Source organism: Streptomyces sp. NPDC053755 (assembly GCF_040677675.1).
Classification (GTDB): Bacteria; Actinomycetota; Actinomycetes; order Streptomycetales; family Streptomycetaceae; genus Streptomyces.
Genome location: NZ_JBFASK010000010.1, coordinates 129359 through 185098, shown reverse-complemented (window position 1 = coordinate 185098; position 55740 = coordinate 129359). Strand labels below are relative to the sequence as shown.

52 protein-coding genes, 1 tRNA gene and 1 riboswitch (1 of these 54 running past the window's edge) are annotated in these 55740 nt (G+C 72.1%); of the genes, 22 read left to right on the top strand and 31 right to left on the bottom strand.

Annotation, left to right across the window (positions count from 1 at the left end; all coding sequences use genetic code 11):
- The 5 genes in view from AB0K65_RS13390 to AB0K65_RS13370 are tightly spaced (at most 35 nt apart) and all read left to right on the top strand, a layout consistent with a single transcriptional unit that may run on beyond the window.
- On the top strand, positions 1-902 hold the 3' portion of the coding sequence (locus AB0K65_RS13390) for a methyl-accepting chemotaxis protein (protein WP_365715947.1). The gene continues 547 nt to the left of window position 1, outside the view; the window shows 902 of its 1449 coding nt (coding positions 548-1449); its start codon lies beyond the left edge, outside the window; the stop codon is at positions 900-902.
- A complete protein-coding gene (locus AB0K65_RS13385; protein WP_365715946.1) occupies positions 899-1384 on the top strand; it encodes a hypothetical protein in 486 nt (161 codons plus the stop codon). Before AB0K65_RS13390 ends, AB0K65_RS13385 begins: the two co-directional genes overlap by 4 nt.
- Positions 1385-1419: 35 nt before the next feature.
- The gene (locus tag AB0K65_RS13380; protein ID WP_365715945.1) at positions 1420-2085 is read left to right on the top strand and encodes a VWA domain-containing protein; all 666 of its coding nucleotides are present in this window, start codon (positions 1420-1422) and stop codon (positions 2083-2085) included.
- 34 nt (positions 2086-2119) lie between these two features.
- On the top strand, positions 2120-3079 hold the full coding sequence (locus AB0K65_RS13375) for a protein phosphatase 2C domain-containing protein (protein WP_365715944.1): 960 nt from the start codon (positions 2120-2122) through the stop codon (positions 3077-3079).
- The gene (locus tag AB0K65_RS13370) at positions 3076-4029 is read left to right on the top strand and encodes a hypothetical protein (RefSeq protein WP_365715943.1); all 954 of its coding nucleotides are present in this window, start codon (positions 3076-3078) and stop codon (positions 4027-4029) included. The genes AB0K65_RS13375 and AB0K65_RS13370 overlap by 4 nt, the downstream gene beginning before the upstream one ends.
- A gap of 136 nt (positions 4030-4165) precedes the next feature.
- On the opposite strand, the gene AB0K65_RS13365 is transcribed toward AB0K65_RS13370, so the two are convergent.
- Genes AB0K65_RS13365 through AB0K65_RS13355 form a run of 3 tightly spaced genes read right to left on the bottom strand, consistent with a single transcriptional unit; the run spans position 4166 to position 7040 of the window.
- Entirely contained in the window at positions 4166-5368 is a 1203-nt protein-coding gene (locus tag AB0K65_RS13365) for a dipeptidase (RefSeq protein WP_365715942.1), read from the bottom strand.
- Positions 5365-5904, bottom strand: a complete 540-nt coding sequence (purE, locus tag AB0K65_RS13360) for a 5-(carboxyamino)imidazole ribonucleotide mutase (RefSeq protein WP_365715941.1) — start codon at positions 5902-5904, stop codon at positions 5365-5367. The genes AB0K65_RS13365 and purE overlap by 4 nt, the downstream gene beginning before the upstream one ends.
- On the bottom strand, positions 5901-7040 hold the full coding sequence (locus AB0K65_RS13355; protein ID WP_365715940.1) for a 5-(carboxyamino)imidazole ribonucleotide synthase: 1140 nt from the start codon (positions 7038-7040) through the stop codon (positions 5901-5903). The genes purE and AB0K65_RS13355 overlap by 4 nt, the downstream gene beginning before the upstream one ends.
- 163 nt (positions 7041-7203) lie before the next feature.
- On the opposite strand from AB0K65_RS13355, the gene AB0K65_RS13350 reads away from it, so the two are divergent.
- Positions 7204-7719 carry a GtrA family protein gene (locus AB0K65_RS13350; protein ID WP_365715939.1) on the top strand — a complete coding sequence of 172 codons (516 nt, stop codon included), beginning with the start codon at positions 7204-7206 and terminating at the stop codon, positions 7717-7719.
- A gap of 129 nt (positions 7720-7848) precedes the next feature.
- Here AB0K65_RS13350 and AB0K65_RS13345 read toward each other — a convergent pair whose 3' ends face one another.
- On the bottom strand, positions 7849-9114 hold the full coding sequence (locus tag AB0K65_RS13345) for an ATP-binding protein (RefSeq protein WP_365715938.1): 1266 nt from the start codon (positions 9112-9114) through the stop codon (positions 7849-7851).
- A gap of 184 nt (positions 9115-9298) precedes the next feature.
- Positions 9299-9976: a response regulator transcription factor gene (locus AB0K65_RS13340; RefSeq protein WP_365715937.1), complete on the bottom strand. Its 678-nt coding sequence runs from the start codon at positions 9974-9976 to the stop codon at positions 9299-9301.
- 427 nt (positions 9977-10403) lie between these two features.
- Here AB0K65_RS13340 and AB0K65_RS13335 point away from each other — a divergent pair, with 427 nt between their 5' ends.
- Positions 10404-11909, top strand: a complete 1506-nt coding sequence (locus AB0K65_RS13335) for a peptide MFS transporter (protein ID WP_365715936.1) — start codon at positions 10404-10406, stop codon at positions 11907-11909.
- A gap of 80 nt (positions 11910-11989) precedes the next feature.
- On the opposite strand, the gene AB0K65_RS13330 is transcribed toward AB0K65_RS13335, so the two are convergent.
- From AB0K65_RS13330 to AB0K65_RS13300, 7 genes are all read right to left on the bottom strand, one after another.
- On the bottom strand, positions 11990-12340 hold the full coding sequence (locus AB0K65_RS13330) for a hypothetical protein (protein ID WP_365715935.1): 351 nt from the start codon (positions 12338-12340) through the stop codon (positions 11990-11992).
- 181 nt (positions 12341-12521) lie between these two features.
- A complete protein-coding gene (locus tag AB0K65_RS13325) occupies positions 12522-13904 on the bottom strand; it encodes a hypothetical protein (protein WP_365715934.1) in 1383 nt (460 codons plus the stop codon).
- 14 nt (positions 13905-13918) lie between these two features.
- The gene (locus AB0K65_RS13320) at positions 13919-15085 is read right to left on the bottom strand and encodes a hypothetical protein (RefSeq protein ID WP_365715933.1); all 1167 of its coding nucleotides are present in this window, start codon (positions 15083-15085) and stop codon (positions 13919-13921) included.
- Positions 15082-15960 (bottom strand): hypothetical protein, encoded by an 879-nt coding sequence (locus tag AB0K65_RS13315; RefSeq protein ID WP_365715932.1) that lies wholly within the window; start codon positions 15958-15960, stop codon positions 15082-15084. Before AB0K65_RS13315 ends, AB0K65_RS13320 begins: the two co-directional genes overlap by 4 nt.
- Positions 15960-16646 carry a peptidase gene (locus tag AB0K65_RS13310; RefSeq protein ID WP_365715931.1) on the bottom strand — a complete coding sequence of 229 codons (687 nt, stop codon included), beginning with the start codon at positions 16644-16646 and terminating at the stop codon, positions 15960-15962. Before AB0K65_RS13310 ends, AB0K65_RS13315 begins: the two co-directional genes overlap by 1 nt.
- A gap of 317 nt (positions 16647-16963) precedes the next feature.
- A complete protein-coding gene (locus tag AB0K65_RS13305) occupies positions 16964-17548 on the bottom strand; it encodes an ATP-binding protein (RefSeq protein ID WP_365715930.1) in 585 nt (194 codons plus the stop codon).
- Between the two features lie 89 nt (positions 17549-17637).
- Complete coding sequence (locus AB0K65_RS13300) at positions 17638-18006, bottom strand: STAS domain-containing protein (protein ID WP_365715929.1); 369 nt, start codon at positions 18004-18006, stop codon at positions 17638-17640.
- Positions 18007-18215: 209 nt separating this feature from the next.
- Here AB0K65_RS13300 and AB0K65_RS13295 point away from each other — a divergent pair, with 209 nt between their 5' ends.
- Entirely contained in the window at positions 18216-19142 is a 927-nt protein-coding gene (locus tag AB0K65_RS13295) for an RNA polymerase sigma factor SigF (protein WP_365715928.1), read from the top strand.
- Positions 19143-19332: 190 nt separating this feature from the next.
- Here the strand turns inward: AB0K65_RS13295 and hutI are convergent, their stop codons facing one another.
- From hutI to hutU, 4 genes are read right to left on the bottom strand one after another with little or no spacing between them, the layout of a single operon-like run.
- Entirely contained in the window at positions 19333-20592 is a 1260-nt protein-coding gene (hutI, locus tag AB0K65_RS13290) for an imidazolonepropionase (RefSeq protein ID WP_365715927.1), read from the bottom strand.
- A 17-nt stretch (positions 20593-20609) separates the two neighbouring features.
- Positions 20610-21968, bottom strand: a complete 1359-nt coding sequence (locus tag AB0K65_RS13285) for a formimidoylglutamate deiminase (RefSeq protein WP_365715926.1) — start codon at positions 21966-21968, stop codon at positions 20610-20612.
- A complete protein-coding gene (locus AB0K65_RS13280; RefSeq protein WP_365715961.1) occupies positions 21959-23149 on the bottom strand; it encodes an allantoate amidohydrolase in 1191 nt (396 codons plus the stop codon). The genes AB0K65_RS13285 and AB0K65_RS13280 overlap by 10 nt, the downstream gene beginning before the upstream one ends.
- Before the next feature lie 17 nt (positions 23150-23166).
- The gene (hutU, locus tag AB0K65_RS13275; protein ID WP_365715925.1) at positions 23167-24831 is read right to left on the bottom strand and encodes a urocanate hydratase; all 1665 of its coding nucleotides are present in this window, start codon (positions 24829-24831) and stop codon (positions 23167-23169) included.
- A 103-nt stretch (positions 24832-24934) separates the two neighbouring features.
- Between hutU and AB0K65_RS13270 the strand changes: the two genes are divergently transcribed.
- From AB0K65_RS13270 to AB0K65_RS13240, 7 genes are all read left to right on the top strand, one after another.
- Positions 24935-26272, top strand: a complete 1338-nt coding sequence (locus AB0K65_RS13270) for a diaminopimelate decarboxylase (protein ID WP_365715924.1) — start codon at positions 24935-24937, stop codon at positions 26270-26272.
- A gap of 41 nt (positions 26273-26313) precedes the next feature.
- Positions 26314-26778 carry an SRPBCC family protein gene (locus AB0K65_RS13265; protein ID WP_365715923.1) on the top strand — a complete coding sequence of 155 codons (465 nt, stop codon included), beginning with the start codon at positions 26314-26316 and terminating at the stop codon, positions 26776-26778.
- A 149-nt stretch (positions 26779-26927) separates the two neighbouring features.
- Positions 26928-28265: an APC family permease gene (locus AB0K65_RS13260; protein ID WP_365715922.1), complete on the top strand. Its 1338-nt coding sequence runs from the start codon at positions 26928-26930 to the stop codon at positions 28263-28265.
- Positions 28266-28453: 188 nt separating this feature from the next.
- Positions 28454-28867 (top strand): hypothetical protein, encoded by a 414-nt coding sequence (locus AB0K65_RS13255; protein WP_365715921.1) that lies wholly within the window; start codon positions 28454-28456, stop codon positions 28865-28867.
- Complete coding sequence (locus tag AB0K65_RS13250; protein WP_365715920.1) at positions 28864-29622, top strand: transcriptional regulator; 759 nt, start codon at positions 28864-28866, stop codon at positions 29620-29622. Before AB0K65_RS13255 ends, AB0K65_RS13250 begins: the two co-directional genes overlap by 4 nt.
- Before the next feature lie 41 nt (positions 29623-29663).
- Complete coding sequence (locus AB0K65_RS13245; protein ID WP_365715919.1) at positions 29664-30068, top strand: roadblock/LC7 domain-containing protein; 405 nt, start codon at positions 29664-29666, stop codon at positions 30066-30068.
- A 58-nt stretch (positions 30069-30126) separates the two neighbouring features.
- Entirely contained in the window at positions 30127-30498 is a 372-nt protein-coding gene (locus AB0K65_RS13240) for a hypothetical protein (protein ID WP_365715918.1), read from the top strand.
- A gap of 5 nt (positions 30499-30503) precedes the next feature.
- On the opposite strand, the gene AB0K65_RS13235 is transcribed toward AB0K65_RS13240, so the two are convergent.
- Positions 30504-31343, bottom strand: coding sequence for a MurR/RpiR family transcriptional regulator (locus AB0K65_RS13235; RefSeq protein ID WP_365715917.1), 840 nt, complete (start codon positions 31341-31343; stop codon positions 30504-30506).
- Positions 31344-31462: 119 nt separating this feature from the next.
- On the opposite strand from AB0K65_RS13235, the gene AB0K65_RS13230 reads away from it, so the two are divergent.
- Entirely contained in the window at positions 31463-31870 is a 408-nt protein-coding gene (locus AB0K65_RS13230; protein WP_365715916.1) for a hypothetical protein, read from the top strand.
- A gap of 315 nt (positions 31871-32185) precedes the next feature.
- Here AB0K65_RS13230 and AB0K65_RS13225 read toward each other — a convergent pair whose 3' ends face one another.
- On the bottom strand, positions 32186-33583 hold the full coding sequence (locus AB0K65_RS13225; protein WP_365715915.1) for a cystathionine beta-synthase: 1398 nt from the start codon (positions 33581-33583) through the stop codon (positions 32186-32188).
- A 119-nt stretch (positions 33584-33702) separates the two neighbouring features.
- Here AB0K65_RS13225 and AB0K65_RS13220 point away from each other — a divergent pair, with 119 nt between their 5' ends.
- The 3 genes from AB0K65_RS13220 to AB0K65_RS13210 all read left to right on the top strand — a co-directional run bounded on the left by AB0K65_RS13220 (position 33703) and on the right by AB0K65_RS13210 (position 37385).
- Positions 33703-34710 carry an SGNH/GDSL hydrolase family protein gene (locus tag AB0K65_RS13220; RefSeq protein ID WP_365715960.1) on the top strand — a complete coding sequence of 336 codons (1008 nt, stop codon included), beginning with the start codon at positions 33703-33705 and terminating at the stop codon, positions 34708-34710.
- Between the two features lie 214 nt (positions 34711-34924).
- Entirely contained in the window at positions 34925-36145 is a 1221-nt protein-coding gene (locus AB0K65_RS13215; RefSeq protein WP_365715914.1) for an acetyl-CoA C-acetyltransferase, read from the top strand.
- Between the two features lie 397 nt (positions 36146-36542).
- On the top strand, positions 36543-37385 hold the full coding sequence (locus AB0K65_RS13210) for a hypothetical protein (RefSeq protein WP_365715913.1): 843 nt from the start codon (positions 36543-36545) through the stop codon (positions 37383-37385).
- 271 nt (positions 37386-37656) lie between these two features.
- On the opposite strand, the gene AB0K65_RS13205 is transcribed toward AB0K65_RS13210, so the two are convergent.
- A complete protein-coding gene (locus tag AB0K65_RS13205) occupies positions 37657-37986 on the bottom strand; it encodes a hypothetical protein (RefSeq protein WP_365715912.1) in 330 nt (109 codons plus the stop codon).
- 100 nt (positions 37987-38086) lie between these two features.
- On the opposite strand from AB0K65_RS13205, the gene AB0K65_RS13200 reads away from it, so the two are divergent.
- A complete protein-coding gene (locus tag AB0K65_RS13200) occupies positions 38087-38317 on the top strand; it encodes a DUF4287 domain-containing protein (RefSeq protein WP_365715911.1) in 231 nt (76 codons plus the stop codon).
- 135 nt (positions 38318-38452) lie between these two features.
- Here the strand turns inward: AB0K65_RS13200 and AB0K65_RS13195 are convergent, their stop codons facing one another.
- Both AB0K65_RS13195 and AB0K65_RS13190 read right to left on the bottom strand, forming a co-directional pair.
- Positions 38453-39349, bottom strand: coding sequence for a Bax inhibitor-1/YccA family protein (locus AB0K65_RS13195; RefSeq protein ID WP_365715910.1), 897 nt, complete (start codon positions 39347-39349; stop codon positions 38453-38455).
- 142 nt (positions 39350-39491) lie between these two features.
- Positions 39492-39573: transfer RNA gene (locus tag AB0K65_RS13190), tRNA-Leu, on the bottom strand.
- Positions 39574-39973: 400 nt separating this feature from the next.
- Between AB0K65_RS13190 and AB0K65_RS13185 the strand changes: the two genes are divergently transcribed.
- Together AB0K65_RS13185 and AB0K65_RS13180 are read left to right on the top strand one after the other, a co-directional pair.
- A complete protein-coding gene (locus tag AB0K65_RS13185) occupies positions 39974-40744 on the top strand; it encodes an ABC transporter ATP-binding protein (RefSeq protein ID WP_365715909.1) in 771 nt (256 codons plus the stop codon).
- A gap of 121 nt (positions 40745-40865) precedes the next feature.
- A complete protein-coding gene (locus tag AB0K65_RS13180; protein ID WP_365715908.1) occupies positions 40866-43394 on the top strand; it encodes an FtsX-like permease family protein in 2529 nt (842 codons plus the stop codon).
- A 94-nt stretch (positions 43395-43488) separates the two neighbouring features.
- On the opposite strand, the gene AB0K65_RS13175 is transcribed toward AB0K65_RS13180, so the two are convergent.
- From AB0K65_RS13175 to AB0K65_RS13130, 10 genes are all read right to left on the bottom strand, one after another.
- A complete protein-coding gene (locus AB0K65_RS13175; protein WP_365715907.1) occupies positions 43489-44733 on the bottom strand; it encodes a phospholipase D-like domain-containing protein in 1245 nt (414 codons plus the stop codon).
- Between the two features lie 139 nt (positions 44734-44872).
- The gene (locus AB0K65_RS13170) at positions 44873-46177 is read right to left on the bottom strand and encodes a cyclopropane-fatty-acyl-phospholipid synthase family protein (RefSeq protein ID WP_365715906.1); all 1305 of its coding nucleotides are present in this window, start codon (positions 46175-46177) and stop codon (positions 44873-44875) included.
- Between the two features lie 228 nt (positions 46178-46405).
- The gene (locus AB0K65_RS13165) at positions 46406-47794 is read right to left on the bottom strand and encodes an NAD(P)/FAD-dependent oxidoreductase (RefSeq protein WP_365715905.1); all 1389 of its coding nucleotides are present in this window, start codon (positions 47792-47794) and stop codon (positions 46406-46408) included.
- A 369-nt stretch (positions 47795-48163) separates the two neighbouring features.
- Positions 48164-49087, bottom strand: a complete 924-nt coding sequence (locus AB0K65_RS13160) for a Ppx/GppA phosphatase family protein (RefSeq protein WP_365715904.1) — start codon at positions 49085-49087, stop codon at positions 48164-48166.
- Positions 49084-49620 (bottom strand): DUF501 domain-containing protein, encoded by a 537-nt coding sequence (locus AB0K65_RS13155; RefSeq protein WP_365715903.1) that lies wholly within the window; start codon positions 49618-49620, stop codon positions 49084-49086. The genes AB0K65_RS13160 and AB0K65_RS13155 overlap by 4 nt, the downstream gene beginning before the upstream one ends.
- A gap of 167 nt (positions 49621-49787) precedes the next feature.
- The gene (locus AB0K65_RS13150; RefSeq protein WP_365715902.1) at positions 49788-50279 is read right to left on the bottom strand and encodes a septum formation initiator family protein; all 492 of its coding nucleotides are present in this window, start codon (positions 50277-50279) and stop codon (positions 49788-49790) included.
- 100 nt (positions 50280-50379) lie between these two features.
- Entirely contained in the window at positions 50380-51666 is a 1287-nt protein-coding gene (gene eno, locus AB0K65_RS13145) for a phosphopyruvate hydratase (protein ID WP_365715901.1), read from the bottom strand.
- Positions 51667-52020: 354 nt separating this feature from the next.
- On the bottom strand, positions 52021-52716 hold the full coding sequence (locus tag AB0K65_RS13140) for a transglycosylase family protein (RefSeq protein WP_365715900.1): 696 nt from the start codon (positions 52714-52716) through the stop codon (positions 52021-52023).
- A gap of 2 nt (positions 52717-52718) precedes the next feature.
- Positions 52719-52933, bottom strand: a riboswitch (cyclic di-AMP (ydaO/yuaA leader).
- Positions 52934-53148: 215 nt separating this feature from the next.
- Positions 53149-54105 carry a transglycosylase family protein gene (locus AB0K65_RS13135; RefSeq protein ID WP_365715899.1) on the bottom strand — a complete coding sequence of 319 codons (957 nt, stop codon included), beginning with the start codon at positions 54103-54105 and terminating at the stop codon, positions 53149-53151.
- A gap of 179 nt (positions 54106-54284) precedes the next feature.
- The gene (locus tag AB0K65_RS13130; RefSeq protein WP_365715898.1) at positions 54285-55547 is read right to left on the bottom strand and encodes a cytochrome P450; all 1263 of its coding nucleotides are present in this window, start codon (positions 55545-55547) and stop codon (positions 54285-54287) included.
- Positions 55548-55740: the final 193 nt, after the last annotated feature.

Genomic DNA, 55740 nt, shown 5'->3' with positions numbered 1-55740 from the left:
TCCGGCGGCTCGTCCCGGTGCTGACCCAGGCCCAGCTGCACCTCAACGACCACCGCATGGCCTCGCCGCAGCGGTTCGCGGCCGAACTGACCCGGTCCGCGGCGACCCTGAACCGGCTCGGCGAGACGGCGGCCACGACCCAGCGGGAGCTGACCCAGGCCGCCGTGATCGTCGGCGACTCCGTGGACAAGGCCGAGCGCCGGCTGGCCGGGATCGACACCTCCGTACGCCCGCTGGAGTCGGCCGCGAGCCGGATCGAGGACGCGGTGCGCGGGAACACCAAGGAGATCGAGGCGGCGGTCAGCGGCAGCGGGGCGACCGTCCGCAAGGCGCTGGAAGACGTGCGGGAGATGAGCGGGGAGGTCCGGGACGTCCTGGACCGGGCCGGTGAGCGGGTGGAGGACTCCGTGACGGTGCTCGCCGCCTCGCAGCGCTCCTTCACGACCGGCATCGAGGTCACCGGCGACGTCTCCGCGCAGGTCCTGGGGCGGCTGGCGGAGGTCGTGGAGGCCACGGCGCGCGGCGGCGACGAGGCGCGGGAGCTGCTGGGGAGGCTCGTCGCGCAGACCGAGGCCCTGGGGCGGGTGGCCGAGCGGTTCGGGGACGCCGTCGAGGCCCTGCGGTCGCTCCCCGCCTCCCCCGCCCCGGCGCCCGTCGTGCCGGGGTCGCAGGGCACGGGCCTCCACGGCCAGGCGCCCGTCGTGCCGGGGGCCGTCGCGCCGGACGCCTCCGGGAACGGCACGGGGTACGGCCACGGAGCGGCGGAGGGCCACGGGCGCGCCGCGGCCCCGCACGACGCCCCGCGTCCTCCCCTGCCCGCCGCACCGCGGGACGCCGCTTCCCGGAACACCCCGCAGGACGCTCCCCAGGACGCCGTGCCGCCGCGGGCGGACGCCCGGTGAGAGCGCCGCGGTTCAACCCGCTGCACCTGGCCGGCTGGCTCTTCGCGGACATGCTGCTGGTCCTCGCGCTCGTCGCCATGGGCGACCAGGGCGACCCGCTCGCGGCCGAGGCGGACGCCCCGCCGAAGGCCTCCGGGAGTGCCGAGCCGGGGCCCTCCAAGAGCACCCGCCCCAAGGGCCCGCGTGCCGTGACCCGTACGCCCGTGAAGGTCTCCATCGACGCGGCCCCCGGCGACACGGCGCGGATCCAGGCGCGGCTGCGAGCGGTGACCGCGCGGTACGAGGGGCGGCAGGCGGCGTTCGTCCTGACCTTCGGGCGGCACTCCGACCCGGGCGCGGGCGGCGACTACGCCCACGAGGTCAACTCCCAGCTGGAGAAGGCCCGTCCGCGGATGTTCGCGGGCGCCACCACGCGCGACTTCTGGAAGGGCGGGGCCTCGGGCGGGCACGCCGACCTGGAGATCTACTTCTACACCTACTGACGTCCACCGATCCCCCACCCGGAGGGAAGCAAGCCGTGCAGATTCTCCCGTTCTACCTGTTGTGCGACGAGTCGGGGTCGATGGCGGGCGACAACCTCGACACGCTCAACTCGACCCTGCCCGAACTGCACCACGAGATCAGCACCAACCCGACCGTGGCCGACAAGACCCGGTTCTGCCTGATCGGGTTCTCCACCGAGGCGAACGTCCTCCAGCCGCTCGTCGACCTCAGCGACATCGAGGAGGTGCCCGCGCTCGCGGCCGGAGGGCTCACCTCGTACGGCAACGCCTTCCGTACGCTGCTGCGCTGCATCGAGACGGACGTGGCCGCGCTCAAGGCCGAGGGGCACGAGGTGTACCGGCCGGTGGCGTTCTTCATGTCGGACGGCATCCCGACCGACGACGACTGGCACCAGGCGTACAAGGAGCTGACGGAGTCCCGCTACTGCCCGAAGATCATCGCCTTCGGCATCGGGGACGCCGAGGAGGGCACGATCGCCCACGTGGCCAACTTCCGCGCCTTCATGCAGCAGAACAGCCAGGTGTCGGCGGCGCAGGCCCTGCGGGAGTTCGCCTCCAGCCTCACCCGGTCGATCGTGCGCTCGGCGAGCAGCATCGCGGCGAACGGCGGGTCCGACTTCACCCTCACCGTCGACGAGACCGTGCCCGGCTTCGCGACCGTGTCGCTCGACAAGCTCTGAGGACGAAGGACGAAGGACGAGGACGAGGACGGCGATGGAGCAGGAGCAGGAGAACCCCCCGGCGGCGCCCCCGGCCCTCGGGGTCCCCGCGCACAGCGGCCGCAAGCCCCCGAGCTATCCGCCGGTACCGCAGGCGCTGCCCCGGGTGTCGGACGACCCCACCGCCGCCGTACTGCCGGACATCGTGCTGGACGGCGCCGCGCACGGCCCGCTGACGGTCCGGGCCGCGTCCGTACGCGGTGACTCCCACCGCTATCTGGGCGAGCCCCGGCAGGACGCGCTCGGCGTGAGCCTGCTCGGCGAACCCGGGGCGGCCGAGCTGCTGATGCTCGCCGTGGCCGACGGCGTCGGCTCGGCGCGCCTCTCGCACGTCGGGTCGAACCACGCCTGCCGCTGGGCCGCCTGGATCCTCGCCCGCTACGCCGAGGAACTCCACGAGTGCCTGGTGACCGGCGACGCGGACCGCTTCGCCGCGCTCGCGGACATGGCGGCGGAGTGGATCGCGGCGCGCCTGACCCGTACCGCCGAACGCGCCACGCACGAGCCCGCCGGCTACGCCACCACCCTGCGCGTCCTCCTCGTCCCGCTCGACCCCGCCGTCCGCACCCGCGGCTTCCTGGCCGTGGGCGACGGCGGCACCGCGCTGCTCAGCGACGGCCGCTGGGACCTGACCGTCACCGAGCCCGGGCCGGGCCCCGACACCGCCAGCGGCGCCGAGCCGGCCGTCATCGACACCAGGACGGCCGCCCTGCCGCTGACCGGGACCGCCGTCACCCGGCTGATCAGCACCCGGCCGGGGGACGTCCTCGTCCTCGCCACCGACGGCCTGTCCACGCCGCTGGCCGGCGAACCGGAGATGCGGGACTTCCTCCGCACCGCCTGGGGCGGGGGGACCGTGCCCGAGCCGGCCGACTTCCTCTGGCAGGTGCAGTACCGGGTGAAGTCGTACGACGACGACCGCACGGCGGCCGTCCTGTGGGAGGCCCCGGCGTGAGCGCGCACGACGGCTCCGACGTCACCCAGTCGTCCCTGAAGATGCTGGGCAGGCTGTCGGTCGGCGGACAGGGCGAGGTCCACGAGGTGGGCGGTCCGGGCGGCCTGCTCTTCAAGAAGTACCTGGAGCCGCACAAGGTCGACGGGGACGCCCTCGCCTCGCTGGTGTCGCTGCGCCAGGCGCTCGCCCCGGCCGAGCGGGACCGGCTCGACCGGGAGGCCGCCTGGCCGCTCTGCCGGGTGGTGGACAGCGGCCGGGTCACCGGCTTCCTGATGCGCCGGGCGCCCGCCACCATGAGCTGGCGGACGGGCAAGGGCGACAGCAAGCTGATCGAGCTGTCGTACCTGCTGCGCGCGCCGAAGGCCGCCTGGCAGGGGGTCCGGCAGCCCTCCCCCGCCGAGCGGCACGCCCTGACCGTGGCGATCGTGGAACTCTTCCAATGGCTGCACGCCATGGGGCTCGTCGTCGGCGACCTGTCACAGGCGAACGTCCTGTGGTCCCTGGACCCGGGGCCCTCCGTCCATCTGCTCGACTGCGACGGCATCCGGATCACCGGCCGGCCGCCGGTGCTCGACCAGGCGGACACCCCGGACTGGCTCGACCCGCACGCCCCGCCGGGCTCGGTCACCGTCGACAGCGACCGCTACAAGGCGGCGCTGATGATCGGCCGCGTGCTCGCCCAGGACGCCTACGCCGCTCCCGACAAGCCGCTGGACCCGGTCGCCGGGGTGCTCGACGAGCGCCGGACGGCGGCGGTGCGGCGGCTGTGGGCGATGGCGGACGGTGCATACGGCACCCGGCCGGACCTGGGACAGTGGCGCACCGCCCTGGCCGGGCGGGACACGATCCGCCTGATCGCGACCCGGCCGGCCGCACGGCCGGCGGTGGACCGCTCCCGGTTCGACGGGGGCGGGAACCGGGAGCGGGGGACCATCCCGCTGCGGGACTAGGGCGTGTCTCGAAAGGAGTGCCGACCGCCCGCGAACCGGCCGAGGGAGCCCCTTCCGGACCGGACCGGCGAGGCGCCGCCCCCGAGCCGCACGGGCAGGGCCCCGTCGCCCCGCGGGGCCGGCCTCCGGTGGGGCGTCAGCCGGCCGGTGTGTCCAGTGACTCGATCGTCGCGATCGACGGCCCCCGGCTCGCCCGCAGGTCGCGGGAGACCGCCTCGGCGTCGCGCAGCGCGCGGACCGCGTTGGACCAGGTCAGTTTGGCGATGTCGGCGTGCGACCAGCCGCGGGTCAGCAGCTCCGCGATCAGGTTCGGATAGCCTGCGACGTCGTCCAGCCCGGACGGGGTGAACGCCGTGCCGTCGTAGTCACCGCCGATGCCGATGTGGTCGACGCCGGCGACCTCGCGCATGTGGTCGAGGTGGTCGGCGACCGTGGCGGCGGTGGCGACCGGCCGCGGGTTCTCCGCCTCGAAGGCGCGGTGGATCCGCATCGCCGCCGGGGTGGTGTCGAGGTGGTGCAGACCGTGGGCCCGCATGTTCTCGTCGGCCCGGTTCGTCCACTCCACGGCGGCGGGCAGGATGAACTTCGGGACGAACGTCGCCATCGCCACGCCGCCGTTGGCCGCGAGCCGTTCCAGCACGTCGTCGGGGATGTTCCTCGGGTGGTCGCAGACGGCCCGGGACGAGGAGTGCGAGAAGATCACCGGCGCGACGGAGGTGTCGAGGGCGTCCCGCATCGTCGTCGCGGCGACGTGCGAGAGGTCGACGAGCATGCCGACGCGGTTCATCTCCCGGACGACCTCGTGGCCGAACGCCGAGAGCCCGCCCACGCCCGGCTCGTCGGTCGCCGAGTCCGCCCACGGGGTGTTGTCGTTGTGCGTGAGCGTCATGTAGCGGACGCCCAGGGTGTGCAGCGCCCGCAGGGTGGCGAGGGAGCCGTTGATGGAGTGGCCGCCCTCGGCGCCCTTCAGGGAGGCGATGCGGCCCTCCCGGCGCGCGGCCTCCATGTCGTCCGCGGTGAGGGCGGGGGCGAGGTCGGCCGCGTACCGCGCGAGGAGCAGGTCGACGACGTCGATCTGCTCCAGGGTGGCGCTGACCGCGTCGTCGCCGGTCAGGTGGCAGGGGACGTAGACCGACCAGAACTGGGCCCCGACGCCGCCGGCCCGCAGCCGGGCCAGGTCGGTGTGGAGCGCTCCCGACTGGTCGGCCGCGATGTCCATGCGGTCGAGGTCGTAGCGGACGTGCTGGCGCAGCGCCCACGGCAGGTCGTTGTGCCCGTCGACGACGGGAGCGGAGGCGAGCAGCTCGCGCGCCTCCGCGAGCCGGTCCGCCGCGCTCACTTGGCGAACCCGAAGGACTCCGAACCCTCGACCTTGGCCCGCAGCCGCTTGCCCTTCTCGGTCGCCTGGTCGTTGAGCTCCTGCTGGAACTCCCGCATCCGGGCCTGCAGCTCCGGGTCGTGCGCGGCGAGCATCCGGGCCGCGAGCAGACCGGCGTTGCGCGCGCCGCCGACCGAGACCGTGGCCACCGGCACCCCGGCCGGCATCTGCACGATGGAGAGCAGCGAGTCCATGCCGTCGAGGTACTTCAGCGGGACCGGCACGCCGATGACGGGCAGCGGGGTGACGGAGGCGAGCATGCCCGGCAGGTGGGCGGCGCCGCCCGCGCCCGCGATGATCGCCTTCAGACCGCGCCCGGCGGCCTGCTCGCCGTACGCGACCATCTCGCGCGGCATGCGGTGGGCGGAGACGACGTCGACCTCGTACGCGATCTCGAACTCGTCCAGGGCCTGGGCCGCGGCTTCCATGACCGGCCAGTCGGAGTCGGATCCCATGACGATGCCTACGACGGGGCTCTCGGGACGCTCGGGGCTCATTCGGTGATCGTTCCTCGCAGATAGCCGGCGGCGTGACGCGCGCGCTCCAGCACGTCGTCGAGATCGTCGCCGTAGGTGTTGACGTGCCCCACCTTGCGGCCGGGCTTCACGTCCTTGCCGTACATGTGGATCTTCAGCTGAGGGTCGCGGGCCATGCAGTGCAGATAGGCGTAGTACATGTCGGGGTAGTCCCCGCCCAGCACGTTGCACATGACCGTCCAGGTCGCGCGCGGCCGCGGGTCGCCCAGCGGGAGGTCGAGGACCGCCCGGACGTGGTTGGCGAACTGCGAGGTGATCGCGCCGTCCTGGGTCCAGTGGCCGGAGTTGTGGGGGCGCATCGCCAGCTCGTTCACGAGGATCCGGCCGTCGGTGGTCTCGAAGAGCTCGACCGCCAGGTGGCCGACGACCCCGAGCTCCTTGGCGATCCGCAGCGCCAGCTCCTGCGCCTGGCCGGCCAGCTCGTCCGACAGGTCGGGGGCGGGCGCGATCACCGTGTCGCAGACGCCGTCGACCTGGCGGGACTCGACGACCGGGTAGGCGACGGCCTGCCCGTGCGGGGAGCGGACGATGTTCGCGGCCAGCTCGCGCGCGAAGTCGACCTTCTCCTCGGCGAGGACCGGGACTCCGGCGCGGAACGGGTCGCGGGCGTCGGCCTCCGTACGGACGAACCACACGCCCTTGCCGTCGTAGCCGCCGCGCACGGTCTTCAGGATGATCGGGAAGCCGCCGACCTCGGCGGCGAAGGCCGCCGCGTCCGCCGGATCGGCCACGATGCGGTGGCGCGGGCTCGGCACGCCGATCTCGTCGAGCCGGGCGCGCATCACCCCCTTGTCCTGGGCGTGCACCAGCGCGTCGGGCCCCGGCCGGACGGGGATGCCGTCCGCTTCCAGGGCCCGCAGGTGTTCGGTCGGGACGTGCTCGTGATCGAAGGTGATCACGTCACAGCCGCGCGCGAAGTCACGCAGCGTAGCCAGGTCGCGATAGTCGCCGATGACGACCTCGCTCACCACCTGGGCCGCCGAGTCCTGCGGGGTGTCACTGAGGAGCTTGAACTTGATGCCGAGGGGGATGCCCGCCTCGTGGGTCATACGGGCGAGCTGACCGCCACCGACCATGCCGACTACCGGGAACGTCACCCTCTTAGGGTATCCGCACCATCGGCGGGCCCTCGTCCACCTGTGCTTTGGCACAGGGACACCCGGTTTTCACATGCTTTGCGATGTCCAGGGGCGGGTCGGAGACGGGCTGGTTAGCATGGCTGGGTTGACATCATCCGACGGACGGGGCTGAGCAATCACCATGAGTGAACAGAGCGCACTGCGTGTGCGGCTTGACCAGCTCACCCGCGAGTTCGCGAAGTTCGGCGCGGTCGGTGCTCTCGGGCTCCTGGTGGACCTCGGGGTGTTCAACCTCGTGCGCCACCTCACCGACCTGCCGGTTGTGCGGGCGAGCATCATCGCCACCGTCGTCGCCATCGCCTTCAACTACGTGGGGTTCCGCTACTTCACCTACCGTGACCGGGACAAGAGCAGCCGGACGAAGGAGATGTCGCTCTTCTTCCTGTTCAGCGTCGTCGGCATGGTGATCCAGAACGGTGTGCTGTACGCGGCGACGTACGGCTTCGGCTGGGACACCCCGCTGCAGAGCAACGTCTTCAAGTTCCTCGGGATCGGCGTCGCGACGCTGTTCCGCTTCTGGTCGTACCGCACGTGGGTCTTCCGTACGCTGCCGGCGCGGGAGGCCGTGCAGACCGCCGAATCGTTCCTGGAGCAGGCTCCCCGGCAGGCGGTCAGGAAGCAGCCCGACCGCGTGTGAGCCGCGTCCGCCGCGGGTGCCCTGCGCCGGCCCGGTGGTGAGCCGCGTCGGCAGCGCGTGTCCTCTCCGGCCCGGTGGTGGCCCGCGTCGGCAGCGCGTGTCCTTCGCCGGCCCGGTGGGTGAGCCGCGTCAGCGGACCGGGCGCTCGTGGTCCGCGTGGCTCTTGACCTCGCGGCTGAGGAAGAGCGCGAACACCGGCGGTTGCTGCTGGAGCAGTTCGAGCCGTCCGCCGTCCGCCTCCGCGAGGTCGCGGGCGACCGCGAGGCCGATGCCGGTGGAGTTGCGGCCGCTGATGGTCCGCTCGAAGATCCGGGCGCCGAGGTCGGCGGGGACGCCGGGGCCCTCGTCGGTGACCTCGATCACGGCCTGGTTGCCGGTGACCCGCGTGCGCAGGGCGACGGTGCCGCCGCCGTGCATGAGCGAGTTCTCGATCAGCGCGGCCAGCACCTGGGCCACCGCCCCGGGCGTGCCGACCGCGCGCATGCCGTGTTTGCCGGAGTGGACGATGGCCCGGCCGGCGCCCCGGTAGGCGGTGCGCCATTCCTCGATCTGCTGCTTGACGACCTCGTCGAGGTCGAAGGCGATCGCGGAGCCGGTCCGGGGGTCCCGGGAATTGGTGAGCAGCCGCTGGACGACGTCGGTGAGCCGCTCGACCTGGGTCAGTGCGATCGTCGCCTCCTCCCGGACCGTGTCGAGGTCGTCGGCGACCGCCACCTCCTCCAGGCGCATGGACAGGGCCGTGAGCGGTGTCCGCAGCTGGTGCGAGGCGTCGGCGGCGAGCCGGCGCTCGGCGGTGAGCATCCGGGCGATCCGCTCGGCGGAGGCGTCCAGCACGTCGGCGACGCGGTCCAGCTCGGGCACTCCGTACCGCCGGTGGCGCGGGCGCGGGTCGCCCGAGCCGAGGCGCTCGGCGGTCTCGGCCAGGTCGGTGAGCGGTGACGCCAGCTTGTTGGCCTGCCGCACGGCGAGCAGGACGGCCGCCACGACGGCGAGCAGGGCCACGGCGCCGATGATCAGCAGGGTGCGGCCGACCTCCGCGGTGACGGTGGACCGGGACTCCTCGACCGTCACGGTCTCGCCGCGCTCGCCGTCGGCGGTGGCGCGGATGACGCTGCCCTCGGGCCGGGTGCCGATCTCGATGGGGTTCCGGCCGGGGATCTCGATGAGGGCGTACCGCTTGGCGCCGCTCTGCTCGGCGAGGATGTCGGGATTGACGGGCTCCCCGCCGATGAGGCGGCTGTCGACGATCGCGACCAGGCGCAGGGCCTCGGAGTCCACGCTCTCCTGCGCGCTGCTGGAGATGGTGCGCGTCTCGACGAGGACGAGGGAGACCCCGAACACGGCGATGACGACGAGCACCACGGCGAGCGTGGAGTTGATCAGCCTGCGGCGCACGGTGCCCTCCGGGCGGGGGTGGGGGTCCTGCCGGCCCGAGCCTACGACTCCGGCTCCGGCCCGGATGCCGGCCAGGTCTCCGACGCGGCCTCGGGCTCAGCCCGGACCCCGGCCAGGACGCCCACTCCGCCCCGGGTTCGGGCTCCGACCGGGCTCGCGCTCGGGCTCCGACCCGGGCTCGGGCTCAGCTCTTCTCGAATCGGAAGCCGACGCCACGGACCGTGGCGATGTAGCGGGGGTTGGCCGCGTCGTCGCCCAGCTTCTTGCGCAGCCAGGAGATGTGCATGTCGAGGGTCTTCGTCGACGACCACCAGGTCGTGTCCCAGACCTCCCGCATCAGCTGGTCGCGCGTCACGACCCGTCCGGCGTCGCGGACCAGGACCCGGAGCAGGTCGAACTCCTTGGCCGTCAGCTGGAGCTCCTCGTCGCCCATCCAGGCGCGGTGCGACTCGACGTCGATGCGCACGCCGTGCGTCGACGGCGCGACGGCCGGCTCGGTGGCGCCGCGCCGGAGCAGGGCGCGGACGCGGGCGAGGAGTTCGGCGAGGCGGAAGGGCTTGGTGACGTAGTCGTCGGCGCCCGCGTCCAGGCCGACGACGGTGTCGACCTCGTCGGCGCGGGCCGTCAGGACCAGGATCGGGACCGCGTGCCCTTCGGAGCGCAGCCGCCGGGCGACCTCGAGTCCGTCCATGCCCGGCAGCCCGAGGTCGAGCACGACGAGGTCGACTCCGCCCTGGAGTCCGGCGTCGAGGGCGGTGGGCCCGTCCTCCCGCACCTCGACCTCGTACCCCTCCCGCCGCAGGGCGCGGGCCAGCGGTTCCGAGATGGATGCGTCGTCCTCGGCGAGCAGTACACGGGTCATGGGGTGATGGTAGTCCGCACGGCCCCTGGCCAGGGGGCCGATCCGCCGGGTGAGGGTCACCCCTGGGCATCAGGGCGGCTAACCTGCTGATGACCTTCGATCATGGTCATGTGGTTCCCTCGAAGCCTGTGATCCATCTCTCAAGTCCTTCCATATCCGCCCCTGTCGTGTCGTATGGTGGCGAGACGTCTGTTGCGGTAATCGGGGACCTTTGGCTGCTTCGCGCACCAAGGGTCTCTTTTCTGCGTGAGGTGGGCTTCGCCGGCCTCAAGGACAGCGAACGACCTGTGGGCCGGGTCCCGGGACGCCATGCGGCGTCACGGGGCGTGGATCCCGGCGGGGTGCGACCGCTCCTCGCCGGTGCCGGCCTCCCCCACCGGGCGCACCACGCTCACAAGGCGCGCGTCCCGACAGAGCAAGGATCGACATGGCGTCCAGCCTGACGACGACTTCGTCCGGAACCCCCGGTTCCGAGAAGACGTTCTTCGGCCACCCCCGCGGCCTGGCCACTCTCTTCATGACCGAGATGTGGGAGCGCTTCTCCTGGTACGGAATGCGCGGCATCCTCGTCCTCTACCTGGTCGCGGGTGTGCTCGACGGCCCTCTCGAAGGGCGTGAGGCGCTGGCCGCCTCCATCTACGGCGTCTACAACGCGGTCGTCTACATGGCCGCGATGCCCGGCGGCTGGGTCGCCGACCGTCTCTGGGGCGCGCGCAAGGCGGTCCTCGTCGGCGGAATCGTCATCGCCCTGGGCCACTTCACCCTGGCGATCCCGTCGGACACGGCGTTCTTCGCGGGCCTCGCGCTCATCGCCGCCGGTACGGGTCTGCTGAAGCCGAACATCTCGGCCATGGTCGGCGGCCTCTACGAGGGCCAGCCGAGCGCCCGTCGGGACGCCGGTTTCACGCTGTTCTACATGTCGATCAACATCGGCGGCATGGCCGCTCCGCTGGTCGTCGGCTACCTCGGCGAGAACGTCAACTGGCACCTCGGCTTCGCCGTCGCCGGCATCGGCATGACCCTGGCGGTCCTCCAGTACATCCTCGGCTCGCGCCACCTCGGTGACGTCGGCAAGGAGCCGGGCACCCCGGCGACGCCCGAGGAGAAGCGCAGCGCGCTGCGCAAGGTCCTGCTCTGGGGCGGTCTGGCCGTCGCCGCGCTCCTGGCCGACATCGTCCTCGGCACGTACGACATAGAGCACATCGTGAACGTGCTCGCGGTCCTCGGCATCGTCGTCCCCGTCGTGTACTTCGTCGCGATGTACCGCAACCCCGCCCTGGCCGCGGAGGACAAGCCGAAGATCAAGGCGTTCGCGTGGTTCTTCGCCACCGCCGTCCTGTTCTGGATGATCTACGACCAGTCGGGCTCGCTGCTCACCCTCTTCGCCGACAACAAGACCGACCGCATGATCGGCGGCTGGGAGTTCCCGGCGTCCTGGTACCAGTCGGTGAACCCGGCGATGGTCATCGTCCTGGCGCCGGTCTTCGCCGCGCTGTGGGTGAAGCTCGCCAAGCGCAACCGCGAGCCCAGCGCTCCGATGAAGTTCGCCCTCGCGATGCTCCTCATCGGCGGCTCGTTCGCCATCATGGGCCTCGCCGGCGCGGCCGCGGCGAACAGCGACACCGGCAAGGTCACCGTCTTCTGGCTGCTGAGCGTCTACCTCGTCCAGACCATCGGCGAGATGTGCCTCTCCCCGGTCGGCCTCTCCCTCTCCACGAAGCTGGCCCCCAAGCAGTTCGTCGGCCAGATCATGGGTCTGTGGTTCCTGGCCACGGCGACGGGCAACGCGCTGAACGGCTGGACCACCAAGCTCAACAAGCCCCTGGGTGACGCGATGTACTACACCCTGTGGGCGGTCGTGGCGGTCGCCGCGGGCCTCGCGTTCATGACGGCGGGCAAGAAGATCCGCGCGCTCATGGGCGACGTGCGCTGACGCGTCCCTCCCCCACGGCACAGAGGTCCGGCCCGGCACGCGACGCGTGCCGGGCCGGACCTCTCTCTACCGCCGCGCGGTCACCTGGTCTGCACGCTGAAGCCGCGCAGGAAGTTCTTCGTGCCGCAGTGCACGTTCGACTTCTGGCCGGGCCCGACCCAGGAGCCGTACAGCGTCCAGGTCATGACGTGCTCGCGGGCGCCCTGTACCTGGTCGCACTTGATGACGACCCGGTGCTTGCTCACGCCCTTGCCGCCACCCGCCTTGCAGGTCGAGTAGGCGGTGGGCCGGCCGATCTTGTCCATGGAGGCGTAGGCCTTGCAGGTGTACTTTCCGGCCGCCTGAGCAGGAGACGCGGCGATCAGGCCCGCTCCACCGACGCCCATCATCACGGCGAGTGATCCCGCGGCGAACTTCTTCCCCCAGCGCATCTTCGTTCCCTTCTGCGCGTCGGGCCCTCGCGGGCCCGACGCATCGCTCCCCTGCTGGTCAGGCAGGTCGGTTCGCGGACGCCCATCGTTCGGGCGCCCCGGACGAACACAACCATCCGGACCTCGCTCCTCACAAGGAGTTACCAGGGGACATGAGGAACATCTGAGCCTTCGGCCTACGTCAGCGCCTGAGCCTGGCCCACGGGGTGAAGGTGAACACCGCTCCGCCGAGCAGGATCACCGTGCCCGCCACCAGGGCGAGGGCCCGCAGGGCGCCCTCGTCCTCGGCTCCGGTGTCGGCGAGGCCGCCGCCGGAGCCGGCCGAGCCGCCCGTGCCGCCGCCGGCGCCCGCGTCACCGCCGCCGCTGCTGCCGCCGCCGCCCGATGCGCCGCCCGCCTGCTCGGTCGTGTCGAGGGTGAGGGACGCCTGGACGCTCCCCTTGACCCGGCAGGGGATCACGATCGGTGAGCCGCCGAGCGAGACGTTGATCGTCAGGGTGCCGGGGGCGAGGGTGGCCTTGCCGGTGGCGCCCGGCTTGTACGTCCCCTTCATGTCGGGCAGGTCGACCGGCTTGCCCTGCTCCAGCGGCGTGGAGTTCGCCGGGCCCTCGACGTTGACCGTCCCGCTGTCCGCGCCGCCGAGTCCGACCGCCATGGACGGCTTCAGCGCTCCGGCGGGGAGCGGTGCGGGGCTGTCCATCACGCCCTTGGCGGTCTTGACGGTGAGGTCGTAGGTGCCGCCGTTCTTCCTGGCGTCGATGGTCACCTTGGAGGTGATGTTCGCCGGGCCGGGCGACTGGCAGGCGAACTGGACCGCGACCTCCTTGCCGGCGAAGTCCGTCTGCCCGCCTCCACCGCCGGAGGTGGACCCGCCGGAGGTGGTCGAGCCCCCCGACGTCGTCGTACCGCCGGAGGTCGTCGAACCGCCGGACGTCGTCGTACCGCCGGAGGTGGTCGAACCCCCCGACGTCGTCGTACCGCCGGAGGTGGTCGAGCCGCCGGACGTCGTCGTACCGCCGGACGCCGAACCGCCCCCGCCCGCCGACACCTTGATCGTCGCCCCGACCGGCACCGTCTCCTTCGGGGAACACTTCGTGTCCGTCGACAGCGGCTTCGAGACGTTGATCGTGTACTTGTCCGGCGTCAGCGTGATCTCGCCCGCCTTCTCCAGCTTCAGCCTGCCCTTCATGTCCGGCAGCACCATCGGGCTGTTCTTGGGGATCGGCGGGTTCTGCCGCGGACCCTCCAGGGTCAGCGTGGCGCTCGCCGCCCCTCCCACCTTGACCACCCCGGTCGGCTTGACCGTGTCCTTGTCCAGGTCGAGGACGTCGGGGTTCTTGGACGCGGCCGCGACCGTCTTCCAGACGATCTCCACCTCGTCGCCGACCTCGGCCTGAGCCGGCGCGGTGATCTGCACCTTGGTGGTGCCCTGCACCGGTGGCAGGCCGGAGATCGCCGGTGGAACGCACTCGGTCGCGAACGAGACCTCGGCTGCCTGGGCGGGGGCGGCGGCCGGCAGGATCCCCGCGCCGCCGAGCATCAGCGCGACTCCCGCCACGCTCATCCTCCGTTGCGTGCTCACGAATGTCCCTTCGTCGTCGGGCTGTTCTGTGACGGTGCGGAGTCGGGGGTGAACCACGGCAGGACCGTGGTGGTCTCGTCCCCGTCGGGGACGGGGCCGGAGGTACGCGCGGGACGACGGCGTACGGGAGTCCGGCCGCCGGAAGTCCGGCGTGCGGACGCGCCGCGCACGGAGGCGCCGGCGGCCCGGCGGTGCGCGGGGCCGGCGCCCGGCCGTACCCGGTCCACCACCGCCATGCCGATACGGAAGAGGGCGGCCGGGACGACCACGGCGAGCAGCAGCCAGAACAGGGTGACGCCCCACGGCCGGCCGACCCCCCACGGCTGCTCGACCAGAACCTTCCCGGCGTACCCGACCGTGACCTGGTAGTCGCCGTGGGCGCCCGCGGACAGCTCGACGGGCAGGGTGATCAGGGCCTTCCTGCCGGGTCCGATGGTGCCGCGCCACTGCCGTTCCTCGTACTGCGGCGCGAAGACGCCGTGGCTGGTGCCGACCTGGAAGACCGGGTCCTTCACGGGCGCGCTGCCGAGATTGCCGACGGTGAAGACGACCTCGCGGGCGGGCGGGGCGCCGAACCAGACCAGGACGCCGCTGGAGCCCTTCAGGCGGGCGGAGGCCAGGACGGCGAGCCTGCCGTCGCCCGTCGCCTCGGGCAGAGGGGCGGTGGGGTGCCCGGCGACGGTGAAGGCCACGTCCACGGCGTCCCGCGCGCCGGTGACCCCGGCGACGTGCACCACGCACGGGCAGGGCACGGGCGGCTCGGCGACCGGCACCTTCTGGCTGAAGGCACCCTGGGCGTCGACGGTGGCCGCTCTTCCGACCGTGTTGGCGCAGGAGTTGGTGCCGCCGATGACACCCCTGCCGGGCGCGGACTGCCCGCAGATCAGCAGCATGAGCAGGGCACCGGGCTTCCACTTCGCCCCGCTGACGGTGATCTCGCCGCCCTTGCCGCCCTCGGGACGCGACAGGGACACCGTGGGACCGGGGCCGTCCGCCCGGGCGGACGGCACACGGGACGCGACGCCGGACGGAACGGCGGAGGCGGGAGCGGCGAAAACCCCGGCAGCGGGCAGGAGAGCGCACAGCAGCGCGGTCAGGAGCAGCCACACCGCCACGCCGGCCCTGCGACGGCTGCCCGCCAGGGAAGGGACCGTCACGCTCATCGCTTCTCTCCTGCCGTCGCCTCGGCCGACCGGCTCTCGTCCGTCCGCTCTTCGGGCGCCGGCCCGGGCGGCGGGGCCCGTCGGCGGCGCACCGCGCGTGCCCGGGCCGCCGTCGCCACCGCCGCTGCCGCCGCCGCGAGGAGCACGCCTGTGACGGCCGGGACCGCGGAGACGAAGACCGCCGACGCCCGGGCGGTCACCGGCGCCGCCCCGGGGGCCGTGGCGCGCAGGTCGACCGTCACCGAGTCGAGGGTGGGCGGGTCGGGCCACGGTTCGGTGCGGGTGAGCCGTTCACCGGGTCGCAGGGAGACCGGCAGCGCGCGGGAGGGCCGGTCGAGGACCGTGCCGAGGAATCCCTGGGCGCGCACGGCCAGGCGGGGGGCGAGGACGGTGTTGCCCCGGTTGACCAGCGTGTAGCGCAGGGTGCCCGCGTCGTCGAGCCGGACGTCCTCGACGGTGAACGCCGCCAGGCTCGGCCCGTTCACCCGCAGGTGCACCGGCACCCGCACGAGCCGGCCGCCGCTCTCCGCGAGCACCACGCCCCGGTGGTCGCCCGGTGAGGTGTCCGCAGCCACCGTCACGGCGAACGGCACGTCCGCCCGGGTCCGCGCCGGGACGGTCAGCGCGGGAGCGGCGAAGGCGAAGGACGCGGCGCCCCGGCCGCTCAGCCGTACCGTGAGCGGCGCCGTCCCCTCGTTGGTCAGGGACAGGGTGTCCCGGAGGACGCTCCCCGCCTCGCCCTCCACATAGACGTACGGCCGCGCCTCGGCCGGGGCGGCCGTCCAGTCCGGCGGGGGCGCCGCCGCCACGGCGCCCAGCAGCGCGGCGACGGCGGCCAGCACCCGCGCCGGGCGGCCGGCCCACGCTCCCCGCATCAGCGCGCCGTGCGCCGCGTGAGCCAGAGGACTCCGGCCGCACCGGTCAGCAGCACCGTGCCGCCGAGGGTGCCGAGCGCCGTCGCGGAGTCGAGCGGGCCGGTCCTGGGCAGCTCGCCGCCGCCCGAGGAGGGGGTCTCGTCCGTGTCGCCGCCGGAGGGCCCCCCGGAGCCGCCGGGGGCGGTGACCTCCAGCTCCAGTGAGGGCTTGGGGCCGTTCTTCGGTGTGCAGACCGCCGCGTCCATGCCGAGGGCGTGGACGGTGAGCACTCCGGCCGTGAAGGTGACCTCGCCGCTCTTCCTCGGGGTGTACGTACCCGTCAACCGGCCTATCTTGATGGGCGTGTTCGGTGGAATCGCCACCGTGTTGGGGGTGCCCTTGACCTTGAGCGTGCCGCTGTCGGCGCCTCCCAGCCGGAGTTCCGCGCGCGGGGTCATGACCCCTTTGGGAAGCTCGACGGGGCTGTCGGAGACGCCCTTCTCGAAGGACATGGTGATCGTGTAGGAGCCGCCGCTCCTGACGGCCCTGATGTCGACGGGCGAGACGGCGCTCTTCGGGCCGATCTTCGTCTCGCAGGCGTAGTCGACGTCCACGACGGCGGCCTGGGCGGCGGGGGCGGAGGCCAGCACCACCGAACCCGCCGCCGCCATGGCCAGCGCGAAAGCTGTTCTCCTCCGGTACGGCACCTCGAGCACCCCTCACCGCGAAGTTACTGACGGCTTATCAGATTGGGCGTCAAGGTACGCCTGAGGTCTTGAGGAGGGAAGACACGCGGACGGGCGAACTACGGACACCGCCGCGGACGGCGGCCTCGCGCCGCAGAGCCTCGGAGACAGCCGTACGGAGCGGTCGGGGGGAGCCGGTGGCGCGGAGGCGTCCGTAGCGCGTCGGCCGCACGGGAAGCACCCGTGGGGCGTCGGCCGTGCGGGGGCGGCCGCACGGAAGGGCCTTGGGGCGGCGGAGGGTCCGGAACGGCTACGCGGAGGCGGAGGGTCCGGCCCGCCTACGCCGGAGCGGCCAGTTCGGCCCACACCGTCTTGCCGGGGGCGCCGGGCGTGCGCTCGATCCCCCAGTCCAGACAGAGCCGCTGGACGATGAACATACCGTGACCGCCGGGGCGCCCGGCCCGGTGCGGGGTGCGCGGAGCGGGCTGTCCGGCGCCGCGGTCGTCGACCTCCAGCCGCAGCACCTTGGCGCGGCGGCGCACGCGGAGCTCCTCGGGGCCCTCGGCGTGCAGACAGGCGTTGGTGACCAGCTCGGAGACGACGAGGAGGACGTCCTCGGCGGCGGCCCGGGCCTCGGCGGTGGCGGCGGGCAGCCAGCCCCAGTCGTACAGCGCCGACCTGGTGAAGTCGCGCGCGAGGGGGACGGTGCCGCTGGCGGAGCCGAGGGGAAGCGTCCGCGCGTCGAGGTCGGCGCCGGTGGGGGCACTGTCGGTCATCACGTCCGCACCCAAGGTCACGCCGTCGGTGCCGACGAGGGCGGCGTCGGCCGAGGGGGACGTGCCACCGGAGGCGGCGCCCGCGTCGGCACCCGCGTCGGGGCCAGCGGGCCCCTCGACCTCCCTGCCACCGGCAGCAGTGTCCATCAGCGCTTCACCTCACCGATTCAACCGATTCACCAGACAACGCACGAGCCTGGGCTCTTCTGCCCGGGCATTTCCTGACAACACCCGAATCACTCGGGGAGGGCCGCCGCGAGGCTGTCGTGCACGGTGAAGACGACGTCCGCACCGGTGATCTCGAAGACTCTCGCCACCACGGGCCGCATCCCGGTCAGGTGGACCCCTCCCCCGGCGGCGTCGGCCTTGAGCCGGGCGCCGAGGAGCACGTTCAGCCCCGTGGAGTCGCAGAAGTCGAGACGCGAGCAGTCGACCACGAGCCGTGAACGGCCCGCGTCGAGCGCTTCCTCGAGTGGTGTACGCAACAGGTCGGCGGTGTGGTGATCGAGCTCACCCACCGGAGTGAGGATCTCGCTCGACCCCACGGTGCGGACCTCGACCCGCAGCCGTACGGGCTGCGCGCTGCCGACGTTCTGGCGGTCCATGCCCGTGCCTCTTCTCGCTCTCGCGGATGCCGGTTGACGTGCGTCGAACCATACAAGGTCAACGCGCTCAATGGCAGTCGGCCTCTGCCATATAACGCATCAAAAAGGACAATTGACACTTGCAACGATCCCCGGGAAGCAGGTAGGGCTAGTAACCGACATCCGACACGACCGGCTTTGGAGGCGCCGCAAACCGCAGCGAAAGAACGATGGAGGAGACCATGTCACCCCGGCTCGACGCTCCGCGTACCCCCGACGCGCCGTCGGCAATCACCACGCCCCCCACCCACGATCTCGGCCCCGGCTCGGGCCTCGGCTCCGACGCCGGCCTCGGCCTCGGCCTTCCCGAGATCCCGCCCTTCGACCAGGTCCAGGCCCTGGACGCCCGGGCGCTCTCGAAGACCCTGTTCGCCCGCCTCGAAGGCCTCGAGGAGGGCACACACGAGTACGCGTACGTCCGCAACACGCTCGTCGAGCTCAACCTCGCCCTGGTCAAGTTCGCCGCCTCACGGTTCCGCTCCCGCAGCGAGCCGATGGAGGACATCATCCAGGTGGGCACGATCGGTCTCATCAAGGCCATCGACCGCTTCGAGCTCTCCCGGGGCGTCGAGTTCCCCACCTTCGCGATGCCGACGATCATCGGCGAGATCAAGCGCTTCTTCCGCGACACCTCGTGGTCCGTGCGCGTGCCGCGACGGCTGCAGGAGCTCCGCCTCGACCTCGCCAAGGCGGGCGACGAGCTGGCCCAGCGGCTCGACCGCACGCCGACCGTGGGCGAACTCGCCGCGGAGCTCGACCTGAGCCGCGAAGAGGTCGTCGAGGGCATGACCGCCAGCAACGCGTACACCGCGAGCTCGCTGGACGCCCAGCCCGACGACGACGACGGCGAGGGCGCGCTCGCGAACCGCATCGGCTACGAGGACGACGCCATCGAGGGCGTCGAGTACATCGAGTCCCTCAAGCCGATCATCGCCTCCCTGCCCTCCCGTGAGCGGCGCATCCTCTCGCTCCGCTTCGTCGCCGGCCTCACCCAGTCGGAGATCGGCGAGGAGCTCGGCATCTCACAGATGCACGTCTCCCGGCTGCTCTCCCGCACGCTGGGCCGGCTGCGCAAGGGGCTGACCCTGGAGGAGTGAGCGCGGGGCGCCGGCGCCGGCCGCACGCCTGCGAGCCCGCCGCGAGACGCCATGCGGAAAGGGCCCGTTCCGACCGAACGGGCCCTTCCGCCGTTTTCGCACACACTTGTCCCTGCTGCTCCTGCCCTGCGGCGCGCCGGTCATGCGCGGAGCGGCGGCGCTCGCGGGCTCCGCCGGATCGGGCTGGTGGTCAGCGGGTTCGCGCGCCGGTGAGGACTCCGCGGCGCCAGACGTCGGTCACCAGGGGGACTCCGGGGCGGTAGGCGAGGTGGACGTGGGAGGGGGCGTCCAGAAGCGAGAGGTCCGCGTAGGCGCCCGGGGAGAGGCGGCCGACGTCCGTGCGGCGGAGGGCGGCGGCGCCGCCGGCCGTGGCGGACCAGAGGGCCTCGTCCGGGGTCATCCCCATGTCCCGTACCGCCAGCGCGACGCAGAACGGGACGGAGCTGGTGAACGAGGAGCCGGGGTTGCAGTCGGTGGACAGGGCCACGGTGACGCCCGCGTCCAGGAGGCGGCGGGCGTCGGGCCACGCGGCGCGGGTGGAGAACTCGGCGCCGGGCAGCAGGGTGGCGACGGTGTCGCCCGAGGCCAGGGCGTCCACGTCGGCGTCCGTCAGGTGGGTGCAGTGGTCGGCGCTCGCCGCGTCCAGTTCGACGGCGAGCTGGACGCCGGGGCCGTACGAGAGCTGGTTGGCGTGCACGCGCGGGTGCAGGCCCCTGGCCTTGCCGGCCGTCAGGACGGCCCGCGCCTGGTCCCCGTCGAACGCGCCCTTCTCGCAGAAGACGTCGATCCAACGGGCGTAGGGGGCGCAGGCGTCCAGCATCTCGCCGGTGACGAGGTCGACGTACGCGGCGGGGTCGTCGGCGTAGTCCGGGGACACGATGTGCGCGCCGAGGTAGGTGACCTCGTCGGTGTGGGCGGCGGCGATCCGCAGGGCGCGGGCCTCGTCCTCGACGGTCAGGCCGTATCCGGACTTGGTCTCGAAGGTCGTCGTGCCCTGGGCGAGGGCCTCGCGGAGGTAGCGGGCGACGTTCGCCGAGAGGGCCTCGTCGGAGGCCGCGCGCGTGGCCGCGACCGTCGTGCGGATGCCGCCTGCGGCGTAGGGCTGCCCGGACATCCGGGCGTTGAACTCCGCCGTGCGGTCGCCCGCGAAGACCAGGTGCGAGTGGGAGTCCACGAACCCGGGGATCACCGCCCGGCCGCCGGCGTCGACCCGGTTGTCAGTGGCGGGTGCTTTTCTTGATTCACCGACCCAGACGACCCGGTCGCCGTCGATGACGACGGCCGCGTCCTGGATCAGGCCGAGAGGGGTTCCATCACCGAGGGAGGGGTCGTTGGTGACGAGGCTGGCGATGTTGACGATGGCGGTGGCCGCCGTCGCCACGGGGCTGTTCGTGCTCGTCGGCGCGGAGGTCGCCGCGGGGCTGTTCGTCGCCGCAGGGCCCGTGTTCATGGTGAGGGGTGTCTCCTTCAGCCGCGCAGGGCGGCGATCGAGTCGGCGAGGGCCCGGGGTACGTCCGGGACGGACTGGTGCACCCCGTCGACCACGACGGGCCGTCCCGCCACGACCGTGTGCCGGACGTCCGCTGCCGACGCTGCGAATACCGCCGTCTCGGCTGCCAGACGCGGCACCGGTCCCGCTGTCCTGACGGAGTCCAGGGCGATCGTCGTGAAGTCGGCGAGGGCGCCCGCCGCCAGGCGGCCCGCCTCGCTCCAGCCGAGGGCCGCGTGGCCGTCGGCGGAGGCGGCCCGCAGCAGGGCGGCGGCCGTCCAGTGGCCGCGGGTGCGGGTGCGCAGGCGCTCGTTCAGCTCCATGGCCCTGGCCTCCTCCAGGAGGTCGATGACCGCGTGGCTGTCGCTGCCGAGCGACAGCGGCGAGCCCGCCCGCTGGAGGGCGACGGCCGGGCCGATGCCGTCCGCGAGGTCGCGTTCGGTCGTCGGGCACATGCAGGTGCCGGTCGTCGTGGAGCCGAGCAGCGCGATGTCGGCGTCGGTGAGGTGGGTGTTGTGGACGCCGGTCGTCAGCGGGCCCAGCACGCCGTGGTCGGCGAGCAGCCGCGTCGGGGTGCGGCCGTGGGCGGCGAGGCAGGCGTCGTTCTCGGCCGTCTGCTCCGAGAGGTGGACGTGCAGGGGCGCCCCCCGCTCCCGGGCCCAGGAGGCCACCGTGGCCAGCTGGTCGGCGGGGACGGCCCGTACGGAGTGGATGGCCGCCCCGATCCGGACGCCGTCGTCCGGGCGCTCCTTCAGCAGGGACGCGCGCCCCGCCCAGGCGTCCGCCGTGCCGTCGGAGAAGCGGAGCTGGTGCCGGTCGGGGGCCGCGCCGAAGCCGGAGGAGAGGTAGGCGGTGTCGAGGAGGGTGATGCGGATGCCGGCGTCGGCGGCCGCGGCGATCAGGGCCTCGCCCATGGCGTTGGGGTCGGCGTAGGGGGTGCCGCCGGGCGCGTGGTGGAGGTAGTGGAACTCCCCGACGGCGGTGATGCCGGCCAGCGCCATCTCGGCGTACACGGCCCGGGCGAGGGCGTGGTAGGTCTCCGGGGTCAGCCGGGAGGCGACCTGGTACATCACCTCGCGCCAGGTCCAGAAGGTGCCGGAGCCGACCTGGACGGTCCCGCGCAGGGCCCGGTGGAAGGCGTGCGAGTGGGCGTTGGCGAGGCCGGGGACGGTCAGGCCGCGCAGGACGACGGCGCCGGGCGGCGGGGCGGCGGCCCCCGTGCGGACCGCCGCGATCCGGCCGTCCGCCACCTCCAGGGCCACGCCCGGCTCGACGTTCGTGTCGAGCCAGGCGTGCTCCAGCCAGTACGTCGTCCGCGCGCCGGTGCTCAGCTGCACGCCAGTCCTTCCAGTACGTCGGCGAGTGCGAGGACCCCGGCCACGCAGTCGTCCTCGGCCGCGAACTCGGCCGGGGAGTGCGAGACGCCCGTGGGGTTCCGTACGAACAGCATGGCGGTCGGGAGGGAGTCCGAGAGGATTCCGGCGTCGTGTCCCGCGCCCGTGCCGAGGACGGGGGTCTTCTCCCCGAGGATTCCGGCCAGCTCGTCCCTGAGCGCGTGGGCGAACTCCACGACCGGGGTGAAGGACTCCCGGACGACGGTGAGGTCGATGCCGTGGCGGGTGGCGTGGTCGCGGGCGGCGGTCTCGATGCCGGCCGTGACAGTGTCCAGGGAATCCTGGTCGGCGGCCCGGGCGTCGAGCCAGCCGCGGACGAGGGAGGGGATGGCGTTGACCCCGTTCGGCTCGACGGCGATCTTGCCGAAGGTGGCGACGGCGCCGGCGAGTTCGGCCTCGCGCCGGGCGGCGAGGACGGTCTCGGCGTAGGTGAGCATCGGGTCGCGGCGGTCGACGAGGCGGGTGGTGCCGGCGTGGTTGGCCTCGCCGGCGAAGTCGTACCGCCAGCGGCCGTGCGGCCAGATCGCGGAGGCGATGCCGACGGCGTCCCCGGAGAGGTCCAGGGCGCGGCCCTGCTCGACGTGGAGTTCGACGAAGGCGCCGATCCGCGCGAGGCGCTCGGGGTCGGGGCCGATGGCCTCGGGGTCGTGGCCGGCGGCCTCCATGGCCTGCGGGAGCGTGATGCCGTCGGCGTCGCGGAGCCGGTACGCCTGCTCCTTGGTCAGCCGGCCGGCGGCGAGCCGGGAGCCGACGCAGGCGAGACCGAAGCGGGCGCCTTCCTCGTCGCCGAAGTTGACGATGGCGAAGGGTCGCTTGAACTGCACCTTCCGGTTGCGGAGCTCGTCGAGCGCGGCGAAGGAGGACACGACACCGAGGGGGCCGTCGAAGGCGCCGCCGTCGGGGACGGAGTCCAGGTGGGAGCCGGTGACGACGGCGTCGCCGGCCGCCGGGTCGCCGAGCCAGGCCCACTGGTTGCCGTTCCGGTCGACCTCGTAGTTCAGCCGGCGGGCCTCCGCCTGCATCCGGAACCAGAGCCGGCAGTCGGCGTCGGCGCCGGTCCAGGCGTAGCGGCGGTAGCCCCCCGAGGCGTCGCTGCGGCCGATGGGCCGCAGCGAGCGCCACATGGCGTGGAAGGAGTCGCTCACGCGGAGCCGTCCTCGCGCATGGGGACCCGTACGCCCTTGTCGTCCGCGACGGACTCGGCGATGTCGTAGCCGGCGTCGACGTGGCGGATGACGCCCATGCCGGGGTCGTTCGTCAGAACGCGGCGGATCTTCTCGCCGGCCAGCGGGGTGCCGTCGGCGACGGTGACCTGTCCGGCGTGGATGGAGCGGCCCATGCCGACGCCGCCGCCGTGGTGGAGGGAGACCCAGGAGGCGCCGGAGGCGACGTTGACCATGGCGTTCAGGAGCGGCCAGTCGGCGATGGCGTCCGAGCCGTCGAGCATCGCCTCGGTCTCGCGGTACGGGGAGGCGACCGAGCCGCAGTCGAGGTGGTCCCGGCCGATGGCGAGGGGGGCGGCGAGCTCGCCGGAGGCGACCATGTCGTTGAAGCGCTCGCCGGCGCGGTCGCGCTCGCCGTAGCCGAGCCAGCAGATGCGGGCCGGCAGGCCCTGGAAGTGGACCCGCTCGCCGGCCATCTTGATCCAGCGGTGGAGGGACTCGTTCTCCGGGAAGAGTTCCAGCATGGCCTTGTCGGTCTTGGCGATGTCCGACGCCTCGCCCGAGAGCGCCGCCCAGCGGAAGGGGCCCTTGCCCTCGCAGAAGAGGGGGCGGATGTAGGCGGGGACGAAGCCGGGGAAGGCGAACGCCCGGTCGTAGCCCGCCAGCTGGGCCTCGCCCCGGATGGAGTTGCCGTAGTCGAAGACCTCGGCGCCGGCGTCCATGAAGCCGACCATGGCCTCGACGTGCTTGGCCATGGACTCGCGGGCCCGGGTCGTGAAGCCCGCCGGGTCCTTGGCGGCGGCGCTCGCCATGTCGTCGAAGTCGACGCCGACCGGGAGGTAGGAGAGCGGGTCGTGGGCCGAGGTCTGGTCGGTCACGATGTCGATCGGGGCGCCCTCGGCGAGCATCCGCGGGAGCAGTTCGGCCGCGTTGCCGAGGAGGCCGATGGAGAGCGGGCGGCGGGCGTCGCGCGCCTCGGTCGCCAGCGCGAGCGCGTGGGCGAGGCTGTCGGCCTTCACGTCGAGGTAGCGGTGCTCGATGCGTCGCTCGATGGCGCGCGGGTCGACGTCGATGCAGATCGCGACGCCGTCGTTCATCGTCACGGCGAGCGGCTGGGCACCGCCCATGCCGCCGAGGCCGGCGGTCAGCGTGATGGTGCCGGCGAGGGTGCCGCCGAACTTCTTCGCCGCCACGGCCGCGAAGGTCTCGTAGGTGCCCTGGAGGATGCCCTGCGTACCGATGTAGATCCACGACCCGGCCGTCATCTGGCCGTACATGGTGAGCCCCAGCTGCTCCAGGCGGCGGAACTCCTCCCAGTTCGCCCAGTCGCCGACCAGGTTGGAGTTGGCGATGAGCACGCGGGGCGCCCATTCGTGCGTCTGCATGACGCCGACGGGACGGCCGGACTGGACCAGCATCGTCTCGTCCTGCTTCAGCGTGCGCAGCGTGCGGACCATGGCGTCGAAGGAGCGCCAGTCGCGGGCGGCCTTGCCGGTGCCGCCGTAGACCACCAGCTTGTCGGGGTGCTCGGCGACCTCGGGGTCGAGATTGTTCTGCAGCATGCGGAGGGCAGCCTCCTGCTGCCATCCCAGGGCGCTCAGTTCCGTACCGCGCGGGGCCCGTACGGGGCGGGGTCCTGACATGGGGCGGCCTCCTCCGATGTGATTCAGTTATTCACATCCTGGACTGCTGAATATCTGTAGTCAACAGCTGCGTCCGCCCGCCACCCGGTGGTGGGATGGGGTCATGGCTTCCCACCGTCGCGATCAGGCCGTCCGTGCCGCCGTCGAACAAGGCCTCCTCTCCCCCACCGACCCCTCGCAGCAGATCGTCGCCCTCCTCGACACGGCCGGCGTCCGCGCCTCCGCCGCCGCCCTCGTCGACGCCTTCGCCGCCGTCACCGACGCCCCCGTCCTGCACGCCTTCGCCGTGAAGGCCGCCCCGCTCGTGCCGGTCCTGCGCCTGCTGCACGACGCCGGGCTCGGCGCCGAGGTCGCGAGCCCCGGCGAGCTGGCCCTGGCCCGGGCGGCCGGCGTCCCGGCGGCCCGTACCGTCCTGGACTCCCCCGCCAAGACACCCGCCGACCTGCGCCAGGCCCTCGCCCTGGGCATCGCCGTCAACGCCGACAACCTGCAGGAGCTGGCCCGGATCGACGCGCTCGTCGCCTCCGCGCCGACGGCGAGCCCGATCGGCCTGCGGGTGAACCCGCAGATCGGGGCCGGTTCGATCGGCGCCCTGTCCACCGCGACGGCCACCTCCAAGTTCGGGGTCGCGCTGCGCGACGAAGGCGCCCGTGATGCCGTCGTCCAGGCGTACCTCGACCGGCCCTGGATGACCCGGCTGCACACCCACACCGGCTCCCAGGGCATCCCGCTCGCCCTGATGGCCGAAGGGGTCGCCGCCGCCCACGCACTGGCCGAGGAGATCAACACCAAGGCCGGACGACAGCAGATCGACACCCTCGACATCGGCGGCGGGCTGCCCGTGAACTTCGCCTCCGACGAGGAGACCCCGACCTACGCGGAGTACGCCCGGCTGCTCGCCGCGACCGCCCCGGGCCTCCTCGACGGGCGCTACGCCCTCGTGACCGAGTTCGGCCGGTCCCTGCTGGCCAAGCACGGCACGATCCTGGCCCGTGTGGAGTACACCAAGACCTCCGGCGGGCGGCCCATCGCCGTCACCCACGCCGGGGTCCAGGTCGCCACCCGCACGGTCTACGCCCCCGAGTCCTGGCCTCTGCGCGTCCTCGCCTACGACGCCGACGGCCGGCCCCGCACCGGCCCGGACGTCCCGCAGGACGTCGTCCAGGACGTGGCCGGGCCCGCCTGCTTCGCCGGCGACATGCTCGCCGTCGGCCGCGCGCTGCCGCTCCTGCGGCCCCGGGACATCGTCGCCGTGCCGGACACCGGCGCGTACTACTTCGCCCACCACTACGCCTACAACAGCCTGCCCCGGCCCGGTATCCACGGATTCACCCTCGACGAGGAGGGCGCCGTCTCCTTCACGACCGTCCGCAGGCCCCAGACACTCGACGAGATCGTCGCCGAGTCCGGCGGGGACCGGCCCGACGCCCTGCTGCCGTAGCAAGGGGAGCGGGCGCCGGTGCCCGGTGCTTCCATGGAGCCATGGCTACCAAGAGCGTCGTCGTCGAACGCAGGATCCAGGCGTCTCCCGGGCCGGTCTGGGAGACGCTGACCGACCTCAAGGGCCTGGAGCGGATCCTCGGCGGCGTCGACCGGGTCGAGGTGCTGACCGAGGGCGGCTTCGGGGTCGGCACCCGCTGGCGGGAGACCCGCACCATGCTCGGCAAGGCGGCCACGGAGGAGATGACCGTGACCGAGAGCGAGCCGCCCGACCGGTACGTCACGGTGGCCGACTCCCACGGCATGCGCTACGTCTCGGAGATCGCGCTCAGGCCGGACGGCGCCGGGGCGACGACGGTACGGATGACGTTCTCGGCCACCCCCGCCGCCGGCCGCTCGACAGGGCTGCTCGCCCGGCTCCTCGGCGGCCTCGGCGCCAAGGCCGTGAGCCGGGCCCTCGCCAAGGACCTCGACGACGTGGCCGCCTCCGTGGAGCGCCGCGCCTGAAGACGCGGCGGGACGCGCGAGCCCGTACGGAACGCTCCCCCGCCGGATGACGGGCCGGGCGCCCGAGCCGTACGCCCGACCGGCAGACGGGCATCAGATCACCGCCCTGGGGCAGGACCATCCCATTCGCACACGGGAAAGGGGTCCCCATGGCCGCAGAGGCGTCCCGACAGCCCGCCCTCAAAAGGGTGCTCGGGCCCAAGCTGCTGATCCTGTTCGTCATCGGCGACATCCTGGGCACCGGCATCTACGCCACGACGGGCAAAGTCGCGGGCAAGGTCGGCGGCGCGCTCTGGCTGCCTTTCGCGATCGGCTTCGTCGTCGCGCTGCTCACCGCCGCCTCGTACGTCGAACTCGTCGGCAAGTACCCGAAGGCGGCCGGCGCAGCGCTCTACACCCAGAAGGCGTTCAAGGTCCCCTTCCTCACCTTCATCGTCGCCTTCATGGTGATGTGCTCGGGCCTCTCCTCCGCGAGCGCGGCGGCCCGGGCGTTCAGCGGGGACTACTTCCACGAGTTCACCGACGCGATTCCGCCGACCCTCATCGCCGTCGTCTTCCTCGTCGCCCTCGCCTGCCTCGCGCTGCGCGGTGTGTCGGAGTCGGTGAAGACCAACGTCGTGCTCACCGTCGTGGAGCTGAGCGGCCTCCTGATCATCCTCGGGATCGGCGCCTGGGCGGTGCTCAACGGCGACGGAGAGCCGTCCCGGCTCGGCGACTTCGAGGCGTCGGGAAGCGGCTACGCCCTGATGACCAGCGTGCTGGGCGCCACCGCGCTCGGCTTCTTCGCCTTCGTCGGCTTCGAGGACTCCGTCAACATGGCCGAGGAGACCCGGGATCCGGTCCGCACCTTCCCTCGGGCCATCTTCACCGGCGTGGCCGTCACCGGCACCGTCTACGTCCTGGTCGCCCTGGTCTCCTCGCTCCTCGTCGACCACCGGACCCTGGAGAACTCCAGCGGCCCGCTCCTCGAGGTCGTGAAGGCCGGCGGGGTCGACTTCCCGCCGAAACTCTTCGCGCTGATCGCGCTGTTCGCGGTCACCAACTCCGCGCTCATCAACATCATGATGGCGTCCCGGCTCTGCTACGGCCTCGCCAACGAGAGGATCCTGCCCCGGGTCATGGGCAAGGTCCTGAAGCACCGGCGCACGCCCCTCAGCGGCATCGTGTTCGTCACCCTCCTCGCCATCGGTCTGGTCTGCACGGGAGAGATCGAGGGTCTCGGCGACACCACGGCGTTCCTCCTGCTGTGCGTCTTCGCGGTGGTCAACATCGCCGTTCTCGTGCTGCGCAAGGACCGGGTGGAGCATGCTCATTTCCGTACCCCGACGGTGCTTCCCGTGCTCGGCGCCATCACCGCGGTCGTTCTGGCGAGCCCGCTCGCGGAGCGGTCGGCGGACGTGTACATCCGGGCCGGAGTGCTGGTGGCCATCGGCATCGGGCTGTGGGCGGTCAACAAGGCCGTCCTGCGGGCCCGGCGGGAGGACTGAGCCGGCGCTCCCGGGCCACGGGAGCGGCTGCCGCGCGGCCCCGCCGGGGCCGCGCGGGACGGCATAACGATCGGGAGGGCGGCATGTTCCGATGGAAAATGCCAGAACGCCTGACCGAGGCCCGCGACGTTCAGTAACGTCACGGTCACTGCCGTACGTCCGCACGCCGCATCGGGAGGGGAGTCCGCGTGCCCGGAATCGACGAGTGCCTGCTGGAAGCCATGACCCTGCCGGGCGCCCGAGGGGCCTCGCTGGTCGACTGGACCAGCGGCCTCGCGCTCGGCACGGCGGGCGAATCGCCGGTCGGCGACCACGAGACGACCGCCGCCGAGACGGCCGAACTGGCGCGCGCCGCCGCCGAGTACGACTCCTTCGCGACCGCTCCCGCCCCAGGCGCCCCGGCCGAGTCCTCCTCCCCCAAGGGGCCGCCCGTCGAGGACCTGATCGTCACCACCCGCGCCGGCTACCACGTCCTGCGCTTCGTCGAGACGTCCTTCGACAGCAGCGTCTTCCTCCACCTGTGGCTCGACCGCGACACCGGCAACCTGGCCCTCGCCAGGATCCGGCTGCGCGACCTCGCCGAGAGGCTGGTCCTCGGATGACCGTCTCCCCGATGCTCACCCGCCTCGCCTCCGAGCGCGCCACCGGCGCCCTGCTGCGCGACCACGGCACGCTCTACCTCGTCGACGGCCGGGTGGTGCACGCCGAGAGCCCGGCCGCGCCCGGCCTCGACGTGCTGCTGACCGCCGCCGGCCGGCTGCCCCGCGAGAACTGGGACGAGGCCGTGGACCGCGCCGGGGCCCGCCGCCAGGTCGGCAGGTTCCTGGTCGACAGCGGCCGGCTGGGCGACGGAGAGCTGGAGATATGCCACCTCGGCGCCGTCTTCGACGCGGCCTTCTTCGTGCTCGCCCCCGGCAGCGGTCCGACGCGCTTCCGGTACGGGGTGGCGCACTGGTTCGGCACGGTGCGGCCGGTCTCCGCCGAGGCCGTCGAGCGCGAGACCGTACGCCGGCGTGAACTGCTCGACGCCGTCTGGCCGTACGCCGCCGTCGACAGGACCGCGGTCGTGCCCCGCCCCGCCTCTCCCGGTCAGACGGTGAGCCCGCGCCAGCGGGCCCTGCTGGCCGCCGCCGACGGGGCACGCACCCCCGCGGACATCGCCCGGGCGCTCGGGCGTCCGGCGTTCCACACACTGCTCGACGTGCGGCGCCTCGCGGCCGCCGGTCTCGTCGAGACCCCCCTCGAATCCCCGCCGGCCGCCCCGCCCACCGTCCCGACCTGGGTCGGCGATCTCGCGGCCGATCCCGACATCGCCCTGCTGCGCCGGCTCCGTGACGCCCTGGAGGCAAGCCTGTGATGAGGCGTGCCCTGCGCCTGCGCGCCGAGAGGAGACAGCTGATGACGGCAGAAGCCGAGGTACTCGGCGAGCTGAGACGGCTGCGGGCCCGGCTGCCCCAGCTGACCGGCGCACTCGCCGCCAGCGCCGACGGGCTGGTGCTCGCACAGGACACGGTCGACACGGAGGCGGAGGGGGTGGCGGCGCTGACCGCGGCCGCCCTCGGCGTCGCGCAGCGGCTCACCGACTCCACCGGCCAGGGCGCCTTCCGGGAACTACTCGTCCGGGGTGAGCGCGGCTACGTCGCCACGTACGCGGCGGGCGGCTCCGCCGTCCTCACCCTGCTCGCCGAACCCAGGATCAACGTGGGCCGGCTGCACCTGGAGGCCCGGCGCTCCAGCGCCCGGATAGGCGAGCTCGTCGACGAGGCGCTGGAACGCAAGGACACGAACGGACACCCCTCTTAGCGACATCCCGACCCATCCCCCGCAACCCCATCCGGATACGAAAAGGAAGTACCCACCCATGGCGAACACCGAGACCGCCCTCAAGGAAGCCGCGTCCATCGACGGAGCGATCGGCGCCGCGCTGGTCGACTACACCAGCGGCATGGCCCTCGGCACGATCGGCGGAGGCAAGGACCTGGACCTCACCGTGGCCGCCGCCGGGAACACCGACGTCGTCCGCGCCAAGGTCAGGACGATGGAGATGCTCGGCCTCCAGGAGGACATCGAGGACATCCTGATCACCCTCGGCACCCAGTACCACCTGATCCGGCTGCTGAAGGGACGGGGCACCAACGGTCTCTTCCTGTACCTGGCGCTGAGCAAGGACCGGGCGAACCTGGCGATGGCCCGGCACCAGCTGAAGAAGATCGAGGCCGAACTGGATGTCTGACCGGCTCACTCCACGAAGAGACCGCGCACCGCCGCCTTCGTGTCGAACTCCTCGAGACGCGCCTGGGCGTCGGGCAGTTCGTCCGCCATCGACTCCAGGAGCACCCGGCCGAGCAGCATCGGGGCGCACGCCGTGTCGAAGGCGAGGCCTGTGCCGACGGCGGCCGGGATCAGCAGGTCGCTGTGGGCGGCGACGGGCGCGAACGCCGACTCCGCGACCGTCACGACGGTCAGCCCGGCGGCCCGAGCGTACGCGAGGGTCTCGACGACCTCTCGCGGATGGCGGGGCAGCGCGAAGCAGAGCAGGGCCGTCGCGCCGGCCCGTACGGCCGCGTCGATGCGGTCGGTGAGCATGGAGCCGCCCTCGTCGAGGAGGCGGACGTCAGGGTGGACCTTGGCGGCGAAGTACGCGAAGCCCCGGGCCTGCGAGGAGGCGGCGCGCAGCCCGAGCACCGGCAACGGCCGGGAGGCGGCGAGCAGCCGTCCGGCGCGCTCCACGGGTGCGGGGTCGGCGAGCAGCTCGGCGAGATGGCGCAGGTTCTCGATCTCGGCGAGGACGGCCTGCTGGTACTCGTTGTGCTCGCTGCGGTCACCCGCGCTCTTCTCGGCGGGCGCGACCTCGCGCAGGTGGCGGCGCAGGGCCGGGTAGCCGTCGAATCCGAGGGCGACGGCGAAGCGGGTGACGGAGGGCTGGCTGACGCCGGCCAGCTCGGCGAGCTCCACGCTGGACAGGAAGGGCACGTCGGCGGCCCGGCGCACCATGCAGTGCGCGATGCGCCGCTGTGTCGGTGTCAGCCGGTGGCCCTCGAAGAGCGCCTGCAGCCGTCCGGCCGGGCTGTCGCTCACGCCGTCCCCTTCCGCGTATTCATTCACCCCGAACTCTGCATGAGGATATGCAGGAGGGCAAGGAAAGACGGGGGCTGGCCCCACTGCCCCGCGGCCGGCGGCTCCGTACCGTAACGAGCATGGATACCCGCGACCCTGAGCTCAAGAACGAGCTGGACGCCACTTTGCACGCCCGCCGCGAGCTGGGCGCCGAGTACGAGGCCGCCTTGATCGAGTCCTTCCTCGGCAAGGTGGAGCAGAGCCTGGACACCACGATCGACCGCCAGGTCCGGCGCCGGCTGGCGGAGCAGCGCACGGCGGCGGCACGCGGCGGGCCATCGTCGGCCCTTCCGGGCACGGAGGGCTTCGGCGAGCGGTTCGGCTTCGGGATCATCTCGCTGATCGTCGCCGTCCCGCTGTCGGCCATCGCCGCCCATCAGGCGCAGCTGGAGGGCCTGATCGTGACCTGGCTCGGCATCGTGGGCGTGAACGCCGTGCACGCCTTCCGCGACCGCCTGCCCCTTCGCAGGGAGAAGGACGACCTCTAGGGCGTGTTTCGAAAGTCCCGCCTGCCCCGCGACGCCGCCACCCGAGCCCCGAGCCCCGAGAAAGTAGCAAGCGCTTGCGCGGGGACCGCCGCACCCCCATCACTGGGGGGCGGGACGACGGCGGTCCCCGCGAGGGACGCGGGCCCGGGTCAGGGCCGGTCTCCGCGTCCGCGGCGTGCTGAGGAGGTCCGGGAGCCGCTCCGTAGTCCTTGACGCCGACAACGACCAATGTGCCGGAGGCGTGTTAAGCGGGTGCTGCGGCCGCGTGTCGCGCTCGTACCGTTTTCGCGAACGCCCGAAGCACCCGCCTACGGCCTACTTGGCGACGCCCTTGACTCCTCCGCCGGCGAGGAAGGCGAGCAGGTCCTGACGGCTCACCACACCGGTCGGCTTGCCTTCGACCAGCACGATCGCCGCGTCGGCCGCGCCGAGTACGGACATGAGGTCGGCGACGGGCTCGCCCGAGCCGACCTGCGGCAGCGGCGGGCTCATGTGGCGCTCCAGGGCGTCCTCCAGGGAGGCGCGCTTGGTGAAGAGGGCGTCGAGGAGTTCGCGCTCGACGACGGAGCCGACGACCTCCGCGGCCATGACGTCGGGGTGGCCGGCGCCCGGCTTGACGATCGGCATCTGGGAGACGCCGTACTCCCGCAGGACCTCGATGGCCTGACCGACCGTCTCCTCGGGGTGCATGTGGACGAGGGAGGGCAGGCCGCCCTCCTTGTGGCGGAGCACGTCGGCGACGGTGGCGGACTCGGTGTCCTCCAGGAAGCCGTAGTCGGCCATCCACTCGTCGTTGAAGATCTTGGAGAGGTAGCCGCGGCCGGAGTCGGGCAGGATGACGACGACGATGTCGTCCGGGCCGAGCTCGCGGGCGACCTCGAGGGCGGCGACGACCGCCATGCCGCAGGAGCCGCCGACGAGGAGGCCCTCCTCCTTGGCGAGGCGGCGGGTCATCTGGAAGGAGTCCTTGTCGGACACGGCGACGATGCGGTCGGTGCCGTCGCGGTCGTAGGCGCTGGGCCAGAAGTCCTCGCCGACACCCTCGACGAGGTACGGCCGGCCGGAGCCGCCGGAGTAGACCGAGCCCTCGGGGTCGGCGCCGACGACCTGGACGGCGCCGCCGCTGACCTCCTTGAGGTACTTGCCGGTGCCGGAGATCGTGCCGCCGGTGCCGATGCCGGCGACGAAGTGGGTGATCTTCCCGTCCGTCTGCTCCCACAGCTCGGGGCCGGTGGTCTCGTAGTGCGAACGGGGGTTGTTCGGGTTCGAGTACTGGTCGGGCTTCCAGGCGCCGGGGGTCTCGCGTACGAGCCGGTCCGAGACGTTGTAGTACGAGTCGGGGTGCTCGGGGTCGACGGCGGTCGGGCAGACGACGACCTCGGCGCCGTAGGCCCGCAGCACGTTGATCTTGTCAGTGGACACCTTGTCGGGGCAGACGAAGATGCACTTGTAGCCCTTCTGCTGGGCCACGATGGCGAGGCCGACGCCCGTGTTGCCGGACGTGGGCTCGACGATCGTCCCGCCGGGCTTGAGAGCACCGCTCTCCTCGGCGGCTTCGATCATGCGGACCGCGATGCGGTCCTTGACCGATCCGCCGGGGTTGAAGTACTCGACCTTGGCCAGGACGGTCGCCTGAATGCCGGCTGTGACGTTGTTGAGCTTCACCAGCGGGGTGTTGCCGACGAGGCTGATCATCGAGTCGTGGAATTGCACCGTAATCTCCGGGGTCTCCGTAATGGTGCGGCCAGCGTATGCGTAGTCGGAGCGGGTTACGGGGCAGTTAGTCCCTGAACGGCTTGAAGGAGGTGACTGCCCCTATGTCGAGGGCGAGGGTGGCACGGCGGATCGCGGCGGGCGCCGCGTACGGCGGCGGGAGCATCGGGCTGCTCGGTGTGGCGGCGGTGGGGGTGCTCCTGGCCGAGGTGCAGCTGGCGAAGAGGTCGGTGGGCGGCGGGGTGGCACCGCTGCCACCGGCGACGGAGGGCCTGTACGGGCGTTCGTTCGTGACCTCGGATCCCGGCTCCTCCCCCTTGCGGATGGCCCTTCTGGGTGATTCGACGGCGGCGGGTCAGGGGGTCCGCCGGTCGGGTCAGACGCCGGGGGCGCTGCTGGCGTCGGGTCTGGCGGCGGTGGCGGAGCGTCCGGTGGACCTGAGGAACGTGGCCCTTCCGGGGGCGCGGTCGGACGATCTCGAACGTCAGGTGTCGTTGTTGCTGTCGGCCGCGACGGGGCCGCCGGACGTGTGCGTGATCATGATCGGTGCGAACGACGTGACGCACCGGATGCCGCCGACGGAGTCGGTGCGGCATCTGGCGGCGGCGGTGCGGCGGCTGCGGACGGCGGGGGCGGAGGTCGTGGTGGGGACCTGCCCGGACCTGGGGACGATCGAGCCGGTCTACCAGCCCTTGCGCTGGCTGGCGCGGCGGGTGTCGCGGCAGCTGGCGGCGGCGCAGACGATCGTCGTGGTGGAGCAGGGCGGGCGGACGGTGTCGCTCGGCGACCTGCTCGGGCCGGAGTTCGCGGCGAACCCGCGGGAGATGTTCGGGGTGGACAACTTCCATCCGTCGGCGGAGGGCTACGCGACGGCGGCGATGGCGGTCCTGCCGACACTGTGCGCGGCGCTGGGGGTGTGGCCGGAAACCGACCGCCTGGAGCCGGACCGTCGCGAGAACATGCTGCCGGTGGCGAAGGCGGCCGCGGAGGCGGTCAGGGAAGCCGGTACGGAGGTCACCGGGGCACGGGCCCCCTGGGCTCTGCTGAAGCACCGCCGTCGGCGGCGGCTGCCGGAGACCTCCGTGCCGGAGCCGGAGCCGTCCTCCGAGGACGTACATCGGCCATGATCAGGTCAGGCGGGAGGTCGGCGGACGACGGGGACCCCAGGGGCCCCCTCCACCGACACCCTCCGCCACGCCTCCCACGCCTCACCTTGACTGAGCGCTCGCTTAGAAAAGAGGCCCTCATCACACGGCCAGGCCGGTGACCCGTGCGGTACGTACGGGTAACTTCCCCTTCAGTCCTGACAGAAATCTCCACCGCCACCCTCATGGAGCCGTGATGCCCGAAGCCGTCATCGTCTCGACCGCCCGCTCCCCCATCGGCCGGGCCTTCAAGGGCTCCCTGAAGGACCTGCGCCCGGACGACATCACCGCGACGATCATCCAGGCCGCCCTGGCCAAGGTCCCCGAGCTGGACCCGCGGGACATCGACGACCTGATGCTCGGCTGTGGCCTCCCCGGCGGCGAGCAGGGCAACAACCTGGGCCGGATCGTCGCCGTGCAGATGGGGATGGACCACCTCCCCGGCTGCACGATCACCCGCTACTGCTCCTCCTCGCTCCAGACCTCCCGCATGGCGCTGCACGCCATCAAGGCGGGCGAGGGCGATGTCTTCATCTCGGCGGGCGTCGAGATGGTGTCGCGCTTCGTGAAGGGCAACTCCGACTCGCTGCCGGACACGCACAACCCGTTCTTCGCCGAGGCCGAGGCCCGTACGGCGGCCGTCGCCGCCTCCGAGGGCTCCACCTGGCACGACCCGCGCGAGGACGGCGTCGTCCCCGACGCGTACATCGCCATGGGTCAGACCGCCGAGAACCTGGCCCGGCTCAAGGGCATCAGCCGCCAGGAGATGGACGAGTTCGGCGTGCGGTCCCAGAACCTGGCCGAGCAGGCCATCAAGAACGGCTTCTGGGAGCGCGAGATCACCCCGGTGACGACTCCGGACGGCACCGTCGTCTCCACCGACGACGGCCCGCGCGCCGGCGTCACGCTGGAGGGCGTGCAGGGCCTGAAGCCGGTCTTCCGCCCCGACGGCCTGGTCACCGCGGCCAACTGCTGCCCGCTCAACGACGGTGCCGCCGCGCTCGTGATCATGTCGGACACGAAGGCCCGTGAGCTGGGCCTGACGCCGCTCGCGCGGATCGTCTCCACCGGCGTCTCGGGCCTGTCCCCCGAGATCATGGGCCTCGGCCCGGTCGAGGCCTCCAAGCAGGCCCTCAAGCGCGCCGGCCTGACGGTGGGCGACATCGACCTGGCCGAGATCAACGAGGCCTTCGCCGCCCAGGTCATCCCGTCCTACCAGGACCTGGGCCTGGATCTGGACAAGGTGAACGTCAACGGCGGCGCCATCGCCGTCGGCCACCCCTTCGGCATGACCGGCGCCCGCATCACCGGCACGCTGATCAACAGCCTCCAGTTCCACGACAAGCAGTTCGGCCTGGAGACGATGTGCGTGGGCGGCGGCCAGGGCATGGCCATGGTCATCGAGCGGCTGAGCTGAGCCGTAGCGGAGGGGAGGGGTCGCCTGAGGCACGAAGGCGGCACCTGCCCGCAGCGGTGGCGAAACTCAGCGCGAGGCACAGGATCGAGCGGCTGAGCTGAGCCGTAGCGGAGGGGAGGGGTCGGCCACCCTCCGCGCGGCGGCGGCGCTGCCTTGGCCTTCCGGCGGGGGTCCCAACCGTCCCGCGTCCCAGCCGTGACCGAATCTCCCCCAGGATGTGACCTACGTCCCGGGGGAGAGTCGTTCCCGCAGGTCACACCCGTTTCGGGACTAAACACCGGGCACAAATACCTGTCCATTTCGTGACGTAATGCACTGACAGGGAGCGCACTCCCACGACAAGCTGAGGTAGGAAGTCGGGGGATCGACTCGAATCGGGAGTACGTCAGTGAGCGCCATGTCTCTTGCCCTGCTGGTGACCACGGCCGCCGCCACGGCCGTGGGCGCCGCCGCCCTGCACGCCGCCCACGGTCTCCGTAAGCAGGTCACCGCTCTGCGTAGCGAACTGACCGCCGCTCACGGGGTGTCCGTCCCGCACGCCCGCCAGACGCCCGCGTCCGAGATACGCGCGGCGGTCGCCGAGGCGCTCGCCGAGGAGCGCGAGCGCGAGCTGGCGGAGGCGCGCGCCTTCTGGGCAGCGCAGGAGGCCCGTGACGCGGCCGACGCGCCCTCCCTGCTCGGCGGCGTCCCCGGCTCCCTGGAGGACAGCCCCTTCTACGTGCCGCGGCAGAGCGACTTCGCGGGCCTGGAGGCCATGGCCCTGGAGGCGATGGAGGCCGAGGCGGCCGCCCTGGACGGCGCCGGCCCGGAGAGCGTCCTGGAGGAGTTCCCGGAGCTCACCGAGTACACCGAGGACTCCCCCGAACTGGCTGCGGCCCGTCGCCGCCACCCCTCGCACCCGGACTTCGTGCCGGTCCAGACACCCGTCGTCACCGACCACGAGCGCACGGTGTCCCGCCTTGAGCAGCTCGCGCACACGGGCACGGCCCTGACCGACGTGCGCCCGGGCCCGCTCGGCACGCTCGACGTCTACGTCTTCGCCGACGGCACCACGCTGTGCATGACCCCCGGCCACCGGGAGACCGCGGAGCGCCTCGCCGAGGCCCTGCGCGCGGGCCACTCGCCCGTCCTGCTGGGCGGCTCGGGCGTCTCCGGCGCGTACGCCCTGACGTTCTCCTGCGGCGACGAGGCGGACGAGAACGTCTACATCCTGGCGGACCGCGTCATCGCCTCGCTCTGACCGCCCGGGGCCCGTCGGCCCCGGCACCCCGGCGGGGCCGCGCGCACCGCGCGCCGGGCCCCCGCCCCGCGGGACGCGACTGCACGATGACGGCCCCGCTCGCCTCGCGCGACGGGACTGGCCCAGCCTCGCGGGACGGGACCTCACGACTTCAGCCCCGCCCGCCTCGCGGGACGGGTACAGCCCCCCTCACGGGACGGGACCTCACGACTACAGCCCCGCCCGCCTCGCGGGACGGGTACAGCCCCCCTCACAGGACGGGACCTCACGACTACAGCCCCGCCCGCCCCGTCGCCTCTCGTACGACCTCCACGGCCTCGCTCAGGTCCCCCTCGCGGGTGCCCTCCGGGGCCGTTCGCAGAATCTCCGCCAGATCGTTTCCGGCGACCACGAGTTGGTCGGCGACGGTGAAGACCCCCGCGTCCGGCATGATCCGCCCGGTGGTCCCCGGCTCCTCGATCCGCTGGGCCCTGAGCGCCAAATCCCTGGCCAGCGCCAGTCCCTCGGCGGCGGCGCCGCGCTGGAGGCGGCTCTGCGGGGCGGCCCGCAGACGGTCGGCGAAGCGCTCGACGGCGGCGGTCAGTTCACTCGTATCAAGCACTCCGCGACCCTACGCGCCCTCCGGGGACTGTTGCCAACGGGCCGCCGCTCGGGCACGGTGGCGGGAAGGAGCACACGGCAACACGCGTCCGGAGGCGCCGATGTCCCACGTCTTCTCCGAAGAGACCCACCGAAATCTGCTCGCCCGCATCCCGCATTGCACCGGTCGTGAAGTGTCCGACTGGCTTCGCGCCGTAGAGGAAGGCCCCTCCCTCGTCCGTTTCGAGGAGAAGGTCAGCTGGCTCCGGGGCGAACACGACCTCGCGTACAGCCACGCGAAGGCGATCATCCACGAGTACGACCTCCGCCGAGCGGCCCGCAGACTGCTCTGACCCCCTCCCGCAGAGGCGGGGAAACGGAAGACGAAGGGCCCGTCCGGCGGAAGCCGGACGGGCCCTTCGTCACACGGTCACACGGTCACCGGCGCGGTCGGACGACCACGCGGGTGCCGGGCACCCGCAGGCGCGTCAGTCGTCGCCCTGGAGGATCGACAGCACGCGCAGCATCTCGAGGTAGATCCACACCAGGGTCATGGTGAGGCCGAAGGCCGCCAGCCAGGACTCCTCGCGCGGAGCGCCGTACGTCACGCCGTCCTCGACCTGCTTGAAGTCGAGGGCGAGGAAGCAGGCGCCGAGGATGATGCCGATGACACCGAAGAGGATGCCGAGGCCGCCGCTGCGGAAGCCCAGGCCGTCTCCGCCGCCGAAGACGGCGAACAGGAGGTTCACCATCATCAGCAGCATGAAGCCGATGGCGGCCGCGATCACGAAGCCGTAGAAACGGCGGGTGACACGGATCCAGCGCATCTTGTAGGCGATCAGGACACCGGCGAAGACCGCCATCGTGCCCAGGACCGCCTGGACCACCACACCCGGGGAGATGTAGGTGGAGACGGCGCTGGAGATCACACCGAGGAAGACGCCCTCGAAGGCGGCGTACGCCAGGATCAGGGCCGGCGAGGCCTTGCGCTTGAAGGACTGCACCATCGCCAGGACGAAGGCCACCAGGGCGGCGCCGATGGCGATGCCGTAGGACTTGCCGATGTTCGCCGAGTCGACGGGCAGGAGCACCCACGACAGGACGGCCGTCAGCACGACCGTGCCGAGCGTCATGGCCGTACGGCTCACGACGTCGTCGATCGTCATCACGTCGCCGCGGGCCTGCGGCGGGGCACCGAGCTGGGCGCCCGGGGTGTGGGGGTCGGTCGCGTAGGGGTTCGTCGCGTACGGGTTCGTCGCGCCCTCGGCGTACGGGTTCGTTCCGACGGCGGGGCCCCCGGCCTGCGGCTGCTGCGCGTTGAAGCCGGCGTAGCCGTTGTCGCGGCTGAACCCCCGTCGCGAGAAGACCGGGTTGCTGCTCCTCATCTCACTCCTCCATGGCCGCACTGCGCGGCCTTGCGTCAAGAGTAATGCGGAAGCAAAAGAATCTCCCTAGTGCTCGGGGAGGATCTTTCCAGGATCGTTAAGGAACCCGTCGGTCGCCACCGGACGGGAGACGGGGGAGCTGTGCCCGGAACCGGACTCGAACCGGTACGGCCCGAAGGCCAGCGAGGTTTAAGCTCGCCGTGTCTGCATTCCACCATCCGGGCATGGCGGGCGGCTCCGCGTTGGCACATGAGCCTATCGGGACGCGTCCCTCGTTCAGCGGAACGGCAGCCCGATGTTGTCTTATTTTATTGACGCCTGAGGGTGCGTCAGTGCAGGTGAGGGCCTATCTGACGAAGTGTGACGGGGCTCGCAGGCGCAAAGGCGCACACTCGGGAATGACGGAAAGTCGCCGCCCGGTGACGCATTCCCCCACGGGGTACCGGGGCGAAGGGGCGCGGGACGGCCTCTCAGGGGCGCCGTCATACCTCAGGAGGAGGGGCGGCCCACCCGGTCCGACTCCAGGCTGCCCCCGGAACGGGCATGTGGACGGACGTCCGGGGCCGTAACGCTCGACACGATGGAGTGGTTCCCGAACGCACCGTCCCGACAGGAGTCACCCTCGTGACAACCACCTCCACCGTGCCCCGCGCCACCGCGGTGGCCGCCCGCGCCACGGAGCTCTCCAAGGTCTACGGACAGGGCGAGACGCAGGTGGTCGCCCTGGACCGGGTCACCGTCGACTTCCGGCAGGGAGAGTTCACCGCGATCATGGGACCCTCCGGGTCCGGCAAGTCGACCCTGATGCACTGCGTCGCCGGTCTGGACTCCTTCAGCTCCGGCTCGGTCCGGCTCGGCGAGACGGAGCTCGGGAGCCTGAAGGACAAGCAGCTCACGCAGCTGCGCCGGGACAAGATCGGCTTCATCTTCCAGGCGTTCAACCTGCTGCCGACCCTGACGGCGCTGGAGAACATCACGCTGCCGATGGACATCGCGGGCCGCAAGCCCGACAAGCAGTGGGTGGAGCGGGTCATCGACATGATCGGCCTCTCGGGCCGGCTGAGCCACCGCCCCGCGCAGCTCTCCGGCGGCCAGCAGCAGCGCGTCGCCGTGGCCCGCGCGCTGGCCTCCCGCCCCGAGATCATCTTCGGTGACGAGCCGACCGGAAACCTGGACTCCCGCTCCGGGGCGGAGGTGCTGGGCTTCCTGCGCAATTCCGTACGGGAACTGGGCCAGACGGTCGTCATGGTGACCCACGACCCGGTGGCCGCCTCCTACGCGGACCGGGTGATCTTCCTCGCGGACGGCCGGATCGTCGACGAGATGCTCAGCCCGACGGCGGACGGCGTGCTCGACCGCATGAAGGCGTTCGACGCCAAGGGCCGCACCAGCTGAGTCGGCCGCGCCGCCCCGCCCCGTCTCACGGGGCTCCGTCCCGGACCCCTTCGGACCGGGCCCGACTTCTCCTCCGCCCGGCCGCCGCAGGCACCCGCCGGCCCCACTTCAGGACACACCCATGCTCCGTACCGCCTTGCGCAACGTGCTCGCGCACAAGGCCAGGCTGCTGATGACCGTGCTCGCCGTGATGCTCGGCGTGGCCTTCGTCTCCGGCACCCTGGTCTTCACCGACACCCTCTCCCAGGCCTTCCGCAACCAGTCGGCCAAGAGCTACGACAACGTGGCCGTCGCCGTGACCGCGCGGCCGGACGCCGACGACCCGAACAGGACTCCGGGACTCTCCGAGGACGTACGGCGCAAGATCGAGCGCCTCGACGGCGTCGCCGAGGCGACCGGCCGGGTCGGCGGCTTCGCCGGTGTGCCGGACAAGGACGGCAAGCTGATCGGCGTCGGCTGGTCCAACAAGGGGACCAACTTCGCCCCCGGCAAGGACGGCGAGGACCCCTCGTACCGGTTCACCGCCGGCGCGGGGCCGGAGCGGGACGACCAGATCGCCCTCGACAAGGACACCGCCGACAAGGGCGGCTACCAGGTCGGTGACACCGTCCGGGTCGCCACCAACGGGCCGGTCGAGGAGTACACCCTCTCCGGTGTCTTCACGACCGAGGACGGCGCCGTGAGCGCGGGCGGCAGCCTGGTCCTGTTCGACACCGCCGTGGCGCAGAGGCTGTACGTCGAGCCGGGCTTCTTCCAGGACATCGCCGTCGCCGCCGAGCCGGGCTCCGACGCCGCGAGGATCCTCGCCGCGGTCGAGCCGGTGGTCGGCGGGGCCGGCGAGGCCCAGACCGGGCAGGCGCTGGCCGACGAGCAGGCCAAGGACATCGAGGCCGGTCTGGGCGCGCTGAACCAGATGCTGCTCGGCTTCGCCGCCATCGCGCTGTTCGTCGGCGTCTTCCTGATCTCCAACACGTTCACGATGCTGGTCGCCCAGCGCACGAAGGAGCTGGCCCTGATGCGCGCGGTCGGCGCCTCGCGCAGGCAGATCACCCGCTCGGTGCTGGCCGAGGCCGGCCTGGTCGGTCTGGTCGCCTCCGTCGTCGGCTTCGGCCTCGGTGTACTGCTCGCGATCGGCCTGCGCTCGGGCATGGCGGCCTTCGGCATGAAGGTGCCGGCCGGCGAGGTGGTCATCGGCTCGACGCCGCTGATCTCGGCGCTCGCCGTCGGCGTGCTGATCACGATGCTGGCGGCCTGGCTGCCGGGCCGTCGCGCGGCGAAGATCCCGCCGGTGGCGGCGATGAGCAGCGTCCACGCGGTGGCCACCACCAAGTCGCTGGTCGTGCGCAACTCCCTCGGTGCGGCGATCACCGCCCTCGGGGCCGCCTCCATCATCGCGGGAGCGGGGAAGGGCGGCGACGAGGGCCGGATGCTGATCGGCGGCGGCGCCTTCCTCGCCCTCATCGGTGTGATCGTGCTGATCCCGCTGCTGTCCCGTCCGGTCATCGCCCTCGCCCGGCCGCTCCTGAACGCCTTCGGCGTCGCGGGCAAGCTGGCCGGCCAGAACGCGGTCCGCAACCCGCGCCGTACCGGCGCCACCGCCTCCGCGCTGGCCATCGGTCTCACCCTGGTGACCGGCCTGTCCGTGCTCGGTGTCACGGTCGGCGCCGCGCTGGACAAGATGACCACCGACCAGATCAAGGCCGACTACATGGTCAGCATGGCCAGCGGTGACAGCCTGAGCCAGGCGGCCCTGGACGCGCTGAGGAAGGCTCCGGGCGTGGCGGCGGTCTCGCCGCAGCAGGCCGGGTACCTCGAGATCAAGGGCGACTTCAGCTCGGTCTCCGGTGTCACCCCCGGTGACGTCGAGAAGGTCCTCAACCTGCGCGTCACCGAGGGCTCGCTCGCCTCCCTGAAGGACGGCAGGATCGCCGTCGCCGAGAAGACGGCGACGAAGCGGGGCTGGAAGGTCGGCGCCGCCCTCCCGGTGGAGTACTTCGACAAGAAGAAGGGCTCGCTGACCGTCGGCGCGGTCTTCGAGGACAGCGAGTTCGTCTCCCCGGTCCTCGTCGACGCGAGGATCCTGAACGCCCACGACCCCAAGCCGTACATCCCGCAGATCTTCGTGGAGATGGACGGAGGCGAGTCGGCGGCCGCGGAGAAGGCGCTCGTCCAGGCGCTGGGCGACAACCCGGCCATCACGGTGATGGACCAGAAGGACATCCGCGACTCGTTCGGCGGCGTCATCAACATGATGCTGAACATCATGTACGGCCTGCTGGCGATGGCCCTGATCATCGCGGTGCTCGGTGTGGTGAACACCCTCGCCATGTCGGTGTTCGAGCGGCAGCAGGAGATCGGCATGCTGCGGGCCGTCGGGCTCGACCGGCGCCGGGTGAAGCGGATGGTCCGTCTGGAGGCCGTGGTCATCTCGCTGTTCGGCGCGGTGGTCGGCATCGGGCTCGGCGCGTTCCTCGGCTGGGCCGTCGGCGAGACCCTGCGGGCGAGCCTGCCGGGCTACGCCCTGGTGCTGCCCTGGGACCGGATCGGCGTCTTCCTTCTCCTCGCCGGGCTGGTGGGCGTGCTGGCCTCCCTCTGGCCGGCCCGCAGCGCGGCGAAGCTGAACATGCTGAACGCCATCAAGGCCGAGTAGCGGCCGGGACACGGAGACGGCGAAGGGCCGGACACCCGCGGGGGTGTCCGGCCCTTCGCCGTACCGGTGGCCGGGTCCGTGCCCGGCCGGCCCGTCAGCTTCCTTCGCAGTAGCTCATCAGACGGTCGTGGTCGGCCTTGAACTGGCCGTACAGCGTCGCGTCGTCGATCTTCAGGAGCGTCTCGTCGTTGGCCCGCAGCGCCGGGTAGGTGTAGTTGTGGCTGCCGGTGAAGACCAGCTTGCGGCCGGACGTGCCGTTGTACGTGCCCTCCACGAGCAGGTACTTGGAGTGCAGCCCGACCTTGGCGACGCCGGCCCCCCGGTCCTCCTGGCACTCGACCCGCTTGGTGAGCTTGCCCGAGACGACGTCCTCGACGCCCTGGCTCATGGAGCCGGCCGCGCCGTCGTGGGCGAGGGTCACCGAGCAGCCGGCGTTCTTCAGGGCGACGAGCTTGGCGGCGACCTCGTCACGGGTGAAGAGGTTGGCCGCCATGCGCACCTGGGTGCCGCCGGCACAGCCGACGTTGTCCAGGATCAGCTTGATCGTGTCAGTGGAGGCGTCGTTGTCGAAGGTGGTGCCGGCGGCTTCCTTGCGGGGGAAGAAGTACGCCTTGTACGGGCCGCTCTCCGGGGTCTTGTAGTAGTGGCTCAGACCCGTGGAGGAGGTGCCGTAGGCGAGCAGGTCGGCCCAGTAGGCGCGGTAGATCGCGTAGAGGCCGCTGTCGACGATGGTGACGGCGTTGTTGAAGAGGTCGGTGCGCTGGAGGTTGGTCATGTTGGCCGAGGTCTGCACCACGACGTCGCTCGCTCCGCCGGTGGAGGAGAAGAGGAAGAACTTGTTGTGGTTGATGGCGCCGTCGCTGTCGTTGGGCAGCTTGCGGGTGCCGATGCAGCCGCGGCCCGCCGGGCAGGCGAACACCCAGGAGCCCTGGGTGCGGTCGGTGCCGAGGCGCTCGGCGAGACGGCTGTACTCGCCGCCGTCCATGGTGACGGAGGTGTGGTCAAGGATCACCTTGACGTCGACGCCGCGGGTCTTGGCGGCGAAGAGGGCGTCGGTGACCCGGTCCTCGGTGAAGGTGTAGAGGCCGGCGGTGATGGCGGAGCCGGCCGGGGCCTGGTCGATCAGCCCGATGATGTGGTCGCGGATGCGGCTCTGCGCGGCGCTGTCACCGGCCGGGTCGTTGAAGGTGGCGGTGGTGGTCACGGCCTCGGCGGCGGTGACGGCGGCCGTGGCCGCCGGGGCGGCGGACGGCGAGGCGGCGTTGCCCGGCAGGGCCGCGGTGGCCAGGAGTCCGGCGGTGGCGGCCAGGGTGAGCAGCAGACGGGTCGGGCGGTGCACGGTGGGTTCCCCCTCGAACCTGGACGACGCCTATGCGGCATACCGGAGCATGCGGCATAGGCATGACAATTCAGACCCGGAGGAAAGGGGTGCCGGTTCGCACCGGCACCCCTTTCCCGGGCCCGAGGTCCCGAACGTATCAACGCTGGAGTGACTCGTTCCACACCCGCGGCCGCAGGGCCACGCCGGACGTCCCTCCCTCCGGCGTCTTCACGGCGAGGAACTGGTTGACGCCGATCCGGTTGCGCTCGAAGGAGACCGCCGAGGCCGCCATGTACAGCCGCCACACCCTTGCCCGGCCAGGTGAGACCATCCGTACGGCCTCGGCCCACCGGCTCTCGAGATTGGCCACCCAGCGACGCAGCGTCAGGGCGTAGTGCTCGCGGATGGCTTCCACGTCCCGCACCTCGAAGCCGGCGTCCTCCAGGGTCGCGAGGGTGCGGCCCATCGGCGCCAGCTCCCCGTCGGGGAAGACGTACGCGTCGATGAACTCGTCGATCTCGTAGGCGTCCTCGTCCGGGGCGGGACGGCGGGAGATCTGGTGGTTGAGCAGCCGTCCGCCCGGTCTCAGGAGCGCGTACAGGGTGTCGGCGTATCCGCGGTAGCGCACCTCGCCGACGTGCTCGGCCATGCCGATCGAGGAGATGGCGTCGTACGGCCCGTCCTTGACGTCGCGGTAGTCCTGCACCCGGATCTCGATCCGGTCCGCGAGGCCCTCCTCCGCGATGCGCTTGCGGGCGTGGACGGCCTGCTCGCGGGAGAGGGTGATGCCGACGACCCGGGCGCCGTACTCGCGGGCGGCGTGGATGGCCATGGAGCCCCAGCCGCAGCCGACGTCCAGGAGCCGGTCGCCCTCCTTCAGGTCGAGCTTGCGGGCGATGAGGTCCAGCTTGTCGCGCTGGGCCTCCTCCAGGGTGCCGCCCTCGGTCCAGTAGGCGCAGGAGTAGACCATCGACGGCCCGAGCACCAGCTCGTAGAAGTCGTTGCCCACGTCGTAGTGGTGACTGATCGCCTGTCTGTCACGGCGTCTGGTGTGCAGGGCGCCACTGCGCCGGCGGACCTCCTCGGCGGGCGGGGCCGGCGGCGGGAACGGCCCCGCCAGCCTCAGCAGGGCGCCGGCGGCCGCGCGGAGCTTCGGGTCGCGTACGGCCTCCAGGGCACCGCGGGTCTCCTCGGGGCGTTCCCAGATGAACTCGGCGAGCCGGTCCAGGACGTCGTACAGGTCCCCCTCGACGTCGATCTCACCGGCCACCCAGGCGCGGGCCAGACCCAGTTCGCCGGGCTTCCAGAGCAGCCTGCGCAGGGCGCGGCGCTCGCGGACGATCAGGACGGGGCCGCCGGCGGGCCCGGCTTCGCTGCCGTCCCAGGCCCGCAGGCGCACCGGGAGCGGGACCCCCAGCAGTTCCTCGGCGAGAGTGGTCAGCCGCAATGCGGCGTCGGCCATGGTGCACACCTCCGTGATGTCGTGCCCCAGAAATGTTCGTCACCACGTAAACACCGTCCGTAGGCGAAACCAGTCCCGCCGTGGCACAACGACTCGGTAAAACACGCGAAGGGCCGCCCGCACCACGGATGGCGGACGGCCCTTACGGGTCATGCGAGGTACTGCGTGTACTGCGTGTGCCACGGCTCCCCGGGGTCTCGCCGGCGGGCGGCGAGGCGGGGCGGCGGGCTAGGAGGCCTTGGCCTTCTCCTGGCTCGCCGGGGCGACGGCGGCGGGCGCCGGAGCCGGCTTGGCCGCCTCGTAGAACTCCTCGCGCGGCGTCTCCATCGCACCGAGGGAGACGACCTCGCGCTTCAGGAACATCGCGAGGGTCCAGTCGGCGAAGACGCGGATCTTGCGGTTCCAGGTCGGGACGGCCATGCCGTGGTAGCCACGGTGCATGTACCAGGCGAGACGGCCCTTGAGCTTGATCTTCATCTTGCCCATGACGATCATCGCGACGCCCTTGTGGAGGCCGAGACCCGCCACCGCACCCTTGTTGGAGTGCTCGTACGTCTTCTGCGGGAAGCCCCGCATGCCGGAGACCACGTTGTCGCCGAGGACCTTCGCCTGGCGCAGCGCGTGCTGGGCGTTCGGCGGGCACCAGGCGTTCTCGACGCCGGCCTTGCGGGAGGCCACGTCCGGGACCTGGGCGTTGTCGCCCGCGGCCCAGATGTAGTCGGTGCCCTGCACCTGGAGCTTCTCGGAGGTGTCCACGTGGCCGCGGGGGCCGAGCGGGAGACCGAAGCGGGCGAGCGCCGGGTTCGGCTTCACACCGGCGGTCCAGACGATCGTGCTGGAGTCGACCTCGAGGCCGTTCTTCAGCACGACGTGGCCGTCGACGCAGGAGTCCATCGACGTCGAGAGGTAGATCTCGACACCGCGGCTCTCCAGGTGCTCCTTGCCCCAGCGGCCCAGCTCCGGGCCGACCTCGGGAAGGATCTTGTCGGCGGCGTCGACCAGGATGAAGCGCATGTCCTCGCGCTTCACGTTGGTGTAGTACTTCGCCGCGTCGCGGGCCATGTCCTCGACCTCGCCGATGGTCTCCGCGCCGGCGAAGCCGCCGCCCACGAAGACGAAGGTCAGCGCCTTGCGGCGGACGTCCTCGTCCGTCGTCGAGTCGGCCTTGTCCAGCTGCTCCAGGACGTGGTTGCGGAGGCCGATGGCCTCCTCCACGCCCTTCATGCCGATGCCCTGCTCGGCCAGGCCGGGGATCGGGAAGGTGCGGGAGACCGCGCCCATCGCGATGACCAGGTAGTCGAAGGGCAGCTCGTAGGCCTCGCCGACGAGCGGCGCGACCGTGGCGACCTTGCGGTCCTGATCGATGGTGGTGACGCGGCCGGTGAGCACCTCGGCTCCGCGCACGACGCGCCGCAGGGGGACGACGACGTGCCTCGGCGAGATGCTGCCTGCGGCGGCTTCGGGGAGGAAGGGCTGGTACGTCATGTACGAGCGCGGGTCGACGACCGTGACGGTCGCCTCGCCGTAACGCATCTTCTTGAGAATGCGTCGAGCTGCGTACAGGCCTACGTACCCACCGCCTACTACGAGGATCCTGGGACGCTCCGTGGTGCTCATGCCATCGAGTATCCACCCCTCCGAGGGGGGTCGCTCGTGCGCCCCTTCACAAGCACTTCGGGCACCTCTGCTACACTCCGCCGCCCACGTGACCGAGGTCATGATGCAGCAAAGGAACCAGGGCGTTACGGCGCACGTTGTTCACCCCCGTTGAACTGGCCTGGAGAGCTGTCGTTAACCCTGAACCACGTGGTGCGTTCACACGATGGAAACAGAGTGCGAACGGGGCTCCGCACCTACGAAAGCGCCCCGGCAGGGGCCCCGGAGGCCCTCAAGACCCCTCTTGGCCCCCCTCGGGGCGCTTTTCCTTGTGAAGAACTTCACGAACTTTCTCGACGGCCCCTCACCGAGGCCGCCGCCGGGTGTCCGTTATGCCACGGACAGGGCGATTCCGTCGAGGATGTCGTGCTCGCTGACGACGACCTCGCGGGCCCCCGTGCGCTCCATGATCTCCAGCAGCACCAGGGCCCCCGCGACGATGACGTCGACCCGCCCGGGGTGGATGACCGGGATCGCCGCCCGCTCGTCGTGCGTGGCCTCGAGCAGCCGCCGGGTGACCTCGGCGACCTGCTCGCGGGAGATCCGGGAGTGGTGGATCGCGGTGGAGTCGTACTCCGGGAGGCCGAGCGCGATGGCGGCGACGGTCGTCACCGATCCGGCGAGCCCGACGAGGGTGCCGGCCTCGGTGATCGGGACCGTCCGCGCGGCCAGGTCGAGCGCGGCCCGGACGTCGGCGCGGACCGCCTCGATCTCGGCGGGTGCCGGCGGATCGCTGCGCACGTGCCGCTCCGTCAGGCGTACGCAGCCGATGTCCACGGACCGGGCCGCCTCGACATGGCGGTCGCCCACGACGAACTCGGTGGAGCCGCCGCCGATGTCCACCACCAGGTAGCGGTCCGCGCCGGGCAGCTCGGCCGTCGCGCCCGTGAAGGAGAACTCCGCCTCCTGGTCGCCGCTGATCACCTCGGGCTCGACGCCCAGGATCCCGGCCACGCCGGCGACGAACTCGTCGCGGTTCTCCGCGTCCCGCGAGGCGGAGGTGGCCACGAAGCGGAGCTTGTGCGCGCCCAGCTCCTCGATCACGGCGGCGTACTCACGGCAGGCGGCGAAGGTGCGCTCCAGCGCCTCGGGGGCGAGCCGCCCCGTCCTGTCGACGTCCTGGCCGAGCCGGACGATCGTCATCCGCCGGTCGAGCTCAGTCAGCTCACCGGTCTCGGGGTGCACGTCGGCGACGAGGAGGCGGATGGAGTTCGTCCCGCAGTCGACGGCCGCGACCCGGGTCGTGCCGGTCATGCCGTCCCCTCCTTCTCCTCGCAGGGGGTGACGCAGGGGCCCTTGGCCCACCACTCCGGCAGCATGGCGATCGCCTCGTCGCCGAGCGGGTTGACCCCGGGGCCGGCGGCCAGCGAGTGGCCGACGAGGACGTGCAGGCACTTCACCCGGTCCGGCATGCCGCCGGCGCTCGGGAAGCCCTCCAGGACGTCGATGGCGTCACGGCGGGCGATGTAGTCCTCGTGCGCGGCCCGGTAGGCGGCGGCCAGTTCCGGATCGGTGCCGAGGCGGGCCTGCATCTCCTTCATGACCCCGTTCGCCTCAAGGGTGCCGATGGCGGAGGCGGCGCGGGGACAGGTCAGGTAGTACGTGGTGGGGAACGGGGTGCCGTCCGGGAGCCGCGGCGCGGTCTCGACGACGTCCGGGTTGCCGCACGGGCAGCGGTGCGCGATGGCGCGCAGCCCGCGGGGCGGCCGGCCGAGCTGCGCCTCGAATGCGGCGACGTCCGCCTCGGTGGGCTCGGTGCGTGCGGTCTGCGGAGGGGGCGTTTCCATGCCTGCGTCTGTCTTCTCGTCGGTGGGCGGTGAGGTGGGCGGCGCGGTCCGCGGTGCGGTGCGCGTGCGCTCCACGGTCCGCGGCGCGCGTCCCCCCTGGGGGGTACGTGGTGCGCGACGCGGTACGTGAGGCTCGGTGCGGGTGCGACGCGTGTGCCGTCGCACCATCATCTCGCGCCCGCGTCCCCGCGGGGCGCGTCGGCGCGGTCGACGCCGTCCCAGAGGTTGGAGTACCACGGGCGGTCGGCCGCGCCCTGCTCGGCGCGGCGGGCGCGCTCCGCTTCGGGGTCGTTCGCGGTGAAGCCGGTCTCGCCGGGAAGGACGTAGTGCAGGTGCTCCCGGGCGAGACGGCGGACGTACGCCGGGTCCTGGAGCCGCGCCTTCTCGTCCCGCAGCTCCTCGACCCGGGCGGCCGCCTCGGCGGCCTGGCGCTCCTGCTCGGCGATCTCGCCCCGCTGGGAGACGTACTGGCGCATGGGATAGGCGAGCGCCACGACCAGCGAGCAGACGATCAGGGCGAGGAAGGCCGCGCGGCCGGTGAGCCGTGAGCGGCGGGCCTGACGGCGCGTCTGGGAGCGGTAGACACGGGCGGCGGTCTGCTCCCCGAGGAGTCTGATCCGGGTCGCGGTCGAGAAGCGGTCCCGGTCCTTCGCGGCCATGTCGTGTCGCCTCCCCTGTCCGTCCCTCACACGCGTACGTCCCCGCACACGGTACGGGACCGGGTGCGGGGACGTACGGAAGCTACCTGCGGGGGGTCGTTCAGCCCTTGAAGCGGGGGAACGCGCTGCGGCCGGCGTAGACCGCGGCGTCGTCGAGGATCTCCTCGATGCGCAGGAGCTGGTTGTACTTGGCGACGCGCTCGGAGCGGGCCGGGGCGCCGGTCTTGATCTGGCCGCAGTTGGTGGCGACGGCGAGGTCGGCGATGGTGACGTCCTCGGTCTCGCCGGAGCGGTGGGACATCATGCACTTGAAGCCGTTGCGCTGGGCCAGCTCGACGGCGTCCAGGGTCTCGGTCAGCGAACCGATCTGGTTGACCTTCACCAGGAGGGCGTTCGCGGACGCCTCCTCGATGCCACGGGCCAGGCGCTCGGGGTTGGTGACGAACAGGTCGTCACCGACGAGCTGGACCTTGGCGCCCAGCTTCTCGGTGATGACCTTCCAGCCGGCCCAGTCGTCCTCGAACAGCGGGTCCTCGATGGAGACCAGCGGGTAGGAGGCGACGAGCTCCTCGTAGTACTCGGTCATCTCGGCGGCCGAGCGGGACTTGCCCTCGAACTCGTACGAGCCGTCCTTGTAGAACTCGGATGCGGCGCAGTCGAGCGCGAGCGCGATGTCCTTGCCCGGGACGTAGCCGGCCTGCTTGATGGCCTCGAGGATGAGGTCGAGCGCGGCGCGGTTGGAGTCGAGGTTCGGGGCGAAGCCGCCCTCGTCGCCCAGGCCCGTGGAGAGGCCCTTGGTCTTCAGGACGGACTTGAGGGTGTGGTAGACCTCCGTGCCCCAGCGCAGCGCCTCGGAGAAGGACTCCGCGCCGATCGGGGCGATCATGAACTCCTGGATGTCCACGTTGGAGTCGGCGTGCGACCCGCCGTTCAGGATGTTCATCATCGGAACGGGCAGCAGGTGCGCGTTCGGGCCGCCGAGGTAGCGGAACAGCGGGAGGTCGGACGCCTCGGAGGCGGCGTGCGCGACGGCGAGGGAGACGCCGAGGATGGCGTTGGCGCCGAGCGAGGACTTGTCCGGGGTGGCGTCCAGGTCGAACATCGCCTGGTCGATCAGGCGCTGCTCGGTGGCGTCGTAGCCGACGAGTTCCGGGCCGATCTGCTCGATGACGGCGAGGACGGCCTTCTCGACACCCTTGCCCTGGTAGCGGTTCGGGTCCCCGTCGCGAAGCTCGAGGGCCTCGAACGCACCGGTGGAGGCACCGGACGGAACGGCAGCACGGCCGGTGCTGCCGTCGTCGAGGCCGACCTCGACCTCGACCGTGGGGTTGCCTCGGGAGTCCAGGATTTCCCGGGCTACGACGACGTCGATGGACGGCACGAGCATCTCCTTCTGGGATGTGACGCTAGATGTGACGCATGCGGTGCAGGGTCGCTTTGGCCTTGCGGCAAGAGCCTAACCGGCTCCGGGGCTCCAGCCCGCCGGGCGCCCGCCCGCTGGGACGAAAAAGGACCCAAGGGCATGCATATGGGGACGGACGAACCCAGAACTACTGGACAGTAACGAGGCCGGGCCGCCGGATGGGCTCCCGGGTGCGGGCCGGGCGGGCCGACGGCGTGCCCGTGACGCGCGGAACCCCGGCCCGACGCGCACGGGGGAAGGGCGCGCCGGACCGGGGTGGTCACCGCGGGAGGGTCGTGGGGCCCGTGGAAGCCGCCGGACTCACACGGGCCGCCGGGCTCACTTCAGGTGGAGCTGCTGGCCCGGGTAGATCAGGTCGGCGTCGTCGACGATGTCCTTGTTGAGCTCGAAGAGCTTCGCCCAGCCGCCCTTGACGTCGTGGGCGGCGGCGATGGTGCTCAGGGTGTCGTGGGCCTTGACCTTGTACTCGCCGTCGCCCTTCTCGACCTTCTTGCCGGTCGGGGTGGTGACGGTCTTCTTGGACTCGGCCTTCTTGGGCTCCGCGGCCTTCGGCGCGGTGCGCTTCTCGCTGCGGGTCGTCGGCTGCTCGGCCTGACGCTCCGGCGCGGGGGCGCTCTCCTCGGCGGAGCCGCCGTCGTACGAGGCGCCGGAGAGGCCCACGCCGCAGCTCGGCCAGGCACCCTTGCCCTGGCCCGCCAGGACCTTCTCGGCGATCTCTATCTGCTGCGACTTGGAGGCCTGGTCGGCGGTCGCGGCGTAGGCGGTGCCGCCGTAGGCGGCCCAGGTGGAGGCCGAGAACTGCAGGCCGCCGTAGTAGCCGTTGCCGGTGTTGATGGACCAGTTGCCGCCCGACTCGCACTGGGCGACGGTGTCCCACTCGGAGGCGGTGGCCGCGGAGGCGGACCCGGCGGTCATCAGCGGGGCGGCCACGGCGACGCCGGCGATGCCGGCGAGCGCGACGGCGCGGGTGGCCTTGGAAGCGCGACGGTGCTTGCCCTTGCTCGAAAGCAGCATGAAGTTCTCCTCACCGACGCCTGCGAGGTGAGCTGTCGGGTTCGGACCAAGTGAGTTGTCCGGCCGCGTGACCAGCACGCGGCTCCACCCCAAGCCGTTCCGGCCGTCTGTCTCGACGGCCGGGACCGGCACTTACCTGGGTCCCCCGCTCCTGCCTACGGCGCTTGCGCGACGACTGTTCCCATCGGCCGACGGCAGGATTCGGCGTTTTCGGTCGACGGGGCCCGCGGTGGCGAGCGGTGTCGACCGTAAACACAGACCCCCACGAAGTTCAAAGACGTCCATAGGGGAGAAATCGCCCCTACGCACCCCTGGGCGAGGGGCGTTTACGCAGGTGAGAAGCGACAGGAGCAGAGTTTGCGGACGTGGCGGGCCAGTTCGGGCAAAGAGACCCATGTCTCACTTACACAGAACCGGACATAGGGCCCCTAACTACCCCTGGGCGGGGACCGTTTCGGGCGACAGGTCGAGGCTCTGACCAGGCAGGATGAGGTCCGGATCGGCGCCCACCGTCCGGCGGTTGGCGTCATAGAGAGCGGTCCAGCCGCCGGGCAGCTCGTTCTCCTGGGCGATCTCGGTCAGATTGTCCCCCGGCTGCACGGTGTATTCGTCCGCGGTGCCGGAAGTGTCCGTGTTGTTCCCACCCGCGCCGGGTGTCGCGCTCTTTGTCGACCCGTCAGTCCCGTCGACACCGGCGGCCCCGTCGGCCGGCGAAGCGTGACGACCGCTCTCACGGCCCGCGTCTGTACCGGTTTCGAGGGTGTTGTCCGCATTGCCCGTCTCTGGGGCGGCGCCTCCGCGGTGCTTGCCGGTGCCGGGGGCGACCGGGGCGGAGGGCGCGGTGGAGGTCCCGGGCGTGGCACCGGTGCCCGGCGCGCCGGTGGTCGCCGAGGCGTCCGGCGACGAGGGCGCGGTGGAGGCGGGAGCCGAAGGCGCGGCCGGGGAGGTCGCGGGAGCGCTGGGGAAGGTCTCCGGCGCGGAGGGGCCGGCCGGGATGCCGGCGGTGCGGTTCGACTCCGCGGCCGGGCCCGTGGGCTCCTCCGGCGTGACCGGCGGTCCCGGGTCGACGTCGGGGACGGTGCCGTCGTTCGTCAGGCCGGCGATGGGGGCGCAGGTGGCCCACTCCGTGCCGCCCGCGGCGAACGCCCGCTCGGCCACCGTGATCTGCTGCGCGCGGCTGGCGAGGTCCGCGCTGGAGGCGTAGGCGAGACCGCCGTGCCGCTCCCAGGTCTCCTGGGTGAACTGGAGTCCTCCGTAGAGGCCGTTGCCGAAGTTGGCACTCCACAGGCCACCCGATTCGCACTCGGCCACCCGGTCCCAGGTGGCGACATCGGCGGCCGAGGCGGAACCCGCGCCGAGCAACGGCAGCGCGAGGGCCGATCCGGTCACACCTGCGGCGACGACTATGGCGGGGGCCTGGCGGGGTCTGCGGTGACGTCCGTTTCCGGAGCGCATGCGAGGTGCCTTTCGCGTGACGGCTGAGACTGCGGTGAACGTAGCGGCATTCGAACGTCAGTCACAAGTCGATGCAGCGGAGATCACGTAAAAGTCACAGTTTTGACGATGCGTCAGGTGCCAGATGGGGTGAACTCCACCGGAAGCGTGCGCAATCCACGCATGATGAGACCTCCGCGCCACCGCAGATCCGCCGGATCGACGGCGAGCCGGAGGTCCGGCAGCCGGGTCAGCAGCGTGGCGAGGGCGATCTGTCCTTCGAGCCGGGCGAGCGGGGCGCCGATGCAGTAGTGGATGCCGTGTCCGTACCCCAGATGCTGGTTGTCGCGCCGGGAGAGGTCGAGGGTGTCGGGCGCGTCGAACCGCGCCGGATCGCGGTCGGCGGCGGCGAGCACGACGAGGACCGGGTCGCCCGCCGGGATCTCCCGGCCGCCGATGGTCAGCGGCTCCGTCGCGTACCGCCACGTGGCCAGTTCGACCGGCCCGTCGTAGCGCAGCAGCTCCTCGACGCCGGTCTCCAGGAGCCCTCGCTCCCCCGCCGCCAGCGACGCCTGGAGGCGCTCCCGCTGACCGGGGTTCCGCAGCAGGGCGTACACGCCGTTCCCGACCAGATTGACGGTGGTCTCGAAGCCGGCGAAGAGCAGGATGAACGCCATCGCCGCGGCCTCGTTCTCGGTGAGGTGCTCACCGTGGTCGGACGCCCTGATGAGGCCCGAGATCAGGTCGTCCCCCGGGTCGAGCCGCTTGCGGTGGATCAGCTCCGCGAGGTAGCCGCGCATCTTCTTCACCGACCGGGCCACCCCGCCGCGGGGACCGCCGCCGTGCCGGATCATCATGCCGGCCCAGTCCCGGAAGTCGTCCTGGTCCTCGGGAGGGACGCCGAGCAGGTCGCAGATGGCGTAGATGGGGAGCGGGAAGGCGAACTCGTGGATGAGGTCGGCGCTCCCCTCCCGGGCGAACCGGTCGATGAGCCGGTCCGTGAGCTCCTGCACGCGGGGCGCGAACTCGGCGACCCGCCGCGGGGTGAACGCCTTCGACACCAGCCGCCGCAGCCGGGTGTGGTCCGGCGGGTCGATGTTGAGCAGATGGGTCATCAGCTCGGCCTTGCGCTCCCCGGGGATCCCGGTCTTGCCCTTGGCGTGCGCGGACTCGGCGTGGTGCGCGGGGTTCTTGGACAGCCGCTGGTCGGCGAGCGCCTGCCGCGCGTCGGCGTAGCGCGTCACCAGCCATGCCTCGACCCCGCTGGGGAGCCGGGCCCGGTGCACGGGGGCGTGCTCGCGCAGCCAGGCGTAGGCGGGGTACGGATCGGTCGCGAACTCCCAGGTGAAGAGCTGGGGAGCGGCGGGGGCACCGGGGGAGGAGGGCTGGTCGTGCATGGCCACGACAGTAATCGTCCGCCGGTCGGGCCCCGGCCCGGCCGGGGGGCGGGCGGCACCGGACCATCCGGCGGGCCGACCGCGTCGCCCGGGCCCCGGCGAGGCCGCCTCTCCCCGCCCCTGCCCGCCGCGTGGGGGGGGGCGCACGGGTGGCCCTCCGCTCTCCGCCGCTCCGTCAGGCCGGGTGGCCCAC

Excerpts from the sequence above, each read along its gene's own strand:
- AB0K65_RS13375 (WP_365715944.1), top strand. The coding sequence starts at position 2,120 with ATGGAGCAGGAGCAGGAGAACCCCCCGGCGGCGCCCCCGGCCCTCGGG.
- purE (WP_365715941.1), bottom strand. The coding sequence starts at position 5,904 with ATGAGCCCCGAGCGTCCCGAGAGCCCCGTCGTAGGCATCGTCATGGGA.
- AB0K65_RS13350 (WP_365715939.1), top strand. The coding sequence starts at position 7,204 with ATGAGTGAACAGAGCGCACTGCGTGTGCGGCTTGACCAGCTCACCCGC.
- AB0K65_RS13340 (WP_365715937.1), bottom strand. The coding sequence starts at position 9,976 with ATGACCCGTGTACTGCTCGCCGAGGACGACGCATCCATCTCGGAACCG.
- AB0K65_RS13335 (WP_365715936.1), top strand. The coding sequence starts at position 10,404 with ATGGCGTCCAGCCTGACGACGACTTCGTCCGGAACCCCCGGTTCCGAG.
- AB0K65_RS13330 (WP_365715935.1), bottom strand. The coding sequence starts at position 12,340 with ATGCGCTGGGGGAAGAAGTTCGCCGCGGGATCACTCGCCGTGATGATG.
- AB0K65_RS13325 (WP_365715934.1), bottom strand. The coding sequence starts at position 13,904 with ATGAGCGTGGCGGGAGTCGCGCTGATGCTCGGCGGCGCGGGGATCCTG.
- AB0K65_RS13320 (WP_365715933.1), bottom strand. The coding sequence starts at position 15,085 with ATGAGCGTGACGGTCCCTTCCCTGGCGGGCAGCCGTCGCAGGGCCGGC.
- AB0K65_RS13315 (WP_365715932.1), bottom strand. The coding sequence starts at position 15,960 with ATGCGGGGAGCGTGGGCCGGCCGCCCGGCGCGGGTGCTGGCCGCCGTC.
- AB0K65_RS13305 (WP_365715930.1), bottom strand. The coding sequence starts at position 17,548 with ATGGACACTGCTGCCGGTGGCAGGGAGGTCGAGGGGCCCGCTGGCCCC.
- AB0K65_RS13300 (WP_365715929.1), bottom strand. The coding sequence starts at position 18,006 with ATGGACCGCCAGAACGTCGGCAGCGCGCAGCCCGTACGGCTGCGGGTC.
- AB0K65_RS13295 (WP_365715928.1), top strand. The coding sequence starts at position 18,216 with ATGGAGGAGACCATGTCACCCCGGCTCGACGCTCCGCGTACCCCCGAC.
- hutI (WP_365715927.1), bottom strand. The coding sequence starts at position 20,592 with ATGAACACGGGCCCTGCGGCGACGAACAGCCCCGCGGCGACCTCCGCG.
- AB0K65_RS13280 (WP_365715961.1), bottom strand. The coding sequence starts at position 23,149 with ATGTGGCGCTCGCTGCGGCCCATCGGCCGCAGCGACGCCTCGGGGGGC.
- hutU (WP_365715925.1), bottom strand. The coding sequence starts at position 24,831 with ATGTCAGGACCCCGCCCCGTACGGGCCCCGCGCGGTACGGAACTGAGC.
- AB0K65_RS13270 (WP_365715924.1), top strand. The coding sequence starts at position 24,935 with ATGGCTTCCCACCGTCGCGATCAGGCCGTCCGTGCCGCCGTCGAACAA.
- AB0K65_RS13265 (WP_365715923.1), top strand. The coding sequence starts at position 26,314 with ATGGCTACCAAGAGCGTCGTCGTCGAACGCAGGATCCAGGCGTCTCCC.
- AB0K65_RS13260 (WP_365715922.1), top strand. The coding sequence starts at position 26,928 with ATGGCCGCAGAGGCGTCCCGACAGCCCGCCCTCAAAAGGGTGCTCGGG.
- AB0K65_RS13250 (WP_365715920.1), top strand. The coding sequence starts at position 28,864 with ATGACCGTCTCCCCGATGCTCACCCGCCTCGCCTCCGAGCGCGCCACC.
- AB0K65_RS13245 (WP_365715919.1), top strand. The coding sequence starts at position 29,664 with ATGACGGCAGAAGCCGAGGTACTCGGCGAGCTGAGACGGCTGCGGGCC.
- AB0K65_RS13240 (WP_365715918.1), top strand. The coding sequence starts at position 30,127 with ATGGCGAACACCGAGACCGCCCTCAAGGAAGCCGCGTCCATCGACGGA.
- AB0K65_RS13230 (WP_365715916.1), top strand. The coding sequence starts at position 31,463 with ATGGATACCCGCGACCCTGAGCTCAAGAACGAGCTGGACGCCACTTTG.
- AB0K65_RS13215 (WP_365715914.1), top strand. The coding sequence starts at position 34,925 with ATGCCCGAAGCCGTCATCGTCTCGACCGCCCGCTCCCCCATCGGCCGG.
- AB0K65_RS13210 (WP_365715913.1), top strand. The coding sequence starts at position 36,543 with ATGTCTCTTGCCCTGCTGGTGACCACGGCCGCCGCCACGGCCGTGGGC.
- AB0K65_RS13200 (WP_365715911.1), top strand. The coding sequence starts at position 38,087 with ATGTCCCACGTCTTCTCCGAAGAGACCCACCGAAATCTGCTCGCCCGC.
- AB0K65_RS13195 (WP_365715910.1), bottom strand. The coding sequence starts at position 39,349 with ATGAGGAGCAGCAACCCGGTCTTCTCGCGACGGGGGTTCAGCCGCGAC.
- AB0K65_RS13180 (WP_365715908.1), top strand. The coding sequence starts at position 40,866 with ATGCTCCGTACCGCCTTGCGCAACGTGCTCGCGCACAAGGCCAGGCTG.
- AB0K65_RS13170 (WP_365715906.1), bottom strand. The coding sequence starts at position 46,177 with ATGGCCGACGCCGCATTGCGGCTGACCACTCTCGCCGAGGAACTGCTG.
- AB0K65_RS13165 (WP_365715905.1), bottom strand. The coding sequence starts at position 47,794 with ATGAGCACCACGGAGCGTCCCAGGATCCTCGTAGTAGGCGGTGGGTAC.
- AB0K65_RS13160 (WP_365715904.1), bottom strand. The coding sequence starts at position 49,087 with ATGACCGGCACGACCCGGGTCGCGGCCGTCGACTGCGGGACGAACTCC.
- AB0K65_RS13155 (WP_365715903.1), bottom strand. The coding sequence starts at position 49,620 with ATGGAAACGCCCCCTCCGCAGACCGCACGCACCGAGCCCACCGAGGCG.
- AB0K65_RS13150 (WP_365715902.1), bottom strand. The coding sequence starts at position 50,279 with ATGGCCGCGAAGGACCGGGACCGCTTCTCGACCGCGACCCGGATCAGA.
- eno (WP_365715901.1), bottom strand. The coding sequence starts at position 51,666 with ATGCTCGTGCCGTCCATCGACGTCGTCGTAGCCCGGGAAATCCTGGAC.
- AB0K65_RS13140 (WP_365715900.1), bottom strand. The coding sequence starts at position 52,716 with ATGCTGCTTTCGAGCAAGGGCAAGCACCGTCGCGCTTCCAAGGCCACC.
- AB0K65_RS13130 (WP_365715898.1), bottom strand. The coding sequence starts at position 55,547 with ATGCACGACCAGCCCTCCTCCCCCGGTGCCCCCGCCGCTCCCCAGCTC.